This is a genomic window from Campylobacter concisus (genome assembly GCF_002913765.1).
Classification (GTDB): domain Bacteria; phylum Campylobacterota; class Campylobacteria; order Campylobacterales; family Campylobacteraceae; genus Campylobacter_A; species Campylobacter_A concisus_BB.
The window spans coordinates 56,683-108,295 of record NZ_PPCH01000008.1; the positions used below are offsets into that span (position 1 = coordinate 56,683).

At 39.3% G+C, this 51,613-nt stretch carries 61 protein-coding genes and 5 tRNA genes; 24 read left to right on the top strand and 42 right to left on the bottom strand.

Annotated elements, in window-relative coordinates:
• Positions 1 to 109: 109 nt before the first annotated feature.
• The 16 genes from rpsH to rpsJ are packed head-to-tail and all read right to left on the bottom strand — an operon-like array spanning position 110 to position 6,684.
• Complete coding sequence (gene rpsH, locus CYO89_RS02570; RefSeq protein ID WP_009295261.1) at positions 110 to 505, bottom strand: 30S ribosomal protein S8; 396 nt, start codon at positions 503 to 505, stop codon at positions 110 to 112.
• A gap of 9 nt (positions 506 to 514) precedes the next feature.
• Positions 515 to 700: a type Z 30S ribosomal protein S14 gene (locus CYO89_RS02575; protein WP_002941532.1), complete on the bottom strand. Its 186-nt coding sequence runs from the start codon at positions 698 to 700 to the stop codon at positions 515 to 517.
• 1 nt (position 701) lies between these two features.
• The gene (gene rplE, locus CYO89_RS02580; protein WP_002941643.1) at positions 702 to 1,247 is read right to left on the bottom strand and encodes a 50S ribosomal protein L5; all 546 of its coding nucleotides are present in this window, start codon (positions 1,245 to 1,247) and stop codon (positions 702 to 704) included.
• A 5-nt stretch (positions 1,248 to 1,252) separates the two neighbouring features.
• Complete coding sequence (gene rplX / locus CYO89_RS02585) at positions 1,253 to 1,489, bottom strand: 50S ribosomal protein L24 (RefSeq protein WP_009295260.1); 237 nt, start codon at positions 1,487 to 1,489, stop codon at positions 1,253 to 1,255.
• Positions 1,489 to 1,857 (bottom strand): 50S ribosomal protein L14, encoded by a 369-nt coding sequence (rplN, locus tag CYO89_RS02590; protein WP_002941516.1) that lies wholly within the window; start codon positions 1,855 to 1,857, stop codon positions 1,489 to 1,491. Before rplN ends, rplX begins: the two co-directional genes overlap by 1 nt.
• Positions 1,857 to 2,108 carry a 30S ribosomal protein S17 gene (gene rpsQ, locus CYO89_RS02595; protein WP_002941511.1) on the bottom strand — a complete coding sequence of 84 codons (252 nt, stop codon included), beginning with the start codon at positions 2,106 to 2,108 and terminating at the stop codon, positions 1,857 to 1,859. Before rpsQ ends, rplN begins: the two co-directional genes overlap by 1 nt.
• A gap of 1 nt (position 2,109) precedes the next feature.
• On the bottom strand, positions 2,110 to 2,304 hold the full coding sequence (gene rpmC, locus CYO89_RS02600; RefSeq protein WP_002941625.1) for a 50S ribosomal protein L29: 195 nt from the start codon (positions 2,302 to 2,304) through the stop codon (positions 2,110 to 2,112).
• The gene (rplP, locus tag CYO89_RS02605; RefSeq protein WP_002941572.1) at positions 2,291 to 2,716 is read right to left on the bottom strand and encodes a 50S ribosomal protein L16; all 426 of its coding nucleotides are present in this window, start codon (positions 2,714 to 2,716) and stop codon (positions 2,291 to 2,293) included. Before rplP ends, rpmC begins: the two co-directional genes overlap by 14 nt.
• A 2-nt stretch (positions 2,717 to 2,718) precedes the next feature.
• Positions 2,719 to 3,417 carry a 30S ribosomal protein S3 gene (rpsC, locus tag CYO89_RS02610; protein ID WP_002941650.1) on the bottom strand — a complete coding sequence of 233 codons (699 nt, stop codon included), beginning with the start codon at positions 3,415 to 3,417 and terminating at the stop codon, positions 2,719 to 2,721.
• 1 nt (position 3,418) lies between these two features.
• On the bottom strand, positions 3,419 to 3,751 hold the full coding sequence (rplV, locus tag CYO89_RS02615; protein WP_002941544.1) for a 50S ribosomal protein L22: 333 nt from the start codon (positions 3,749 to 3,751) through the stop codon (positions 3,419 to 3,421).
• A gap of 11 nt (positions 3,752 to 3,762) precedes the next feature.
• Positions 3,763 to 4,044 (bottom strand): 30S ribosomal protein S19, encoded by a 282-nt coding sequence (gene rpsS, locus CYO89_RS02620; RefSeq protein ID WP_002941639.1) that lies wholly within the window; start codon positions 4,042 to 4,044, stop codon positions 3,763 to 3,765.
• Positions 4,045 to 4,046: 2 nt separating this feature from the next.
• Complete coding sequence (gene rplB, locus CYO89_RS02625) at positions 4,047 to 4,880, bottom strand: 50S ribosomal protein L2 (protein WP_103597036.1); 834 nt, start codon at positions 4,878 to 4,880, stop codon at positions 4,047 to 4,049.
• Position 4,881: 1 nt separating this feature from the next.
• Entirely contained in the window at positions 4,882 to 5,163 is a 282-nt protein-coding gene (locus CYO89_RS02630) for a 50S ribosomal protein L23 (protein WP_002941535.1), read from the bottom strand.
• Between the two features lie 2 nt (positions 5,164 to 5,165).
• Positions 5,166 to 5,780, bottom strand: coding sequence for a 50S ribosomal protein L4 (gene rplD, locus CYO89_RS02635; protein ID WP_012140561.1), 615 nt, complete (start codon positions 5,778 to 5,780; stop codon positions 5,166 to 5,168).
• Positions 5,777 to 6,355 carry a 50S ribosomal protein L3 gene (rplC, locus tag CYO89_RS02640; protein WP_002941563.1) on the bottom strand — a complete coding sequence of 193 codons (579 nt, stop codon included), beginning with the start codon at positions 6,353 to 6,355 and terminating at the stop codon, positions 5,777 to 5,779. Before rplC ends, rplD begins: the two co-directional genes overlap by 4 nt.
• 20 nt (positions 6,356 to 6,375) lie before the next feature.
• The gene (gene rpsJ / locus CYO89_RS02645; RefSeq protein ID WP_009295257.1) at positions 6,376 to 6,684 is read right to left on the bottom strand and encodes a 30S ribosomal protein S10; all 309 of its coding nucleotides are present in this window, start codon (positions 6,682 to 6,684) and stop codon (positions 6,376 to 6,378) included.
• A gap of 363 nt (positions 6,685 to 7,047) precedes the next feature.
• Here rpsJ and CYO89_RS02650 point away from each other — a divergent pair, with 363 nt between their 5' ends.
• From CYO89_RS02650 to CYO89_RS02660, 3 genes are all read left to right on the top strand, one after another.
• A complete protein-coding gene (locus CYO89_RS02650) occupies positions 7,048 to 8,142 on the top strand; it encodes an ATP-binding protein (RefSeq protein ID WP_103597037.1) in 1,095 nt (364 codons plus the stop codon).
• 80 nt (positions 8,143 to 8,222) lie between these two features.
• Entirely contained in the window at positions 8,223 to 9,077 is an 855-nt protein-coding gene (locus CYO89_RS02655) for an S-adenosylmethionine tRNA ribosyltransferase (protein ID WP_103597038.1), read from the top strand.
• Complete coding sequence (locus CYO89_RS02660) at positions 9,077 to 9,631, top strand: ribonuclease HII (RefSeq protein ID WP_103597039.1); 555 nt, start codon at positions 9,077 to 9,079, stop codon at positions 9,629 to 9,631. The genes CYO89_RS02655 and CYO89_RS02660 overlap by 1 nt, the downstream gene beginning before the upstream one ends.
• On the opposite strand, the gene CYO89_RS02665 is transcribed toward CYO89_RS02660, so the two are convergent.
• The 6 genes from CYO89_RS02665 to CYO89_RS02690 form a co-directional block, all read right to left on the bottom strand.
• Positions 9,623 to 11,200 (bottom strand): DUF4153 domain-containing protein, encoded by a 1,578-nt coding sequence (locus CYO89_RS02665; RefSeq protein WP_103597040.1) that lies wholly within the window; start codon positions 11,198 to 11,200, stop codon positions 9,623 to 9,625. The genes CYO89_RS02660 and CYO89_RS02665 overlap by 9 nt on opposite strands.
• Before the next feature lie 92 nt (positions 11,201 to 11,292).
• Positions 11,293 to 11,850, bottom strand: a complete 558-nt coding sequence (gene frr, locus CYO89_RS02670; protein ID WP_002941557.1) for a ribosome recycling factor — start codon at positions 11,848 to 11,850, stop codon at positions 11,293 to 11,295.
• Complete coding sequence (locus tag CYO89_RS02675) at positions 11,840 to 12,799, bottom strand: polysaccharide deacetylase family protein (protein ID WP_103597041.1); 960 nt, start codon at positions 12,797 to 12,799, stop codon at positions 11,840 to 11,842. Before CYO89_RS02675 ends, frr begins: the two co-directional genes overlap by 11 nt.
• Before the next feature lie 2 nt (positions 12,800 to 12,801).
• Positions 12,802 to 13,131 (bottom strand): preprotein translocase subunit SecG, encoded by a 330-nt coding sequence (secG, locus tag CYO89_RS02680; RefSeq protein WP_021087232.1) that lies wholly within the window; start codon positions 13,129 to 13,131, stop codon positions 12,802 to 12,804.
• Between the two features lie 62 nt (positions 13,132 to 13,193).
• The gene (locus tag CYO89_RS02685; protein WP_103597042.1) at positions 13,194 to 13,577 is read right to left on the bottom strand and encodes a thiamine-phosphate pyrophosphorylase; all 384 of its coding nucleotides are present in this window, start codon (positions 13,575 to 13,577) and stop codon (positions 13,194 to 13,196) included.
• Positions 13,570 to 14,268, bottom strand: a complete 699-nt coding sequence (locus CYO89_RS02690) for a Bax inhibitor-1/YccA family protein (RefSeq protein ID WP_002941542.1) — start codon at positions 14,266 to 14,268, stop codon at positions 13,570 to 13,572. Before CYO89_RS02690 ends, CYO89_RS02685 begins: the two co-directional genes overlap by 8 nt.
• A 172-nt stretch (positions 14,269 to 14,440) precedes the next feature.
• Here CYO89_RS02690 and CYO89_RS02695 point away from each other — a divergent pair, with 172 nt between their 5' ends.
• From CYO89_RS02695 to CYO89_RS02710, 5 genes are read left to right on the top strand one after another with little or no spacing between them, the layout of a single operon-like run.
• Positions 14,441 to 15,085 (top strand): carbonic anhydrase, encoded by a 645-nt coding sequence (locus CYO89_RS02695; protein ID WP_103570701.1) that lies wholly within the window; start codon positions 14,441 to 14,443, stop codon positions 15,083 to 15,085.
• Positions 15,078 to 16,922: a mechanosensitive ion channel domain-containing protein gene (locus CYO89_RS02700; RefSeq protein WP_103570702.1), complete on the top strand. Its 1,845-nt coding sequence runs from the start codon at positions 15,078 to 15,080 to the stop codon at positions 16,920 to 16,922. The genes CYO89_RS02695 and CYO89_RS02700 overlap by 8 nt, the downstream gene beginning before the upstream one ends.
• Positions 16,923 to 16,932: 10 nt before the next feature.
• Positions 16,933 to 17,091, top strand: coding sequence for a hypothetical protein (locus CYO89_RS10300; protein WP_021086372.1), 159 nt, complete (start codon positions 16,933 to 16,935; stop codon positions 17,089 to 17,091).
• Positions 17,092 to 17,137: 46 nt separating this feature from the next.
• Positions 17,138 to 18,232 (top strand): GGDEF domain-containing protein, encoded by a 1,095-nt coding sequence (locus tag CYO89_RS02705; RefSeq protein WP_103597043.1) that lies wholly within the window; start codon positions 17,138 to 17,140, stop codon positions 18,230 to 18,232.
• The gene (locus tag CYO89_RS02710; protein ID WP_103597044.1) at positions 18,225 to 19,274 is read left to right on the top strand and encodes a GGDEF domain-containing protein; all 1,050 of its coding nucleotides are present in this window, start codon (positions 18,225 to 18,227) and stop codon (positions 19,272 to 19,274) included. The genes CYO89_RS02705 and CYO89_RS02710 overlap by 8 nt, the downstream gene beginning before the upstream one ends.
• A gap of 25 nt (positions 19,275 to 19,299) precedes the next feature.
• Here the strand turns inward: CYO89_RS02710 and CYO89_RS02715 are convergent, their stop codons facing one another.
• Genes CYO89_RS02715 through CYO89_RS02725 form a run of 3 tightly spaced genes read right to left on the bottom strand, consistent with a single transcriptional unit; the run spans position 19,300 to position 22,129 of the window.
• A complete protein-coding gene (locus tag CYO89_RS02715) occupies positions 19,300 to 20,583 on the bottom strand; it encodes a TRAP transporter large permease (RefSeq protein ID WP_103597045.1) in 1,284 nt (427 codons plus the stop codon).
• An 11-nt stretch (positions 20,584 to 20,594) separates the two neighbouring features.
• Positions 20,595 to 21,137 carry a TRAP transporter small permease gene (locus tag CYO89_RS02720; protein ID WP_103597046.1) on the bottom strand — a complete coding sequence of 181 codons (543 nt, stop codon included), beginning with the start codon at positions 21,135 to 21,137 and terminating at the stop codon, positions 20,595 to 20,597.
• The gene (locus CYO89_RS02725; protein ID WP_002941552.1) at positions 21,137 to 22,129 is read right to left on the bottom strand and encodes a DctP family TRAP transporter solute-binding subunit; all 993 of its coding nucleotides are present in this window, start codon (positions 22,127 to 22,129) and stop codon (positions 21,137 to 21,139) included. Before CYO89_RS02725 ends, CYO89_RS02720 begins: the two co-directional genes overlap by 1 nt.
• A gap of 470 nt (positions 22,130 to 22,599) precedes the next feature.
• On the opposite strand from CYO89_RS02725, the gene sodB reads away from it, so the two are divergent.
• Positions 22,600 to 23,217, top strand: a complete 618-nt coding sequence (gene sodB / locus CYO89_RS02730; RefSeq protein ID WP_103597047.1) for a superoxide dismutase [Fe] — start codon at positions 22,600 to 22,602, stop codon at positions 23,215 to 23,217.
• 915 nt (positions 23,218 to 24,132) lie between these two features.
• Here the strand turns inward: sodB and CYO89_RS02735 are convergent.
• Entirely contained in the window at positions 24,133 to 25,299 is a 1,167-nt protein-coding gene (locus CYO89_RS02735; RefSeq protein WP_103597048.1) for a MalY/PatB family protein, read from the bottom strand.
• Positions 25,300 to 25,387: 88 nt separating this feature from the next.
• Between CYO89_RS02735 and CYO89_RS02740 the strand changes: the two genes are divergently transcribed.
• The 3 genes from CYO89_RS02740 to tpx all read left to right on the top strand — a co-directional run bounded on the left by CYO89_RS02740 (position 25,388) and on the right by tpx (position 27,744).
• Positions 25,388 to 25,843, top strand: a complete 456-nt coding sequence (locus CYO89_RS02740) for a DIP1984 family protein (protein ID WP_103597049.1) — start codon at positions 25,388 to 25,390, stop codon at positions 25,841 to 25,843.
• Positions 25,844 to 26,061: 218 nt separating this feature from the next.
• Complete coding sequence (locus CYO89_RS02745) at positions 26,062 to 27,204, top strand: trans-sulfuration enzyme family protein (protein WP_103597050.1); 1,143 nt, start codon at positions 26,062 to 26,064, stop codon at positions 27,202 to 27,204.
• 9 nt (positions 27,205 to 27,213) lie between these two features.
• Positions 27,214 to 27,744 carry a thiol peroxidase gene (gene tpx, locus CYO89_RS02750; protein ID WP_103597051.1) on the top strand — a complete coding sequence of 177 codons (531 nt, stop codon included), beginning with the start codon at positions 27,214 to 27,216 and terminating at the stop codon, positions 27,742 to 27,744.
• Positions 27,745 to 27,750: 6 nt separating this feature from the next.
• On the opposite strand, the gene CYO89_RS02755 is transcribed toward tpx, so the two are convergent.
• The 6 genes from CYO89_RS02755 to CYO89_RS02775 form a co-directional block, all read right to left on the bottom strand.
• Positions 27,751 to 28,134, bottom strand: a complete 384-nt coding sequence (locus CYO89_RS02755; RefSeq protein ID WP_181001870.1) for a hypothetical protein — start codon at positions 28,132 to 28,134, stop codon at positions 27,751 to 27,753.
• 352 nt (positions 28,135 to 28,486) lie between these two features.
• A tRNA-Ser gene (locus tag CYO89_RS02760) sits at positions 28,487 to 28,576 on the bottom strand.
• Positions 28,577 to 28,634: 58 nt separating this feature from the next.
• A complete protein-coding gene (locus CYO89_RS10305) occupies positions 28,635 to 28,790 on the bottom strand; it encodes a hypothetical protein (protein WP_009295236.1) in 156 nt (51 codons plus the stop codon).
• A 31-nt stretch (positions 28,791 to 28,821) separates the two neighbouring features.
• A tRNA-Cys gene (locus CYO89_RS02765) sits at positions 28,822 to 28,895 on the bottom strand.
• Between the two features lie 7 nt (positions 28,896 to 28,902).
• A tRNA-Leu gene (locus CYO89_RS02770) sits at positions 28,903 to 28,989 on the bottom strand.
• A gap of 9 nt (positions 28,990 to 28,998) precedes the next feature.
• A tRNA-Gly gene (locus CYO89_RS02775) sits at positions 28,999 to 29,073 on the bottom strand.
• 103 nt (positions 29,074 to 29,176) lie between these two features.
• On the opposite strand from CYO89_RS02775, the gene CYO89_RS02780 reads away from it, so the two are divergent.
• From CYO89_RS02780 to CYO89_RS02810, 7 genes are all read left to right on the top strand, one after another.
• A tRNA-Ala gene (locus tag CYO89_RS02780) sits at positions 29,177 to 29,252 on the top strand.
• A 102-nt stretch (positions 29,253 to 29,354) separates the two neighbouring features.
• Positions 29,355 to 30,095, top strand: coding sequence for a phosphotransferase (locus CYO89_RS02785; RefSeq protein ID WP_103597053.1), 741 nt, complete (start codon positions 29,355 to 29,357; stop codon positions 30,093 to 30,095).
• A gap of 80 nt (positions 30,096 to 30,175) precedes the next feature.
• Positions 30,176 to 31,300, top strand: coding sequence for a PepSY-associated TM helix domain-containing protein (locus CYO89_RS02790; protein ID WP_103597054.1), 1,125 nt, complete (start codon positions 30,176 to 30,178; stop codon positions 31,298 to 31,300).
• 71 nt (positions 31,301 to 31,371) lie between these two features.
• Positions 31,372 to 32,394, top strand: coding sequence for a ribonucleotide-diphosphate reductase subunit beta (locus tag CYO89_RS02795; RefSeq protein WP_009494790.1), 1,023 nt, complete (start codon positions 31,372 to 31,374; stop codon positions 32,392 to 32,394).
• On the top strand, positions 32,381 to 32,875 hold the full coding sequence (locus CYO89_RS02800; protein ID WP_181001871.1) for a hypothetical protein: 495 nt from the start codon (positions 32,381 to 32,383) through the stop codon (positions 32,873 to 32,875). Before CYO89_RS02795 ends, CYO89_RS02800 begins: the two co-directional genes overlap by 14 nt.
• Entirely contained in the window at positions 32,876 to 33,643 is a 768-nt protein-coding gene (locus CYO89_RS02805) for a carbon-nitrogen hydrolase family protein (RefSeq protein WP_103597056.1), read from the top strand.
• Positions 33,644 to 33,703: 60 nt separating this feature from the next.
• Entirely contained in the window at positions 33,704 to 34,336 is a 633-nt protein-coding gene (locus tag CYO89_RS02810; RefSeq protein WP_103597057.1) for a protein-L-isoaspartate(D-aspartate) O-methyltransferase, read from the top strand.
• A gap of 17 nt (positions 34,337 to 34,353) precedes the next feature.
• Here the strand turns inward: CYO89_RS02810 and CYO89_RS02815 are convergent, their stop codons facing one another.
• Both CYO89_RS02815 and CYO89_RS02820 read right to left on the bottom strand, forming a co-directional pair.
• Positions 34,354 to 34,836: a hypothetical protein gene (locus CYO89_RS02815; protein ID WP_103597058.1), complete on the bottom strand. Its 483-nt coding sequence runs from the start codon at positions 34,834 to 34,836 to the stop codon at positions 34,354 to 34,356.
• Between the two features lie 128 nt (positions 34,837 to 34,964).
• Complete coding sequence (locus CYO89_RS02820; RefSeq protein ID WP_103597059.1) at positions 34,965 to 35,549, bottom strand: hypothetical protein; 585 nt, start codon at positions 35,547 to 35,549, stop codon at positions 34,965 to 34,967.
• Between the two features lie 169 nt (positions 35,550 to 35,718).
• Here CYO89_RS02820 and CYO89_RS02825 point away from each other — a divergent pair, with 169 nt between their 5' ends.
• Positions 35,719 to 35,937, top strand: a complete 219-nt coding sequence (locus CYO89_RS02825; protein ID WP_012140605.1) for a hypothetical protein — start codon at positions 35,719 to 35,721, stop codon at positions 35,935 to 35,937.
• Between the two features lie 26 nt (positions 35,938 to 35,963).
• On the opposite strand, the gene CYO89_RS02830 is transcribed toward CYO89_RS02825, so the two are convergent.
• The 6 genes from CYO89_RS02830 to CYO89_RS02855 all read right to left on the bottom strand — a co-directional run bounded on the left by CYO89_RS02830 (position 35,964) and on the right by CYO89_RS02855 (position 42,124).
• Positions 35,964 to 36,347, bottom strand: a complete 384-nt coding sequence (locus CYO89_RS02830) for a hypothetical protein (protein WP_103597060.1) — start codon at positions 36,345 to 36,347, stop codon at positions 35,964 to 35,966.
• Between the two features lie 105 nt (positions 36,348 to 36,452).
• Positions 36,453 to 37,040: an outer membrane beta-barrel protein gene (locus CYO89_RS02835; RefSeq protein ID WP_159071344.1), complete on the bottom strand. Its 588-nt coding sequence runs from the start codon at positions 37,038 to 37,040 to the stop codon at positions 36,453 to 36,455.
• A 430-nt stretch (positions 37,041 to 37,470) separates the two neighbouring features.
• Positions 37,471 to 37,782 carry a hypothetical protein gene (locus tag CYO89_RS02840; RefSeq protein WP_103597061.1) on the bottom strand — a complete coding sequence of 104 codons (312 nt, stop codon included), beginning with the start codon at positions 37,780 to 37,782 and terminating at the stop codon, positions 37,471 to 37,473.
• A gap of 50 nt (positions 37,783 to 37,832) precedes the next feature.
• Entirely contained in the window at positions 37,833 to 39,407 is a 1,575-nt protein-coding gene (recJ, locus tag CYO89_RS02845) for a single-stranded-DNA-specific exonuclease RecJ (RefSeq protein WP_103597062.1), read from the bottom strand.
• Between the two features lie 312 nt (positions 39,408 to 39,719).
• Entirely contained in the window at positions 39,720 to 40,328 is a 609-nt protein-coding gene (locus CYO89_RS02850) for an outer membrane beta-barrel protein (protein WP_103597063.1), read from the bottom strand.
• 161 nt (positions 40,329 to 40,489) lie between these two features.
• Entirely contained in the window at positions 40,490 to 42,124 is a 1,635-nt protein-coding gene (locus tag CYO89_RS02855) for a CTP synthase (RefSeq protein WP_103597064.1), read from the bottom strand.
• 126 nt (positions 42,125 to 42,250) lie between these two features.
• Between CYO89_RS02855 and CYO89_RS02860 the strand changes: the two genes are divergently transcribed.
• From CYO89_RS02860 to CYO89_RS02875, 4 genes are all read left to right on the top strand, one after another.
• Positions 42,251 to 42,466 (top strand): DUF4492 domain-containing protein, encoded by a 216-nt coding sequence (locus CYO89_RS02860; RefSeq protein WP_009295224.1) that lies wholly within the window; start codon positions 42,251 to 42,253, stop codon positions 42,464 to 42,466.
• Between the two features lies 1 nt (position 42,467).
• On the top strand, positions 42,468 to 44,003 hold the full coding sequence (locus CYO89_RS02865; RefSeq protein ID WP_103597065.1) for a cytochrome ubiquinol oxidase subunit I: 1,536 nt from the start codon (positions 42,468 to 42,470) through the stop codon (positions 44,001 to 44,003).
• Complete coding sequence (locus tag CYO89_RS02870; RefSeq protein ID WP_258031722.1) at positions 43,993 to 45,120, top strand: cytochrome d ubiquinol oxidase subunit II; 1,128 nt, start codon at positions 43,993 to 43,995, stop codon at positions 45,118 to 45,120. The genes CYO89_RS02865 and CYO89_RS02870 overlap by 11 nt, the downstream gene beginning before the upstream one ends.
• A gap of 264 nt (positions 45,121 to 45,384) precedes the next feature.
• Positions 45,385 to 47,151, top strand: coding sequence for an aryl-sulfate sulfotransferase (locus CYO89_RS02875; protein ID WP_103597066.1), 1,767 nt, complete (start codon positions 45,385 to 45,387; stop codon positions 47,149 to 47,151).
• A gap of 35 nt (positions 47,152 to 47,186) precedes the next feature.
• Here the strand turns inward: CYO89_RS02875 and CYO89_RS02880 are convergent, their stop codons facing one another.
• Positions 47,187 to 47,537 carry a hypothetical protein gene (locus CYO89_RS02880; RefSeq protein ID WP_103557760.1) on the bottom strand — a complete coding sequence of 117 codons (351 nt, stop codon included), beginning with the start codon at positions 47,535 to 47,537 and terminating at the stop codon, positions 47,187 to 47,189.
• A gap of 66 nt (positions 47,538 to 47,603) precedes the next feature.
• Positions 47,604 to 51,613: Ig-like domain-containing protein (locus tag CYO89_RS02885; RefSeq protein WP_181001872.1), on the bottom strand; the 4,010-nt coding region annotated here is incomplete at its 5' end.

Genomic DNA, 51,613 nt, shown 5'->3' on the forward strand with positions numbered 1-51,613 from the left:
TCATTTGAATTTCTAAATTTAGCTTTGGCGAAATATAAAATTTCACCTAGCTAAAAAGAAATTTTAACCTTAAGCTATAAGGTTAGAATAGCGCTTTTAACGCAGTTTATTACCAAACTGTGCAAAGAACCTCGCCGCCAACGCCAGCTTTACTTGCCTCAATACCGCTCATAACGCCTTTGCTTGTGCTAACGATAACTGTTCCGTAACCATTTTTAAAACGCTTAATGTCGTCTTTACCTTGATAAACGCGGCGACCAGGTTTTGAAACCCTTTTAAGCTCGTTTATAACGCTTCTGCCGTACTCATCATACTTTAAAACTACGTTTATAAATTTCTTGTTACCTTCTTCGATAACGTTGTAGCTCTCTACATAGCCTTTTGCTGCAAGGATAGAAAGAGTAGCCTCAACAACCTTAGAATGAAGCAATTTCGCAGTCTCAAGTCTTCTCATACTTGCATTTCTAATGCGTGTTAATCCATCTGATATTAAATCGTTCAACATTTCTCTTCCTTACCAACTTGCTTTTTTAAGACCAGGTATTAGGCCTTCGTTAGCCATTTTTCTTAGGCAAACACGGCAAATTCCAAAATCTTTATAAACAGAGTGCGGACGACCGCAAATTTGGCATCTAGTATAGCCGCGAACCGCAAATTTTGGCTTGCGTGCAGCTTTTGCTATCATTGATTTCTTTGCCATTTTACTTTCCTTTTGCAAACGGCACACCAAATAGCTCTAGCAATTTGAATGCCTCTTTATCATTTTTAGCCGTAGTAGCAATCGTAATATTCATACCATGAGTTCGTAAAATTTTATCATACTCAACCTCTGGAAACATTAGCTGCTCGCTAAGACCGAAGTTATAGTTTCCACGTCCATCAAAGCCATTTTTTGGAAGACCACGGAAGTCTTTAACTCTTGGAAGAGCAACGCTGATTAGCTTATCTAAGAAAGCATACATTTGCTCTTTTCTCAAAGTTACTTTAATACCAACAGGGAAACCTTCGCGAACTTTAAAGCCAGCAACTGATTTTTTAGCATCAGTGATAACTGCTTTTTGTCCAGCGATAAGTGAAATGGTATCAGCCATATTTTGAAGCACTTTCTGATCTTTCGCAGAGTCTCCAGCACCTACACTGATCACAATTTTCTCGAGCGCAGGGATAAGCATTGGATTTTTGATGTCAAATTCTTTTACGAGAGCTGGCTTGATAGTTTCGTTAAATTTATCTTTTAATCTACTCATATCTCTTATCCTTCAACTTTCGCGACATTTGATATGTCAATTGGCATCTCTTTATTTACGTGACCACCATTTGGAGTTTTTTCGCTTGGTTTGATAGCTTTTTTAGCTACTTTGCATCCCTCAACTATAACCTGACCTTTTTTTGCAAGGACTGCTAAAATTTTACCAGTTTTGCCTTTATCGTCACCAGCGATAATCTTTACAGTATCGCCTTTTTTGACTTTAAATTTTACATTAGCCATTATAAAACCTCCGGAGCTAGCGAAACAATCTTCATAAAGTTAGCATATCTAACTTCACGTCCAACTGGTCCAAAAATACGAGTGCCGACTGGCTCTTTTTTGCTATCAAGTATAACAGCTGCGTTCTCGTCGAAGCGGATTAGCGAACCATTATCTCTTTGAACCTCTCTTTTAGTTCTTACAACAACAGCTTTTACAACCTGTCCTTTTTTGATCTTACCATTTGGAAGAGCTTTTTTAACAGAGCAAACTATGATATCGCCAAGTGTAGCGTATCTTCTTTTGCTGCCGCCAAGAACTTTTATACACATTAACTCTTTTGCGCCGCTGTTATCAGCAACTGCAAGTCTTGTAAAACTTTGAATCATTACTCAACTCCCTTTGCCAATACAGCTTTTAAGCGAAAATTCTTGCGAGCTGAAAGTGGTCTGCACTCAACTGCAACAACTGTATCGCCTGCTCTTGTCTCATTTTTCTCATCATGAACTAAATACTTTTTAAAGCGTTTTACAAATTTATGGTATCTTGGGTGCATAACGCGTCTTTCTACCAAAATAGTAGCTGTCTTATCTCCAGCTTTTTGTAAAACAACACCTTGAATTTCTCTTTTTAATGCCATTTTACGCCCCTTGTCTTGTTGCACTAATTGCAGTGTTGATCTGAGCTATCTCTTTGCGAACAGCACTAATCTCATTAGGGTTGCTTAACTGCATAGTTTTTAGCTTTTGTCTTAAAGTAAATAAAAGCACCTTTTTCTCTTTTAGCAACGCGTTTAATTCTGCAACGCTCTTATCTTTTAACTCAGTATATTTCATTTTCACTCTCTCGCGTTACAAATTTTGATTTGAATGGAAGTTTGTGTAGAGCCAAAGTTAAAGCTTCACGAGCCAACTCTTCGTCAACACCAGCCATTTCAAATATTATACGACCAGGTTTGATGTTCATAACCCACTCTTCAACTCCTGCCTTACCTTTACCCATACGAGTTTGTAGAGGTTTTTTAGTAAGTGGCTTGTCAGGGAAAACCCTAATCCAAATTTTAGCCTGTCTCTTTACGTGACGAGTTAGAGCTTGACGAGCAGCTTCTATTTGGCGTGAATTTACTCTACCAGCCTCAACAGCTTTAAGTGCAAATTCGCCAGTTGCTAAAGATGCTCCGCGAGTCGCATAACCACGGTTGCGACCTTTCATTTGCTTACGAAATTTCGTTCTTTTAGGCATCAACATAATTATTTACCTCTTCTTGCTCTACGTGTTTTCTTAGGCGCCTCTTCTTCAGTTTTCTCAGGTTGAACACCTTTTTGAAGAACCTCACCTTTAAAAATCCATACTTTAATACCTATGTTTCCATAAGTTGTATGAGCCTCAGCTACACCGTAATCTATCTTTGCTCTAAGAGTATGAAGCGGAACACGACCTTCTAGATACCACTCGGTTCTTGCCATCTCAGCGCCACCTAAACGACCAGCAACTGAAATTTTAATACCTTTAGCGCCTGATTTTTGAGCGCCTTGGATAACTTTTTTCATAGCACGTCTAAATGCGACACGCTTTTCAAGTTGCATAGCTACGTTTTCAGCAGCAAGTTGAGCTGAAGCTTGAGCTTTTCTTTCTTCTTTGATATTTACATTTACTTCTTTGCCGATAAGTTTGCTAACTTCGTTCTTTAGGTTTTCAACATCTTGGCCTTTTTTGCCGATGATGATACCAGGACGAGCTGCAACTACAGTTACACGAAGTTTTTTAGCCGTTCTTTCGATTAAAATTTGGCTAATTCCTGCATAGTAAAGTTTTTTCTTTAAAAATGCACGAATTTTGTAATCTTCACCGATATTTTCAGGAAGACTTTGTTTGGTTGGAAACCATCTAGATTCCCAGTTGCGGTTAATTCCTAGTCTAAGACCTATTGGATTTACTTTTTGTCCCATATTATGCTTCCTTCTTTTCAGGTTTAGATACTTCTACCATTACATGAGAAGTAGGTTTGCGAATTTTGCTCGCTGTTCCTCTTGCTCTTGGTCTAAATCTCTTTAATACAGGACCAGCATCAACGCGGCAACTAGTTACTACAACCTCTTCTGGCTCAAATCCGCCATTTGCTACTGCTGAGCTAATAGCGTTTGCTATAAATTTAGCACCACGATTTGGCATAAATTGCAAGCTTGCAAGTGCTAGCTCGGCATTCATACCTTGAACTTCTCTTGCTATAAGTCTTGCTTTTGTAGGAGAAAGTCTTACGAATTTTATAATTGCTCTACTCATATCATCTCCCCTTACTTGCCGATTTTCTTTTGCACTGAGCCTTTGTGACCCTTAAATGTGCGTGTTGGAGCAAATTCGCCAAGTTTATAGCCTATATGATTTTCTGTAACATATACAGGAATAAAGCTCTTGCCATTATGAACGTTAAATGTTAGTCCAATCATTTCAGGTACAATCGTGCTACGTCTTGACCAAGTCTTGATTGGTTTGTTATCGTTTGCATTTTTTGCGGCAATAACTTTTTTCATTACATGATCATCTACGAAAGGACCTTTTTTGAGTGATCTTGCCATCTCTATTTTCCTTTCCTTCTTGAAATTATAAGCTTATCGCTAGATTTTTTACGGCGAGTCTTAGCACCTTTAGTTGGTTTACCCCATGGAGTAACTGGGTGACGGCCTGAATTTTTCTTACCTTCACCACCGCCGTGTGGGTGATCAACTGGGTTCATAGCAGAACCACGTGTTTGTGGGCGGATACCACGGTAGCGATTACGTCCAGCTTTACCTATAGTGATGTTAGCCCAGTCTTCGTTGCCAACTACACCGATACTTGCCATACACTCAGCTAGTACTTGTCTCATCTCGCCACTTGGCATTCTTAAGATAACATACTTCTCTTCTTTACCCATTAGCTGAGCATAACCGCCAGCTGAACGAGCTATCTGAGCGCCTTTGCCAGGTTTTAGCTCTACGTTATGAACGATAGTACCAACTGGGATAAATCTTAATTTCATAGCGTTGCCTGGTTTAATATCTAGTGAGCCCTCATCGATAGATGCGATAACGTCACCAACATTTAGGCCATTTGGTCTAATGATATAGCGTTTTTCGCCATCTTTGTAAGCTATAAGAGCGATACGGCAGTTTCTGTTTGGATCGTACTCGATCGCTTCAACTTTACCTTCTATACCAAATTTGCGACGTTTAAAGTCGATGATACGATAAAGTTTTTTTGCACCTGCTTCTTTATGTCTTGAAGTTATACGACCATTATTGTTTCTACCGCCAGTTGCAGGTAGTTTAACAAGCAAGCTTCTAACGCTTGGTTTAGCTGTTATATCTTCAGAGCTTAGTCCAGTCATATATCTACGACTAGGTGTATATGGTTTATATGATTTTATAGCCATCTTACGCCTCCGTATTTTCTAGGCTTACGCCTTCAGGTAACTTAACGTAGAATTTCTTTATCTCGTCACGTTGGCCTGCTCTTCCTCTAAAACGCTTAACCTTGCCGCTAATTCTAAGTGAATTTACGCGAACAGGCGTTACTCCAAAATACTCTTGTAAAACCGCTTTTAAGCTGTTTTTTGTAACTCTTGGTGAAGTTTGGATAACAACAACGCCTTGTTCTTGAAGGCCTAGAGTTTTTTCTGTATAAATAATTGTTTTGATATCAGTTATATCCGCCATTTTTAGCCCTCTTTTGTTATAGTTTTTAGTGCAGCTTTTTCAATGATAACCGAACTAAATGTAGAGACAAGATAAGCATTTACCTCATTTGCATCTACTACATAGCAGTTTGCTAAATTTCTAAAAGCAAGTAGTGTTTTATCGTCTAGTAAATCTTTAACGATAAGCGCGTCTTTTACTTTTAAATTTTTGATGATATTAGCTGCATCTTTTGTCTTTCCAGACTCGATTGAGATGCTATCTACTGCGAAAATTTTACCATCTTGTGCTTTTACTGCCAAAGCGTACTCAAGAGCTAGTCTTTTTTGTTTTTTATTGACTTTTTGAAAATAGTTTTTCTCGTTTGTTGGACCAAATGCAACTGCACCGCCTACCCAAACGTTAGTTCTAGTTGAACCCGCTCTTGCACCACCACGTCCTTTTTGTCTCCATGGTTTTTTACCACCACCGCTTACAAAAGCACGGCTTTTAGTATGAGCCGAATTTGCTCTTATACCAGCAAGGTAAGATTTTACATAAAGATATAGGTTGTGCGGATTTACTTCAGCGTAGCTTGCAGGAAGCTCTAACTCGCCTGAATTTTCAAATTTATCGTTTAGTACGTGAATTTTACTCATTTTACAATCCTTATTTTACCCATTGCACCATTGTGACCAGGAACGCAACCTTTTACAACTACGATGCCATTTTGAGCGTCAAAGCTTATTAGCTCGTTTTTAACAGTAACTTTCTCATTGCCCATGTGTCCTGCCATTTTCATACCTGGTTGAACACGACCTGGCCATTCGCAGTTACCAATTGATCCGTGGCGTCTATGGAAACGTGAGCCGTGGCTTTTTGGACCACCACCGAAACCATGTCTTTTTACCACACCTTGGTAGCCTCTACCTTTTGAGTTAAAGCTAACTTTTAAAATTTTAGCCTCATTTAATGGTGTAAAGTCTAGGTTTCCAACTTCGCTATTAGCTACTTCAAGCGTAGCAAATTTGTTAAATTCTGCTGTCAGATTGTATTTCTTTTGCTGACCAGCGATAGCTTTGTTGTTTGCTTTAGTGTGGGCATACGCTACGATAGCACGTTTGTTTTCGTCGATCTCACATACTTTAGCCTCAACTAGCTTAAGTAGTGTAACTGGCGTACTCTTCGTGGCAATCGTTCTACTCATGCCTATTTTTTCTACAATATATTCCATACTCTTATCCTTTTGTCCGCTTATTTCATCGCACGAACTTCGACATTAACTTCTGGAGCTAGGTCGAGTTTTGTTAGGCTATCTACAGTTTCTGGAGTAGCAGCTACGATGTCAAGCATACGAGCGTGTATTCTCATCTCAAACTGCTCACGTGAGTCTTTGTTGATGTGTGGAGATTTTAAGACTGTATAGCGTTTGATCTTTGTAGGCATTGGTACCGGGCCACGAACGTCGGCACCTGTTCGTTTGACAGCTTCTACGATTGCTGCAACAGTGCGGTCTAGAACTCTATGGTCGTAAGCTTTTAGCTTTAACCTGATTCTTTCCATGTGTTTTCCTTTAAAAAGAACTTGTCGCAAACTCGCGACCTCTTTACATCAAAATAACTCGCATAGGATCAAGCGATCGTACGAGCAAGACATAGGTCTTTCGTAAAGAGATAGGGATTTTACAAAAAAGCTATTATAGTTGTCAAGAAAAACGCTATTTTTTGTTGAATTTTGATTAATTATTTCCTTTTGATAAGGAAGGTATCTTGCAAATGGAGAATTTATTTTTCAAAAATTTTATAAATTTATAGTCTAAAATTTTATTTTATATTTCTAAATTTTGTTTATTTTTTAAAATTTAACACAATATTTTCCTTTTTAAAAGGAAGTGGCTATAATTTCAAAAAGCCAAAAAGGTCAAATTTGAAAAGTTTAGAAACGCTCTATCAAGCGCCCATTAAAAATGCAAAATTTATCCCCAGAAAATATGAGATCATCTCGCCAAAGACACTTATCATTGGTGCCGTATCAAGTGGCAAAACAGCCCTTGTTTATGAGTTTTTGAGCCATTATAAAAGTGAGGAGAGGCTTTATATAAATTTAGACGATATAAGGATAGATAGAGCCTCGCTCTTAGCAAATTTAAAAGAGTTTTTAGAAAAAAATACCCAGATAAAGGTGCTCACAGTTGAAAATTTACAAGCCGCTGATCTTATAAATTTAGACTTTTTAAAGGGCGCTGCACTTGAAAATATCTTCCTTACAAGCAAGGAATTTTCACTCTCGCTTGAGGGCTTTGCACGTATAAATTTAAACTATCTTGACTACGAAGAATTTATACTATTTTTTAAGAAAAATTTAGACCAAGACCTGCTTTTTAGCTACTTTTTAGCTCATGGCAACGAGATAGCGAGCGCATTTTTGGACTCCAGCGAGGTCACATCTCACTTGCAGCAGCTCTTAAGAGCAAATTTAAACGAGCAAAGTATCGCCATCTTAAAAGAGTGCGCGACAAAGTGCCACGACACCATAAGCGCCTTTGGGATTTATAAAAACCTAAAAGAGCAGATGAAAATTTCAAAAGATAGCGTTTATAGCGCGATAAATTTGCTAAATGAGAGTGGATACGTGGAGTTTGTGCCAAATTTAGATGAGAGTAGCACGAGTAAGAAAATTTACTTTACAAATTTCGCACTTCGTAATGCTTTGTGCCTAAAAAAGGACTTTTTAGCTGTCTTTGCAAATGTCGTTTTTTGCGAGCTACTTAAATTTAAAGATGAAATTTACTACACAAAAGAGATCGATTTTTTCCTTGCCAAAAAGAAGCTTGCGATCATCTGCGTGCCATTTTCTGCGCCTGAGATCGTCTTTTTGAAATTTAAAAAACTCCACGCTAGCCTAAAAGAGCTAGGCGTTAGCAAACTTCAAATCATCAGCGTCGCAAACCAAGCCGAGCAAAGCATCGAGGGGATAAAGTGCGAGATCTTGCCATTTTCTAGGTGGAGCCTAGGTTTATAAATTTAAACTCTTTGTTTGATTATCATTTTAAAAGTCTAGGGATAAAATAGTTATAATCAAAAAAACTATAAAGGACGGACATGAGAGCATTTTTTGGGATCTTATTCATCGCTGCAAGCCTTTTTGGCTATGAGATAAACCACGAAAACTGGGCTAAATTTTATAAATTTAGTGGCGATGCAAATGGTGTGAAATTTGAAGTTTATATGAACTATTTTAAAGATGAATTTGAAAATTTCAAACAAAGCAAGAGCTTTAAAGTCCCAGCCAAGATAAGCGGCCACATCTTTTTTGACGGCGCAAAATACGACTATGAAAAGGGCTCTTTTGAGCAAAATGGCAGTGAAATTTCATCGCTAAATGCAGTCTCAGACAAGATAAATTTAGACGTTAAAAACGAAAATGGCGAGCTAAAAGGCAAGATAATTGTCAAAAACAAAGCCTACAACGCCACCGTAAAAGAAGAAAAAGAGTATGAGATCCTAAATATCGGCATCCAAATGACCGAGGCAAACGGCACGAGATATGAGGCGATCACTAACGATATCTTCGCTAAAGACTCAGCCAAAAAGTATAAAAACAAGCTTCTTGCAGAGTTTTACGACCTAAAAAGCGAGCGAAAAAAATGGCCAAATAGCCAATATGAGAGCCTAAAAGAGATCTACTACATCAACGACAAGATAAAGAGCGTTTGCACCTATAAAAATGAAAAAACAAACTGCGAGGTGATCTCACTTGCGACAAATAAAAAACTAAAGCTAAAGCAAATTTTTAAAGATATGAATAACGAACATCTAAAAGCAGTCCTTGCGACCGCTGGTGTGAGCGATAACTTCGTGCTTTCGCCACTTGGGCTTACATTTTTAAACGAGGAGCAGATCAGCGTGCCACTTGAGGAGCTAAAACCTTACTTTAGCGATGAAGTCGGGCTGTAATGGCTAAAATTTGCGGTATCGACGAGGCTGGACGTGGGGCGCTGGCTGGACCACTAAGCGTGGCTGCTTGCGTGCTAAATAGCGAAATTTCAGGCCTAAACGACTCCAAAAAACTAACCGCAAAAAGGCGCGAAGAGCTCTTTAAAGAGATCACAAAAAGCTCAAATTTCCTCATCGCTTACTTCTCGAATGCCCAGATAGACGAGCTTGGGCTAAGTGAGTGCCTAAGGCGCGCGCTCAAACTTTTCAAGGCGCATTTTGAGGACTTTGAGATCATCTATGACGGAAATTTAGACTACGGCGTTGGCATCATGACGATGATAAAGGCTGACGGCAAGGTCGCTGGGGTAAGCGCTGCTAGCATATTAGCAAAGGTAAGCCGCGACCGCTTGATGAACGGCTGGGATAAATTTTATCCAGCATACGGCTTTGCAGGGCACAAGGGATATGGCACAAAGTCGCACCTAGATGCCATAGCTAAATTTGGCTACTCAGACTTTCATAGAAAAAGCTTTGTCATAAAGCCAAAACTAGCTCAAAGCTCGCTATTTTAGCTGCGCATCCTCAATATAAAAAAGCACGCTTGCGCCATAAAATTTATAAACTCCGTTTTCTTGCACGATTTCCATAGAGCGCAGAACAAAGGCGCGCTTGCCAACTTCAAAGATCAAAAGCTTCTCTTTTAGCCGCTCAAAGACCTCAGCGCCAAAGTCGCCATCTGGCTTTAAATTTAGACTTGCGAGCGCCTTTTCTAAGTGCTTTTGCATATCTATGCTAACGCTTTCATTATCTAGCTGCATGACGAGCTCATCGCCATTTGTGCTGCTTGTAACTACGCTTTTTATGGTCGCTTCTTTGACGTTTATGCCGATATTGCCTAAGTTAATGCTAAATATCTGCCAATTTTTCTGCTCAGCCACCTCAAGACCCACTATAAATTTTTTATTTTCTAGTGCAAATTTATCTCCATTTTCTACTAAAAAGTCAAATTTATCTTGCAAAAAGTAGAGCTTCTCTTTGTCTATCTTGCTCACGTCGCCGCTTAGCGAGCCGCTACTATCAAGTAAATTTAGTGCCCTTAGCTCTCTTAGCAAAAGCTCTTTTTGAGAATTTAGCACAAGCTGCTTCGTATCAAGGACAAAATGGGTGAAAAATATGCCAAATATCATGAAAAACGCTAGAAATTTATAAGAGAAGTTTCTAAGAAATATCATCACAAAATAGCTCAAATTTGCAAATATCACGCAGGCGATGAGATAGATCCTAGCCTCGCTCAGGCCATACTCGCCGACCCTATGCATGACGCCCCACCAAAGCATTATGCTAGGCAAGATGACAAAAAGTGGCAAGAGCTTAAAAATTTGATCATAAATTTGGCTTTTAATTAGTAAATTTAGCCCTCTTAAAACAAAGCCAGCGATCAAGCAGGCAAGCACGATATAAGCCACCCCGCCTCGTGGCAGCTCGAGCAAAACAAGCCTATAAATGCAGTATAAATTTAAAAGCGCCACATAGATGATGAGCACCGGATTTAGGATGAAATTTATGACGATCTTGATGAAATTTAAGAGCCTATACTCGCTAAATTTGCTCTCAAAAAAGATAAATAGACAAGGCAGAGCAAAAGAGGCCAGTGTCAAGTAGAGCCTTTGCGTCCTATGGCTGGTTAAAAGTTCTAAATCAAAAAGGTAGTTAAGCCCTGCATAAACAGCCACAATGCCAAGAAAAAATAGGTGAAAAAGGGCAAATGAGATGAGTAAATTTAAAAGTCTTGCTAGGCTCCCTCTTATAAATTTCTCATTATCTTTGGCAAAATTTAAAGAGAATAAAAGCACAAAAGCTATGAGATAAAGTGCTACAAGATCGCTAGTATGACCGCTTAGTTTTAGGCCAAAAAAGTAAAGACTAGCTCCAAATATCAAAAAGTATAAAGGGAGTAAAATTTCTCTTTTATTTAGGTAGATAGCGACCAAAAGTAGCGGCTCAAGCAGCCAAAAACCTCTATACTCATCCACTATCTGGCTGGGGCTAAGAAAAATGGTAGCTAGAGAAAAAGCCAAAATGGTAAAAAGTAAAATTTTCTTATCGGCAAATGCGATTTTTAACTCAGTGGCGATCTGCAATGTCGTCCTTTAAAGGATGAAATTTAGCCACATTACGTGGCTAAAAAGTGAGGGTTTAGAAATTTGCAAGGGGTGCAAATTTCTAAGTAAATTTAAATTTTTAAAAGCTCGGCTTCTTTCTCTTTTACGAGAGTGTCGATCTTTGCGGTGTATGTGTCGGTTATCTTTTGAACCTCATCTTGACCCTTTTTGCTCTCGTCTTCTGTTATAGCTTTGTCTTTTTCAAGCTTTTTGACCTCGTCGTTTGCGTCTTTTCTTACGTTTCTGATGCTAACTTTGGCCTTTTCGCCCATAGCTTTTGCGTGTTTTGCATTTTCTTGGCGTTGCTCGACGGTCATCGGTGGGAAAAATAGCTTAACGCTCTCGCCGTCGCTGTTTGGATTGACGCCGATATTTGCAGCTTGGATGGCTGATGAGATCGCTTTTATCATGCTCTTTTCCCAAGGCGTGATAGCGATAGTTGAAGCGTCACTTGTAAGCACGGTGGCTACTTGATTAAGCGGAGTTGGCGAGCCATAATAATCAACCATAACGTTATCTAGGATGTTGATATTTACTTTGCCAGTTCTTAGCGTTGTAAAATCGCGTTTTAAAGAAGCGATCGCCTTTTCGCAACCCTCTTTTTGGGTATCGTAAATTTTATTTAGCATTGGTGTCCTTTATTAGAAGTTTTGTGCTTCTGTGATGATCTACTTTTAGCGACATTAACACTTTGCGTTTATCAAGTGGTGGGTTAAATTTACACTCAAAAACGCCATTTGTCATAGGTACTTTTCTAAAGCCGTCAAAGCCAGTCATGAAAAAACTGCCCTCACTTGCGTTTGTGTCAGTCTTGATGATGAGCTTGTCGATCGCATTGTTTTGCGGATAGCCCTCTGGAAATATCCACTGAGCATTTAAAAATTTACTATTAAAAGTTAGCGCTATCTTTGTGCCATTCATCACTGGCGTTCTATAAAGATCGAAAACATCGCTTTTATCTGAAACTGCGCCTGAGTTTTGATTTAAAAGTGCTAAAAAGCCAAATTCTTTTGCCAAAGAAACGACTCTACTATCGATCTCGCCGTAAGGGACTGCGAAGTATTTTGGCTTATAACCCATATGCTTTTCAAAGGTCTCAACGCCCTTTTGAAAGTCCTCTCTTAAGGCCTCATCGCTAAGTTTAGTCATCCTTGGATGAGCGTATGAGTGATAGCCGATCTCTCCGTAAGCTTCTAGCTCTTTGATCTGATCAAAGTCTAGATAATCACCATATTTGTTCGCGCTTGCCTCTACATAGACCATCAAAGCAAATGGGTAGTTATACTCTTTAAAAAGCTCAAGAGCGTTATTGTAAAAGCTTTTGTATCCATCATCAACGGTGATAACGATCCAGTTATCAGGGATCGGTTCGCCAGCATTTACCGCATCGACAAGCCTTGATAGCTTGACAACTTCGAAGCCATTGTTTTTAAAGTATTCAAACTGCTCTCTTAAATTTTGGATAGAAATATCTGTGCTAACGTGTCTTGGATCGTCAAAGCGGTGATAAACTAGGATGTGAGCGTCTGCCAAAGCAAACGTTAGCGTCAAAAGTGACGCTAAAAACGTTTTTATCATTGTTATTTTACTGGGTTTTGTGGTGCGCTAGGAGCTGCTGGCACGTCGTTTGATTTTGGTATGACTAGAGATTTGCTATCGACACTATCAACGATAGAGCGTTTTAGATCTTTGTTGTAAAAATATCCGAGTGCAAGTGTGTTTAGGATAAACAAAACGCCTACCACAAAGGTAAATTTAGCTAAAAACCCAGCTGGTCCTTTTGCTCCAAAAAGGCTCTCGTTGCTTCCACTGTATGCTCCAAGACCGATAGATGAGCTCTTTTGGAGTAAAACTGCGATCGTGATAACGACAGCTAGAACAAATTGCAAGATTAAAAATATTAAACTCACGAAATTTCCTTTAAATTTTTTAAATAGTTTGCGATTATACAAGAAAAGATTTAAATTTTTAGTTAAAGTTCTTTTTCAAGCTCATAAAGCTCGTATCTTATGCTTTTAAAAAGCTCGGCTTGCTCTAAACTTATAAGCTTAAAGCACTCTTCAAGCACGCGGGCGCTCTCTTGGGCACGCTTGAAATTTGCAGTGATGATCTCATCTAAATTTGATCTTTCTTGCTCGCTTTTTGTGCTGGTTTTTAAAACGTCGTTTTGTGAATTTCTAAATTTTAAAAATTCTTTTTGTGGGATCTTTGCCTTGTGGCGGAGGGACTTTATCTTATAGGCGAGCTTAGCGTCATCAAAAACATATCTTTTTATATCTTCAACGACGCGAAGCCCTTCTTTTAGCCTATTTAGATTCGCATCTATCACTCGGTAGATGCGCTCGTCATTAGTCATTTCTATTAAAAATGCCTAAAATTTGTAGTAATGATGTAAATAAATTTACAAAATCAAGATACAAAGCAACAGCACCCTCAACCGGCGTCTCGTAGTTGCCACGGATGATATTTTGTGTATCAAAAAGTATGTAAGCACTAAATAAGATCGATGAAATACTTGCGATTACAAGTTGAAACATCGTGCTTTTAACGAAAATGTTGATGATCGCTGCCACAACGATAACTATCAAAGTTATAAATAGCATCTTACCCATCGTTGTAAAGTCGCGTTTTGTATTCATCGCAAAGACGCTTAATGCACCAAATGCAACTGTCGTCAAACCAAATGCTTGAGCTACGATACTAGCGCCACTTGGCATAGCAAGGATCGCTGAAAGTAGCGGAGTTAGCGTAAGACCGCTTACAAATGTAAATGCGAAAAGAAGTATTAAATTTAATCCCTCTTTGCGTTTAGCTGCCATTAGCCCAAAAAGCAACACAAACTCAAGTATCACAAGTCCCCAAAACAAAAATCTATTTGCCGCAAAGACGCCAGCAATGCTAATGCCTACATAAGCGCCAGCAGTAGCTGAAAGTAGTGATGCCGCAAAAAGTTGATAAGTTTGTTTTATAAAGGTGCTTAGTGAGCTTTGAGAATACGCAAGCTCTTCTTGATTTTGCTTAGCGTAGTTTCTATCATACAAACTCATTTTTTTCTCCTTATGAATTTTTGTGGTGAGTTTAGCCTAAAATAATTAAACAATATATAAAAAGAAGTTTAATAAAAAATATTAGTTTAAAGTCCGTTTTAGAGGGCATTTTTTTGATTAAATAAAAGTTGCTATAATCGCGATAAAAATATAAAAAATGGAGATAAATTTTATGGATGATTCAATACTTGAAGGTGCAGTAAAATTTATGGAAGATGACTTTTTAGAGCACGAAGAGCTCTTTAAAAGTCTGCAACACAAGCAAGATCCACACACGCTTTTCATATCATGCGTGGATTCAAGGGTCGTGCCAAATTTGATAACAAACTGCCTACCAGGCGAGCTTTTTATGGTGCGTAATATCGCAAACATCGTGCCACCATATAGAGTGAGCGAAGAGTTTTTGGCGACTACTTCGGCGATCGAGTATGCGCTTGAGGTTTTAAATATCAAAAATATCATCATCTGCGGCCACTCTGACTGCGGCGGATGTGCAGCACTTTATGTGGACGAAAAGAAGCTAAAAAACACTCCAAATGTTAAAAACTGGATAAAACTAATCGAGCCAATCAAGCGCGAAGTGCTCAAATTTACCAGCGATGACCCAGCTAAAATGGCGTGGCTGACCGAGAGGCTAAACGTTATAAACTCGATCGAAAATATAATGACCTATCCAAACGTGAAAAAAGAGCACGAAAGTGGCAACCTGCAAATTTACGGCTGGCACTATATCATCGAGACTGGTGAAATTTTCAGTTACGATTTAAAAGAGGGTACGTTTAAGCTTTTAGCGGACAGAAGGGGCGAAAATGCGTAAATTTCTAGCCATCATCCTGCTTTCTTTCATAACTCTTTTTGGCGCTGATAACAACGTAACACAAGAAGACGATATCATCAGCATAACAAATCAAATTCAAACCATAAACAGCCAGATAAATATCATAAAATCTCAGCAAAAAGACTTAAACGCTTCAAAGGTTGATAACTCAAATTTGATCACTCTTCAAAAGAAAAAGAGCGCTCTTTTAGAGAAAATTCCGACCTATGTTATGCAGATCGAAGTTACACAAAGCGATATCAATAAGTACAACCTGCAAAAAGAGGCGCTAGAGAAAAAGGTAGCCAGACTTGAAAAGCAGTCAAACAAGGACGCTTATATACAAAGCGCCATCGAGCTTGAGAAGATGAAGGTAGACTACGCCTACTACTCAGCGCTCATTAGCCTTGAGGAGATATTTAAAAAGGGTGCTAAGGCAAATTCTATCAAAGAGGTAATAGACGGCGGACTCTTAAATTTACAAACAAATTCCTACGTCAGCATAAAGGAGCTAAAAGACTCGCTAAATGAGACTTCAGGCTCGTACGACGCGGCATTTATGGACCTTGAGCTAAAAAAAGAGACGCAGGAGGAAATTTTAACCTACCTTAAAAATAACGCCGATCTTCTAAGCTCAAGCATGCTCTTATCTGAGCTAAATTTAGTCGATACGGTGGACTATATAAACAAATCAACAGCTGTAAATCCAAACAAATTTAACCTTGGCAAGATAGTTGTTATCGTTGCGATATTTTTATTTTTCGTCTCGCTAACTAGAATTCTAGCCAAGCTCACCTACTGGGTGATGTCGCTCATCGCTTCAGGCGAAGGGGTCAAAGAGGCTAAAGATCAGATCGTAGATATCGTGAAAAAGCCGATCTCTGCGCTTCTTATCATCTACGCGCTAAATATCTGTATCGGCGTTGGATTTTACCCAGTGCCAGTGCCGCTTGTCGTAGCAAATATCTTTTCTATCATCTATATAGTCGCATTTTCATGGCTTGTCCTCACCATACTAAATGGCTACGGCATCGCTATACTCGACAAGATCGCGCAAAAAAGCAAGCGTAAAGAGGTGATAAACCTAGCACTAAAAGTGATCTACGTGATCGTGCTAATCATCACACTTTTACTGATCCTTCAAAAGCTTGGCTTTGATATCTCAGCACTCATCGCCTCACTTGGTATCGGTGGTCTTGCTGTTGCCTTCGCTGCTAAAGACATCATCGCAAACTTCTTTGCATCTGTTATGATGCTCTTTGACAACTCATTTTCACAAGGCGACTGGATAGTTTGTGGTGATATCGAGGGCACAGTCGTTGAGATAGGATTTAGAAAAACAACTGTTAGAAGCTTTGATAACGCCCTTATCTTCGTGCCAAACTCAAAGCTAGCAAGCGATCCTGTTAGAAACTGGAGCAGAAGAAAGGTCGGCAGACGTATAAGAATGGTTATTGGCATCGAGTATGGACCAACTACAGAAGAGATCAAAAAATGTGTAAATGACATCAAAAATATGCTGATAAATCACCCTGATATCGCTAAAAGCGAAGATATCGCAGCTAATAAAAGAGGACTAAAATATAGACAAAACATAGTCTCAGTTGATGACTACGCTGGATATAAGTCAAATTTATTTGTCGTGGTTGATGACTTTGCTGATAGCTCGATAAATATCCTAGTTTATTGCTTTGCAAAAACTATCGTTTGGGGCGATTTTTTAGACGTAAAACAAGATGTAATGCTAAAAATTATGGATATTTTAAAGCAAAATGGTCTAAATTTTGCATTCCCAAGCCAAAGCTTGTATATCGAAAATATCAAAGATAAAATTTAAGGAGAGAAAAATGAGTGATGATTTTGACTACGAAGAGGTAGAAGAAGACTACTCTGAATTTAACGACGAGGATGAGGATAGTGGCGATAGCTATGACTATAACTACGACGAAAATGACTACAACTATGAAGATAGCGATGAGGATGAGGATAGTTACGACTCGTATTAAAATGATCTAAATTAAATTTAATGGATGAAATTAACGGAGAGAATGCTTGGTACAGGAATTTATAGAGCAAGATAGCTATAAGGCTATCGATGACATTTACAAAACGATATTAAACGTAGCGATAGCAAGTAACGCCTTTGTCTTGATCGTGCTGTGTGGTTTTTACTTTGACCTAACGATCATTTTTATCTGTTTTTTATTTCTTTCTATTAGCGCTGCTTTAAGGATTAGATTTAATATCAAATACAGATTTTTAATCTCTGCCATCTTTCAGCTAAATGTCATCACCGCAGTTATCGCTGGCGTTGTTGGCATGGGCTGGAGCTCTAATATATGGATAACACTCCTTGGCGTTATCTTTATAAACTACTTTTTGGCTTTTAACCAAAGACTTCTAACATACTCTGTCTGCCTTCTTGAGCTATTTGTCCTTTTGTGGCTATATCTTACATATAAAGATAAAGTAGTTGAGATAGACACCATGATACAAATAGGCTCAACCTGTATAAGCGTTTTCTTTACTTTTTACTTGGTCTTTAGGCTTTCGTTTTTCTCTGATGCGATCACATCTAGTGGCTACAAACAGATCAGCGAAGAGAAAGAGGAGATAGAGAGAATTTCTAAGTATGACTTTTTAACCGGTCTTTTAAATAGACGCTCTATTGAAAGAACTCTTAGATATGAGCTAAAAGAGCTTAGAGAAAAAAGCAGTGACGCAAATTTAGTCGTTATGCTAGGAGATATAGATAACTTCAAAAAGATAAATGACACCTACGGACATGACTGGGGCGATAAGGTCTTAAAAGAGATCGCAAGGGCCTTGCAAGATACTTTTAGAGAAAATGACCACATTTGTAGGTGGGGTGGAGAGGAATTTCTAGTTATCTTGCCTGAAGTTAAAACCGAAGACGTAAAAAAGGTAGAAACCAGACTTGGCACAAGGATAGCGCAGGTAAAGTTGCCTGATAAGAGCTCAGTAACCATGACCTTTGGTCTAGTCCTTTGCGCAAATGGCGTTATAACTGATATCGACACAGTCATAAACAAAGCTGATAAAAAGCTATATGAGGGTAAGAAAAATGGCAAAGACCGCATCGAGTATGAGATCATGAAGGCAAATAAGGACAAAGACAATGCCTAAAATTTCACTTTATATCTCACAAAAGATCATCGTCTTTTCACTTCTAGCTGTACATACTTTTTACCTAGTTATGTTCTGCATCATGGGCGAAGAAATTTTGGCTGTGGCAAACATCCTATCTGTTAGCATATATCTTTTTGCACTAAAGATACTCTTTGATAGCGAAGAGAACAACAAGATCGTGATGCTCATATTGCAAGTAGAAATTTTACTCCACGCCTCACTTTGCGTCTTTATCCTTGGTCTAGGCTGGGGCTTTGAAATTTTATTTTTAACATCAACTATTAGCCTCTTTTTCTTATCAGTTAGCTTTAAAATGTTAAGCAGAATTATCTCTTTGCTAGATATCGCGGCATTTTTATTTTTTTATCTAGTGATAGATCTACCAGCAAAGGACGATCCTTTATACAAAGAGATATTTTTTGTATTTAACCTAACTGCATCTTGTGTGTTTGCTGTCTTAACATCATTTTTGCTAGAGAGCTCAAATTTATTTATATTCTTAGGCATCTTAGAAGAGAAAGAGTCCGCTAAAGCTGTCTTTAACCACGACCCACTAACTGGACTTTTAAACCGCGCCTCAATGCAACAAATTTTTAGACAAAAAAATTTATTCGACGGCAATGACTTTGCTATCGTGATGTGCGACATCGATAACTTTAAAAAGATAAACGACACCTACGGACACGGCGCAGGCGATGAAGTGCTAAAGAGCCTTTCTAAAATTTTCAAAAATGCTTTTAGAAATGAAGATAGGGTTGCGAGATTTGGCGGCGAGGAGTTTTTGGCTGTTATATTTGACGTTAAAAAAGCAAAAGCAGTTAGCATCTTAGAGCGTATCAGAGAGACGCTTAATCAAAATGTCGTTGAATTTGAAAACCACAGAATAATAGCTACTATGACCTTTGGCGTCGTGGCTCACAGTGGCAACACTGAGGTAAATATCGAGCGTATGATCAAGCAATCTGACGAGCTACTCTATGTCGGTAAGCGAAATGGTAAAAATATCGTTATGAGTGCGGATTACGATCCAAAAGGATAAATTTAGAGGCCTAAGCCTCTAAATTTTAATGCCCATACATTATGTTTGGTAGCCAAAGTGAAATTTGCGGTATATAAGTAACCAAGATAAGGCCAAAGAACAAGGTCAGCGTCCATGGCAAGCACGCCACGATGACCTCTTTTAAATTCATATTTGTAAGACCGCTTGCGACAAATAAATTTAGTCCAACAGGCGGAGTGACCATACCTATCTCCATATTTACAACCAAGATGATACCAAAGTGTATAGGATCAACGCCAAGTTGCGTAGCTATCGGAAGCAAGAGCGGCACCATGATCATGATAACGCTTGAAGGCTCCATAAACTGACCCATGATAAAGAGCAAGATATTTACAAATATCAAGAACCCTATCATGCCGATATTTGCGTCAAGTATCATCGATGCGATCGCTTGTGGGATCTGCTCGCTAGTTAGCAAATATGCAAAAACAACGGCATTTGCGATGATGAAAAATATCATAGCTGTTGTAAGCGCTGAGTCTAGGCAGATATCCCAGAGATCTCTTATCTTTATATCTCTGTAGATAAAAAGCGAGATAAATAGCGCATAGACCGCACTTGCTGCAGCAGCTTCAGTCGGAGTGAATATGCCTCCATAAATTCCGCCAATGACCACAACAACGATAAGTAAAGCCCAAAATGCTTTTGCAAATTTCTGCACTCTTACTTTAAGTGGCTCAGCCTTAGTCGCTTTAAATCCAAGCTTTTTTGCGCCTACATAAGTTTGCACGAGCATAAAAGCTCCAAGCATAAGACCAGGCACGACGCCCGCCATAAAGAGCTTGCCGATACTTACCTCAGCAGTTACGCCATAAACTATCATAACAACTGAAGGAGGGATCAAAATTCCAAGCGAGCCAGCCGTAGTTATGCCGCCCACTGCGTACTCTTTTGGATAGCCAGCCTCTTTTATCGCTGCAAACATAATTGAGCCAATGGCTACAACCGTCGCAGGCGAGCTTCCAGAGACCGCTGCAAAGATGATGCAGGCAAATATCGCACTCATAGGCAAGCCACCTGGTAAGTGTCCGACCATAGACTTTGCAAAGTCGATGATACGCCTTGCTGAGCCGCCTTTACTTAGTAAATTTCCGGCCAAGATAAACATCGGTATCGCCATTAGCGAAAATTTATTGATACCATCAAAAATTAACTGTGGGATCGTAGCGATGTCGATATCTGTAAAAAATATCATCGTTAAAACGGTACTTGTGCCTAGCGAAACCGCGACTGGCACGCCTATTAGCATCAGTGCAAAAAGCAGGATAAATAAAAATGCTATTGTCATCTTTTTTCTCCTTAGTCTTTGACTACGCTACCATGAGCTAGCTCGTGCGCTTCGTTGCTTACGACCTTTGCTGCAGGAGTTAAAGCTACTTTGATAGCCTTTTCAGCCGAGCGGTAGCTAGCTGTGATAAAGGCTATTGGAAGCACCAGCATAGGGACCCATTGAGGTATGCCAAGGTCTATTATCATCTGCTCGATCTCGTGTAAAATTTTAAGATAATCAACCGAATAAACCGCGATAAATATCAAAAAGACAGTCGTTAATATGTGCGAAAAGAGCAGGCATGCCTTCGCGAGCGCTGGTGGAAATTTCTCCACCAAGATAGTTACGCTCACGTGGATGCCCTTGTTAAAGCCATACGCTGCTGCAAAAAACGCCGACCAAATAAATAAGTAGTTTGATAGCTCGCTCGCCCATGACCAGCTTTTGTCAAAAAAGTATCTAGCCACGACGTTGGCAAAGGCTAGTAGCGTTCCACTAGCTAGCCCTAAAACGGCGATAGTCTTATTGAGCGAGACTATCAATATATCAAGAGCGTTAATGAAATTTTTCATTATTTTGTCTCGATTGTTTTTTCTATAAGCTCTTTGCCGATGACGTCGTAAAATTTAGGATAGATAGCCTGCATAGTCTTCTCCCACTCAGCTTTTTGTGCGTCGTCTATCTTGAAAATTTCTAGCTTTTTAGTCTCTGCTATATATTTTTCAAGCTCAGCTATGACGTGAGCGTCCTCTTTAGCTGTCTCTTCTCTCTCGTAAGCTGTAGCTTCGCTTAGAGCCTGTTTTACATTTGCTTTTAGATCATCTGGTAGTTTGTTCCAAAATTTATCACTCATAACGACTAGATAGCCTAGATATCCGTGGTGTGAAAGCGTAAGAGAGCTTTGAACCTCGTGAAATTTAGAGTTATAGAAATTTGAAAGTGGGTTTTCAGTCGCATCAACTACGCCTTGTTGAAGCGCAGAATAAACCTCTGAAAATGGCAGAACTTGTGGGTTGCCACCGATCGCTTTGATCTGCTCTTCAAGCACTTTTGAGCTTTGGATTCTAAATTTTTGTCCTTTTGCATCTTCTGGCACAAGGATAGGTTTTTTGCTTGAGCTAAAGTGCTTAAATCCAGCATCCCAGTAATCAAGCGCCACAAAGCCTTTCTTAGTCACAAGACCTTTTAGCTCCTCGCCAACTGCGCCATCTTGAACCTTGTGAAGGTGGTCTGCATCTTTAAAGATGAAAGGCAGGTCAAATAGCTGAAATTGCGGCACGATAGGTGTAAATTTAGAAAAACTTGGAGCTGCCATTTGAACGTTGCCAAGTTTTAGCGCGCCAAAAACTCTATCGTCATCAAGTAGCTGTGCTGATGGGAAGACTTGAACTTTTATCTTGCCGCCACTTAGCTCTTCAGCACGCTTTGCAAAAAAGTCAGCTGCCTTGCCCTTTGGCGTAGAAGCTGCGACAACGTGAGCAAATTTGATCGTATAGACCTTATCCGCACCAAATGCTAAGCCACTGATGGCACATGTAAAAAGTAAAGCTTGTAAGAATTTCATCTTTCATCCTTTGTAATAGTTTTGATAGGTGCATTATAAATTTCAAAAATAAAAATTTAGAAATTTTGTTTCATAAATTCACATATCTTTATTTTTATATGTGTATTTTTGTAACATTTTTGATCTAAAAAGGGTAGTTTTTGCTTTGTAAATTTAACGTAAAAATTTATTTATCATTTTTATAGTCTATTTTTGTTACGTTTCTACACATATTTTTATATTATTTTTTACATTTAGAGAAATTTAAATTTACTTTTCTCTCTTTTGCAAAGCTAAATTTGCTCTTTCAGGATATAAATTTTCACTCTTATAACCACAAATTTATCAAGCAAATTCGCTCATCTTTTATAAATGAAAAATTTAGCTTTTATAAAAACGCCCTATTTTTAGGATAAATTTTGAAAGATTTTGTTTGTTAATCTTTTGTGGCTATAATGCGAAATAACAAATTTTATTATTAAGGAATTATTATGTTTGAACTAAGAAAACTTCCGTTTGACGCAAACCACAACGCAGTAGTAAGTGCTAAAACCTGTGAATACCACTATGGCAAGCACCACGCGACCTATGTTGCAAATCTAAACAATCTCATAAAAGATACAAAATTTGCTGACGCATCATTTTATGAAATTCTAAAAAATAGCGAAGGCGGCCTTTACAACAACGTCGCTCAAGTTTATAACCACGACTTTTACTGGGACTGCATCGCTAAAAAAAGCGAGATGTCAAGCGAGCTAAAAGCTGCGATCGAGGCAAATTTTGCAAACTTTAAAGAAGAGTTTTTAAAGGCAGCTACAACGCTTTTTGGCTCAGGCTGGGCGTGGCTTGTATTTGACCCAAGCAGCAAAAAGCTAGAGATCGTGCAAACTAGTAACGCAAAAACTCCAGTGAGCGACGGCAAAGTGCCACTTCTAGTCGTTGACGTTTGGGAGCACGCTTATTACATCGACAACTTCAACGCTCGTCCAAAATACCTAGATACATTTTATGAGAACATAAACTGGGAATTTGTAAGCCAAGCTTACGAGTGGGCGCTAAAAGAGGGCCTTGGCTCAGTTGAGTTTTACACAAAAGAACTACACAAATAATACATGGCGGGACTTTCCCGCCTTTAAATTTCTGCTTTTTACTCAAATTTAACTATCAAATTTATCATTTTAAAAGAGCGCAAACACTTTTTTGACAAATGACCTTTTTATAAATTTAAAATCAGCATGAGCTAACTCATCTTTAAATTTCTGCTTTTTCTAAAATTCAAAATCATCAAATTTCTAAGCAAAATCACTTTTTGAAAGATAATGCGATTTTAAACAGCTCAAATTCTCGTTTTTACAAGTGAGTTTTCTTAAATTTAAAACTAGCGCAAGATATCTTACTTTCAAATTTCTATTTTTCAAATTCAAGTTGCTAAATTTAACGAGCAATAGGCGCGATAGTTATAGCTTTGAAATGACATAAAATACTCGTTTTAGCGACCGCCCTATTTTGATGCGGTGGGGCTTTTACTTTAAATTTAAAAACGTCCTGATACTCAAAATGATCGCGGTCTTTGTTGCTTTGAAAGTAACCCTGAGCATTCGCATTTAATGGCTTTTTGCTTTAAATTTAACGCAAATCAAGACCAACGGCAATATCTTGCTCTTAAATTTCTCTATTTCAAATTTAAACTTCTAAATTTATGAGCGAAAGCCACATTAATGCTCAAAATGATCGCGATTTACAGCTTAAAACCCCAAGTGCGACCACGACGCTATTTTGGCACTGTAACACATGCTAGCGAAGTAGCAAAATGGCAAAACTAGCCTTGTGATCTGACTTGTTGCGACCAAGCAACTCACGCTTAAATTTAATGCAACAAAAAACAGCATAGGCACGCTACACTTTAAATTTATGAGTAAAACTTACTTTGATATTTAAGAAATTGGGGGGCAGTATTTGTTGCTTCAAAAGCTATTTTGTATCAAGCAAGGGTGGCTTAAATTTCAAAGCCACCCAGCCAAAATTTATCTTTTTGAAGTGTATAAATTTATACCATTTTGCAAGCGTTTTAGCCCTTCAAGCACCCTTTCGCGCTGCGTTGCGATATTCATACGAAGGAAAAATCTATCTCCTCTGTAAGCGTTGCCGTCATTTAGCCAAAGTCCAGCTTTATCGCGCAAGAAATTCATAAATTCGCTCGAATCCTCGCAAAACGCACTGCAGTCAAGCCACAAAAGATAGGTCGCACTTGATGGCAAGAGCTTCACTGGCAGATTTTGCTCTTTTATGAAGTTTGCAACGACCTTTTTGTTTTCAAAAAGATACCCTCTAAGCTCATCAAGCCACGCCTCGCCCTCGTTAAACGCGGCGATTGCGGCGATGATCGCAAAGGCATTTGCCTCGCCGACCTCATCGTAGTTGATGGCGGCATTTAGCCTTGATCTGATCTTTTCATTTGGCGTGACGACGGCTGAGCTTTGAAGACCAGCTATGTTAAAGGCCTTTGTAGGCGAGATGCACGTGATCGAGTTATTCTTACACTCCTCACTAACGCTGATAAATGGCACGTAGTTTAGCCCAGGATCAGTTATGTCGCAGTGAATTTCGTCGCTGATAACCAAGACATCGTGCTTATAGCAAAGCTCGCCTATCTTTTTAAGCGTCTCTTTGTCCCAAATTTTGCCTATTGGGTTGTGAGGGTTGCAAAGAAGCATCATGGTAGTTAGCGGCTGAGCTAGCTTTGCCTCGAGGTCCTCAAAGTCGATCTCGTAAGAGCCATTTTTATAGACGAGGTCGTTTGATAAAATTTCACGTCCGTTGTTTTTGATGCAGTTAAAAAAGACGTGATAGACAGGTGCTTGCACTAAAATTTGATCTCCTGGACTGCTAAATCTCCTAATGGCAGTCGAGATAGCAGGTATGACGCCAGTGCAAAAGCACATCCACTCGTTTTCAAAGCTCACGTTGTGACGTCTTTGCCACCAGCTCTTTATCGCTTCGTTCCACTCTTTTGGGATGAAAGAGTAGCCAAAGACGCCGTTATCAAGGCGCTTTTGCAAGACGCTTAAGATCTCAGGTGCGGCCTTAAAGTCCATATCTGCAACCCACATCGGCAAAACATCGCTCTTCATACGCCATTTTGATGAGTTTGTGCCTTCTCTGCTTACTAATGTGTCAAAATCGTACTTCATAGCTTTTCCTTAAATAAAATTTTAAATCAATTATAACCCAAAAGATACTAAGATGATTTAAAAATTTAATACCAAAAAAGGAAAAATGATGAAACTAGCTCAGGCTCTCATCCTAAGATCTGACACGCAAAAGCGCATCGAACAGCTAAAAGTTAGACTACTTAGCAACGCAAAAACGCAGGAGAATGAAAGTCCAAGCGAGGATCCAAAGCTTCTTTTAAAAGAGCTTGACAAGCTAACAAGCGAGCTTTTTACGCTCATTTGCTCTATAAATTTAACAAACTCAAGTGCAAAATTTGATGGCATGAGCCTCACTGAGATGATCGCCAAAAAGGACGCTTTGGTGCTAAAAGCAAACGTGCTTAGGGAGTTTGCCACGAGCGCTAGTCAAAAGGTCGATCTTTACTCAAACAGCGAGATTAAAATTTTAAGCACAGTCGATGTGGCTACACTTCAAAAGCAAGTAGATGCGCTTTCAAAAGAGATCAGAGAGCTTGAGATGAAGCTTCAGGAGGCAAACTGGTCGGTTGATCTAGTAGAGTAAAATTTATGGTAAAAATTTAGCCAAAAGCGAGTAAAAAACCATACATTGGCGGCTTGCGAAGACCAGGCAAAAGCTTAAATTTAGTCTTAGCAATCTTACAAATGCAAATTTAAAAAGCACTTTTACTACCACCTACTGGTTTGGCTATATTTTGGGTGGGTTTGGGGAAAATTAATCTTTATCATGTAAAATTTCGTAAATTTTTAAAAAGGAAATTTATGAAACTAGACACTCTCATCGTAAAAGGCATCGAAGCTAAAAACAACCCAAACAAAGCGGTCGTTCCGCCTGTATTTTTAGCTAGCACCTTCGTGCAAGATGACCTTGAAAATTTTCAAGAATTTGCCTACTCACGCGGCAACAACCCTACAAAAAAGGCATTTGATGTTATCTTTGCTAAAGTTGAAGGCAGCAAATACGCATTTAGCTTTGGCTCAGGCATGGCAGCAACAGCAGCCGCACTTAGCCTTATAAAAACAGGGCAAAAAGTCCTGCTAAATAGCAACGTCTATGGCGGCACATATAGATATGTTACGACAGTTTTTGAAAGCCACGGCATAAAGAGCGAATTTATAGATGATCTAAATTTTTTAAGCGAAGATGACATAAGCGACGACGTGGCAGCCATCTTCATAGAAACTCCCTCAAACCCTCTCTTAAGAGTGACTGATATCGCTAGAATTTCAAAGATCGCTCACAAAAAGGGCGCTCTAGTCATCGTGGATAACACATTTTTGACACCTTACTATCAAAAAGTGCTTGAGCACGGAGCTGACATCGTGGTATATAGCGCTACAAAGTATATCGGCGGACACGCTGACGTGATCGCTGGTATCGTCACGCTAAACGATGATGCTTTGGCTGAAAAGATAAAATTTGCTAAAAACACACTTGGTGGCATCATCAGTCCGATGGACGCATACTACCTAATACGTGGGCTTAAAACGCTTAGCGTTAGGTTTGACAGACAAACGCAAAACACCCATAAAATCATCAAAATTTTGCAGAATAATGACGCCGTTAGCGTGGTGCATTTCCCTGGCTCATACAGCGAGCAAGAGGCCAAGATGCAAGCAGCTCAAGCAAGCGATATCGGTGCTCTTATCTCATTTGAGCTTGATGAAAAATATGATGTAAATAAATTTGTAAAAGCGCTAGAAATTTTTGATCTAGCAGTGAGCCTTGGTGGCGTAGAGAGCCTTATCTGCAGGCCTGCTACGATGACGCACGAGGCATATCCAAAAGAGGTGCTAGATAAGATCGGCATAAAGCAAAATTTGCTTCGTTTAGCCATCGGCATCGAAAATGTCGATGATCTAATAGCCGACCTTGATCAAGCGTTTAAAAAAGCTAAAAGATAAGGAGAAATCATGGCAACTACAAAATTTAAAGGTAGTGATGTAAATTTAAGCGGAAATGAGCTATTTGTCGGCTCTTATGCGCCTGAGGCAAGAGTCGTAGCGCAAGATCTTAGCGAATTTAGCGTGGGCGGAAATAACGGCATAGAGGTGCTTGTCTGCTTGCCATCACTAGATACTGGCGTTTGCGCGGCTGAGGCTCGTAAATTTAACGAAAAAGTAGCTGGAAAACACGGCGTAAAACTTAGCATCATCTCAAATGATTTGCCATTTGCGATGGGGAGATTTTGCACGACTGAGGGCATAGCAAACCTGCGTGTGGGAAGCGACTTTAGATACGGCGAATTTGCCCAAAACTACGGCATACTGATGAGTGATGGAGCGCTAAAAGGCCTACTTGCAAGAGCGGTATTTGTCATCAAAGATGGCGTCATCATCCACAAGCAAATCGTCCCTGAAGTGACCGAGGAGCCAAACTACGACGCAGTTTTTGACGCGATAAAACAAAGCGGCGGATGTGGTTGTGGCTGCGGCTGCCATTAAAATTTACTATGCAAAAAGCCCAGCTATGATGGCAAAGAGCTGACTGCCTGCCACCACTAGCTCGGCTCCATCTTTTACGTCCCTTAAAACTGGCTTTATTGAGGCTAGTTTTAGGCTTGATTTTTCTTTTATTTGTTCGTTTTTCGGAGGCAGGTCTTGTGTGATAGTGGCGTATTTTTTGATGATCTCTACCACCTTTTTTATCTCATCTGGCAAATTTTCATCCAAATTTTTAGGCAGTGAGATATATAAATTTTCACGGCTTCTAGTTAGTAAGACGTAAATTTTTCTATAAAAAAGCGCCATTTCATTTTTATATATGGTCTGTAAAAACGGCAAAAAGTTGTGGATGATGACATTTTGCGCTTCAAGACCTTTAATGGACTGCATCGTCAAAACCTCTACGTTTTTACCCTCTGGCAAGACGCTCTCTTTTATGGCATTTACAGCGACCTTGCTATTACTTAAAACGACACTTGTTTCTCCATCTGGTAAGGCACATTTATTGCCTTTTGCTCTTTAGTGTCAAGGTAACTTTTGTATATTTTCATCCAAGCGTTAAATTTACTTTGTTCTCACACTTTTTTGAGATTAAAATTCTGCTATTTTTAGCTTTTCCAAGAACACAGTTTTTGCCACAATTTAACATAGATCATGTTTATATTAAGTTATATTGAGCCCAAATTCTAAAAAATTGAAAATAGAAATGACTGAAAAATAAAAAGTGATTTGAAATTTGAAGTGGCCGGGAGATAGGGATTCGAACCCCAGGAGGCTTTCACACCTCAACGGTTTTCAAGACCGCCGCTTTCGACCGCTCAGCCATCTCCCGAATTAAAGATTTGTGATTATAGCCAACTTTGCTTAAAATTTGCTATAACCACTAAGAATTATTCTGTTTTTTCTTTAACGTAACTAGCGCCGCTATTAACCTTTTCTTTGGTCCATTCTTTAGCATTATGCGTATCTTCTTTTACGCCGTGCCAAGTGTTTGAACAACCTACTGCAAAAAATGCCATGCATACTATTAAAAGCAATTTTTTCATCGTTAACCCTTTATGTAGTTATTTTTGAAGTTGGAGGCGACACCCGGATTCGAACCGGGGATCAAAGCTTTGCAGGCTCATGCCTTACCACTTGGCCATGTCGCCGTTTTGGTGGTGCCCGAGACCGGACTTGAACCGGTACGGTAAAAACTACCGAGGGATTTTAAGTCCCTTGCGTCTACCATTCCGCCACTCGGGCAAAATTTAATGGAGCGGGAAACGAGATTCGAACTCGCGACCCCAACCTTGGCAAGGTTGTGCTCTACCCCTGAGCTATTCCCGCATTAAAGGTTGCAATGTTACCCAAAAGTTGCTTAAAAATTTATTTTATAAAAACGACTTTCAAAAAAATGTAAGCCATAAAAAGATAAAATACCAAATCTTTTGGGGTTATAGCTCAGCTGGGAGAGCGCTTGAATGGCATTCAAGAGGTCGGCGGTTCGATCCCGCTTAACTCCACCATGATTTTACTCTCTTTCTTGCTTACAAATATTTTCACGTTTTTCATGAAATTTTACGTCAAATATATGTAAAAATTTAGAATTCTTTCGCTACATTTACAAAATGCATAATTTAAAACAATATATAAATGAAATTTTAAAAAATCACCATGATGAGCGTGTATTTAGCTTTGAATTTGATGGGCAAAAATTTTGGTTAAAACGCATTGAAAAGAGCATTGAGGGCAGCTTTTTAACTAAAATTTTTAAGCCAAACCCTTATAAGTCATTTGCCGCTGAGATAAAAAAGCTTGAAATTTTAAACGAGGCAAATGCTCCTGCTCCAAAACTCGTGTTAAAAAGTGATGAATTTTTCGTTATAGAAGATGTTGGTGAGCCAGTTGCTAGACTATTTAAATATAGCACCGATGAAAATTTTAAGCATGAAATTTTACTAAAAGCAGCCCGCGCATTAGCTGGACTTCACGCACTAAATTTCGCACACGGACGCCCAGCGCTTAGGGATATCGCCATAAAAAATGACGAGATAAAATTTCTTGATTTTGAGTCAAAATTTTTTAGCGATGATATAGAGCTTAGAAAGTGCCGTGATCTGCTAGTTTTCATCCACGAGCTCTACCGACAAAAAATTTCAAACGAGCTTGTAAAGGAGGCGATTGATGAGTACATTAAGACTAATGGCAGCGAAATTTACGAGCACTCTTTGCGCTTAATAGTCAAATTTAAGCCACTTTACTACCTGCTAAGGCCGTTTAAATTTTTAGACAAAAAAGATCTAAGTGCAGCTATTTCAACATTTGAGCTACTTTTGCCAGACACAAAATCCAAAATCACATCCAGATAACTAAAAAATAATCTTCTAAATTTTATCTCTACTTAACAAAAAATAAATTAATATTCGTTATTAAAATTAAAAGGAGATATATGCTTTTCAAGCGTAACAAAATCATTTTCAACATCCACCTAATAATCGGTCTAATCGCGACTATACCGCTACTTATCATGACACTTGCAGCGCCATTTGCCTCTTATAGAGAGGAGATTAAGTCTGCGATAAATGAAAAATATATAAATTTAACGCCTAGCGAAAAGCCAAATTTAAGCTTAAGCGAGATCCTCGCCAAAGCAAAAAGTGAGATCAAATTTGACACGCTTGAAAACGTACAAATCGGCGGTGAAAACAAAGCTTATAGCATCAGTGTCACTAAAGATAAAAAGCTCTTAAATTTCTTCATTGATCCAAGAAATGGCGAGGTGATCAGCGAAGATTTGGGCGAGAAAACTCGCATGATAATATTAAGCCTGCATAGAAATTTAGGCCTTGCCCTGCTTGATAGCAAAGTCCCAGCAAACATCGGCAAGCAAATAGTCGCCATTAGCTCGATCATCATGGCACTTCTTGCCATAAGCGGCCTCATCCTCTACGCCCCAGCGATCAAGCGAAATTTGCTAAATTCGCTCAAAATCAAGCCAAGTGCAAAGGGCTATGCCTGCTTTTACAACCTCCACACGAGCCTTGGCACATACGTGGCGATCCTGCTTGTCGTGATGTCGCTAACTGGCCTTTACTGGTCTTATGGCTGGGTCAGAAGCGGCGTAAATAGCGTATTTTTCGAACTAAAGCCAAGCCAAGCACAAAGGGCAATGCCACAAAGAAATTTGACCCCAATAAGCGATGAGAAATTGAAAGAGATCGAGGTTGCGGAGCAAATTTTTAAAGAAAATGTCACGCTAGAGCTAAAATCCCTCACGATAAACATGCCTGAAAACAACCAAAGCACCTACACAATAAACTACGAAACTGCCGAGAGTCAGGTAGGCAAGCTAAAGCTTGACGCAAGCGCTGGCAAGATAAAAGAAAATAAGCTTGTTAGCAAGAGTGATAGCATCCCAGAGGCTAAAAAGGCAGGTCGAAAAGTGCTTAGCCTGCATACTGGAGAGATGTTTGGCGAGGTCGGTCAGATCGTCTTTGCCATCTCTTGCGTGATCGCCGTTTTACTAATAATAACTGGCTTTTTAATGACCATAAAAAGGAGCAAAGCACTCTAAATAAAAGTAAATTTTTACCTTGCTTTGGGTAAGATTTTAAGAAATTTTTACCACAAACAAGAGAGAAATTTATGAACAGAAAACGCATTTACAACCCAAGTTCAAATGAAAATTTGACCGACAGAAGAGTCTTTAACGGCAATCCACACGGCATTTTAAATTTCACCAAGGCGAAATACGAGTGGGCGTTAAAGCTTTGGGACCTCATGGAGGCAAACACCTGGTTTCCAAAAGAGGTCGATACCACCGACGACGTGCGCGACTACGCCTACAACCTCACAGAGGCTGAAAAACGCATGTACGATCTCGTCTGGAGCCAGCTCATATCGATGGATAGCTTTCAGACAAACAACCTAGCTGACAACATCAACCCCTACATCACCGCACCAGAGATCAACGCCGTGCTAAGCCGCCAAGCCTACGAAGAGGCAAACCACAGCAAGTCTTACGCTGTCATGGTCGAGGCGATCTGTGACAACACCGACCTCATCTACGAGATGGAGAAGCACGACGACGTCTTGCGCGAGAAAAATGACTACATCTCAAGCGTTTATGAGGAGCTTGCAGGCGAAGTGACTGACGAGAAGCTACTTCTTGCGATGGTTGCGAACCAAATTTTAGAGGGGATCTACTTTTACAGTGGCTTTACGGCGATTTATGCGCTGGCGCGCGCTGGCAAGATGCTAGGCTCAGCGCAGATGATACGCTTCATCCAACGCGACGAGATCACGCACCTGCTTTTGTTTCAAAACATGATAAATTCAGTCCGCAAAGAGAGGCCTGATCTTTTCACGCCTGAGACTGAGGCAAAAATTTATGATATGTTTGAAAAAGCTGGAAATTTAGAGATCAAATGGGGCAAATACATCACTCAAAACCAGATAATGGGCTTTACTGATGATATCATCGAGCAGTACATCCACTATCTCATCGACCAGCGCCTAGTTGCGATCGGCCTAAAACGCAAATACAACGTCGCTCACCCGATCAAATGGGTCGATGATTTTGCGAAATTTAACGACCAAAAGTCAAATTTCTTTGAAGCAAAGGTGACAAACTACAGCAAGGGAAGTATCAGCTTTGATGACTTTTAAAAATGGCATCTTAGCCCTTTCCTGCGTGCTTTTTGTGGGGTGTGCGAGTAGTAGCAATGAAAGAGCCATTAGCATAGCAAATAAGGATTTACTAAATAGCTTTAACCCTTACATACTTGCAAAAACGAATGAAACCAAAGATGCCATCACTTACCAAAGCATGCCAGCTGGCGATGTTTGGCCAAGTCTAGCGCCTATTGGCTCTGCGCTTGTTGTTGATGTTTTTAAAGAGATAAACAAAACATGCAACTTCAAATATAGCGACCTAAAAGAGACTAGGATGGTATATTTTGACGATAAAACCTCGTTTTCTTATGAAGTTTGGGTCTTTAACGACCCGCTTTCAGGGCGTGATGATAAGATCACAGCTATAACTGTTTTGCTAAAGCCAACACCTGAAATTGGTGGGACGGATATGGATTTTAGAATTCCAGAAAATTGCCATGCGCCAAAGCAAACTATATTTGTATTTGGAAAATAAATGAGCGAAAATTTAAACCTAATAAGCCTAACTTTAAAGGCAAAAAATGCAACAGATCGGCTAGAAGAGCTTGCAAATTTAGTTGAGGCTGCACCTGAAAACTCTCTCCTACTTGCAAGCGAGCTTTGCATCAGTGGCTACGACTTTGATGGCTTTTTTGCTGGGGCAAACAAAGCGATGCTTGGTGGCATGATAGGCAGCTTTGATGCGATGCTGCTTGAGCGCTTGCAAGAGGCGCTTAGCCCAGATAAATTTCTTGGTTTTACGCACCTTAGCAGCCTAAACAAAAGCGCAGGGCTCGCTCAAATTTCAAATCTAAATCCGCACCAACCAAAAATTTATAACGAATTTTTACTTCTTAACTCAAACAACGTCTTTCATTCGCAGTTTAAGGCTGAGCTTTTTAGGCCAAATTTAGAGCATGAGATCTTTGCCGCTGGCGAGGTGAGCGATATAAATGCATTTACATTTAGAGGGCTAAGGCTTGGCGTACTGATATGCTTTGAGCTGCGTGATAGCAGGCTTTGGGCAAAGCTAAAAGGGTGCGACATCATCATGGTGCCAGCCATGTGGGGCAAGGCTAGAGAAGAAGCCTACCTTAGCCTTTGCAAGGCGCTTGCGATCGCAAACAACTGCTACGTCATGATCTCAAGCTCGCTTGATCTTGAGCTCGCTGGGGTCTTTTTGCCAGATGGCACGCTAGAGCAAAGCGCGGTTTTTGACGCAAATTTGATAGCGCAGATAAAGAAAAATTTAGGGCTTTTATAAATTTTAAGATAAGCTTTAAATCGTATAATAACGATTTAAAATTTGTTTAGGATAGAAATTTTGACCCAATTAGAAGCGATAAAATGCCAAAATTTAGCTAGCGACATAGCCGATGAGATCACGCTAAGTCCGCTTTTGTTTGACGCGATATCAACAACCGAGCGCGAAATTTTCGTGCCTATCCCTGCACATGCTTACAAGCTTGACGCGCAGCCGATACTGGGTAATCAATGGATCAGCTCGCCGCTAACGGTGGCAAAGATGACGATGGCGCTAGAGTGCGAAAACGTGGATAACATCCTAGAAATAGGCTGTGGCAGCGGCTATCAAGCAGCGATATTAAGCAAGCTCGCACATAGAATTTTTAGCGTTGAGCGCATAGAAAAGCTAGCCATGGAGGCAAAAAAACGCTTCGAGGCGCTAAAGATCAAAAACGTACACGTAAGATATGATGATGGCAACAACGGCTGGCGAAGCTACGCGCCGTTTGATAGGATTTTACTCTCGGCTGCTGCTGATGAGATCTCGCCAAATTTATTCGCTCAACTAAAAAATGGCGGCATCTTGGTCGCTCCGATGAAAAGAGATGGCAAGCAGTTTATCGCTAAATTTAGAAAAGACGAGAGTGGGAATTTAGAAAAAGAGTTTTTAGACGAGTGCCTTTTTGTGCCACTTCTTGAGGGCAGAGAGTAGAGGCTTTACCTCTACAACTACCACCTAACCAGCCACTCGCCGCTAGGGTGCTGCGTAAATACAATATCATCAAATTTTGTAGTTTCTTCGCCATCCGCCGTGATAAATGTAACGCTAAAACTAGATGCGTTTTTGGCGATAAATTTCACATTTTCTATACTCAAGATATCGACGTTATCGCTACAAGTGCCACTAGCCCTTTTTGAATGGCTATCATCTCTTCTTAGCGCAGGTGCCATTGTGCCACCTTCCATAAATTTATCATTTTTATTAGCCTTATAGCATGCCATATTTGCTAAAAATTCCTGCATCCTAGGTTTTGCGCTATCAAATTTCGCTTGATACTCCTTTGGCACCTTAACGCCCAAAATAGCGCCTGGCACCGTCTGACCAACTAAATTTCTACTTTTTGTTAGCGTTGGCTCGCTTTTTGGCTCACAAAAGGCAAAGCTACTAAAAACAGCACAGAGCACAATGACAAGAAGCGATTTTGTTTTCATTTTTCTCCTTTTTAGATAAGAGCCATTCTATCTCGTGCCGCTTAAAAGTTACTTGAGTTATAAATTTAAAGAATAAATGTGAGTTTTTAGGAGAGGCAAAGCCTAAGCCTTGCCATAAATTTAGATTTTTAGAATTTATAAGTGTAGCCTGTGTAAATTCCAACACTTGTATCTCTTAGCTGAGCGCCGCTATTTTTCTTATAAAATGTCTTATCAGCTTTTAGTCCAAACTCAAGCGCGTTGTGAGCGTCAAATGAGTAGATACCACCTGCTTTTGCACCAATCAACAAACCTTTGAAATTTTTCTTGCTAGTTTCGTTTTCAAAGCTTTGTCTAACACTTAGATAACCAAGACCAGCGTAACCGCCAAGCACAGCTTTAAAGTTTTCTGTGATGTTTGGTGTGTAGTCTGCGCCTGCTAAAAGCTTATGTTTGCTCCATTTTGCGTCTGCTTCGCCAGCATTTTTTCTAGCTTTAAAGTCGTAGTAGTAGCCACCATACGCTCTATAGCTGTCAAAATCATAACCGCCATAAAAGCCAAGTCCGTAGTGACCTTTGTTGAAGTTATTTTTTTCGCTTTTTGCGATATTTTTAGTTTTGATCTTTGAATTGAACGAATAATCGCCCTCGCCGCCGACAAATGCGCCCTTCGCAAGTGCAGCTGAACTAACTAAAGCTAAAACCAAGCTTGATTTTACAAGTAAATTTTTCATACTTCTCCTTTAAAAATTTTCGTGATTTTACTATTACGCGTTTAATCTATGTGAAATTTAAATTTAACAAAGCCCTATTTTTTGGCTCTTTTCAGCCTTTAAAATTTAAATTTTTTATATTTACTATTAAATTTTAAAATTAGAAAAAATTTTCATCAAAGGAGAGAAAATGGCACTAGATAAAGAGCTAGTAAATTTCGGTGAAGAGCATGAGCTAAATGCGATCCTTTCAAAATTTGGCAAATCACAAAGCCAAAAAAACAGAGCAACACTTGGCGAGCTTGGCAAAAAATGTAAGGAAAAACTTGCTAAAAGAGTGCTAACTCAAGACGAATTTGGCGAGTTTGTAAAAGCTCATCTAAAAGAGCTTGAAGACAAAAAAGCTTAAATCTCTGGGGGCAACCCCAGAAAATCTTACTTACAATCATCTTTTGTCAAATTTATCACAGTAAAATTTTTGCCATTTGCGTAGTTGTATATCCACGAGGCTTTATCGATAAGAGGATTTTTACTACTACAAAAGTCCTCTTTTAGCATTTCAGTCTGCATCTTTTTAAACTCATCTATCTGCTCTTTAGTAAATTTACTAAATTTAATATCCTCGCTATCATTTATAACAAACGTGGTTTTTAGGGTCTCATTTTGGCATGTAGCACCCATTATTACGCTATTTTCATCGACTCTTGTGGGAGCTGGCTCATCGATCATACTTACAACAGCTTTAATAAATGCATTATTACAATCAACCGCAAACGCAGCCGTTAAAAGGATAAAAAGAGCCAATATTATTTTCTTCATTTTGTAGCCTTTTTGCAAAGTATATTAAATTTAATGATAAAAATACTAGAGATAAATTTGCGCCCAAACTAGGACGCAAATTTCTTAAGGAGGGAATGTTTAATATTAAAATTTATAAGTGTAGCCTACGTAAAGACCGATGTTGCTCTCTCTAACTCTGCTAACATCATCTGCTTTATAGAAAGTGTAGTCAGTCTTCATGCCAGCTTCTAGGATGTTGTTTTGATCAAGTAGGTACTCAGCACCAAATTTAGCGCCTAAAACAAATCCTGTGTCATAGAATTTTTTATTCTCGTCATCTCTGCTTATCAAAAGTCTAGATACGCCAGTGTAGCCACCTACAACAAGTTTAATGTCTTCAGTGATGTTTGGAGTGTAATCAACTCCAGCTAGCAAACTATGCTTTTTCCATTTAACAGTAAATCTGTCATCATCGTCTTCTATTTGTTTTTTTGTTTGAAAGCTATAAAAATAAGCACCGTAAGCTCTGAAGCTGTCAAAATCATAACCAGCTTTTACACCGCTGTTAAATTGACCTTTTCTAACGCTTCCGCTCTCGCCGTCTGTTGTTTTCTCTTTCCAATTTGACGCAAAAGAGTATCCGCCCTCGTAACCAATAAATGCTCCCTCTGCCATAGCAAATGAGCAAACCGCACACGCAATAATGCTAGCTTTCAAAAATGAACTTTTCATTTTCAATCCTTTAAAAATATAATGTAAATGTAATTTTACGGATTTTTATTTAAAATATTATTAATTTATAATATTAAATAAGCATTGATAAATTTACTTTGTTTATAAAATTCGTATTTTAGGGATTTATAAAGATAAATTTATAAAATTTTGAATTATTAAAAAGTAACACCTAGTCGTTAAATTTCAAAAATGTTATAAAATTTCTCGCACGAGAAGCTGGGATACAAGAAGTCAGCTAAATGATTTTTAGAGATAAACTATTTCCAAAAAAGCTTAAATTTCTAGCTTTTCTGTATTTTTATCAAATAACCCATTAAATTTAATAGATAAAATTTATAACTTTCAAAAAATATCTAAAAATTTGGCATCCTAAGAAGCATTTGCAAGTGTAATGCAAGAGGACAAAGAGCTAGTCGAAGTATTAAATTTACCATCCTCTTCTATGATGTATATAGTGATGCTCATAGCTGCTTTCAGCACCACAGCCAGCCTTTAAAAGGCCACGCACTATACCGCCGCCACCAAGCGCTTCTGGTCCTAATGATCTATCCCAGCGATCCTCGCATTCATGTTTTTTAGCCTCTTTATAAGCTATCTCGCAAAGGGCCAAGAAGATACCAAGCGCAATCGATATTATAAATTTATGAGTAGTGCTTAGTTTGGCATTATTGGCATTAGAAGGATCTGCCTCTTTTTTATTTTTAACTTTACTTGTTCTTTTTCTTCTTAGTTTGTCCATCTTTTTACTTTAATAAAAGAGAAAAATTTAAAGCCATTTTCATCTCAAATTTATAAAATTTCTCTTATGAGAAGCTGTGGCGTAACAAGCCCACGGAACGAATTTTTAGATACGCAAAAGATGATATCTATCATTTCGCCTACTCTAACGTGCCTTGTGAAGTTGAAAAATAGCGCCTCAAGCGTCTTGTTGTCTTTTTGCAAGATAAGTTTTAAGTGATTTTGATCCCTACCTATAAGTCTTTCGTTCTTCACGACAGCGTTTTCTATCTTAAAGACTGGGCGTGGATTTTTCTGTCCGTACGGCTCATAAAATTCCAAAATTTCAAGTAGTTCAAAATCGATCTCGCTTGGCATTATGTCGCCAAGTAGCTCATCTGAGCTTTTGCGCTCTTGCATATTTAGGCATGAGCAGCTTTTATTTATCGCCTCTTTAAATTTTTCCAAATTTTCAGGCGCAAGAGTTAGCCCTGCTGCACCTTTGTGACCGCCGTAGCTTGTTAGCAGATCTTCGTGGCTTGCGATGAGTGACAAGATATCAAGCTTGCCAACGCTTCTGGCACTGCCTTTTGCACGGCCCTTGTCGATGCTAAAGACGATAGCTGGCTTTGCAAAGTGCTTTGCAAGGCGGCTAGCTACTATGCCGATCACGCCCTCATGCCACTGCTCTCCCCAAGTGATGATGACCTCATCGTCCTCTTTTACGTCCTTTAGCGAGCACTCAAAGAGTTGGCGCTCCTCCTCTTTTCTGGAGTTGTTAAATTCAATGATCGTATCAAGGTAGTTGTAAGCCTCTTCGATGCTCTTTGCACGCAAGAAGTTAAATGAGTTCATCGCATCGTCCATGCGTCCGGCTGAATTTATAAGAGGCGCTATAAGAAAGCTGATATCATCACACTCAAATTTATCCTTGCCGTAAAACTCTTTTATGACGCAAAATGCCGAGCGCTTAGAGGCATTTAGCTTGCAAATACCCATGCGAACAAGCATCCTGTTCATATCTCTTAGCTCCATCATATCAGCTATTATCGCGATGGCTAAAAGCTCTAAAAACTTACTCATATCGTAGTTTAGCTTGCAAACATCCTTTAGCGCTCCAACCAAATACCAAGCCACTTCAGCACCGCAAATTTCGATATTTGGGAAGTTACAGTCCTCTTGTTTTGGATTGATGATAGCGTAGGCTTCTGGCAAAACGGCTGGTGGCATGTGGTGATCTGTGATGATAAGATCGATGCCTTTTTCTTTGCAGATGCTAGCTGCCTCATTAGCCGAAATGCCGTTATCAACGGTGATTATTAGACTTACATCGCTTGCAAGCTCGTCGATGATCTCAGGGTTTAAGCCGTATCCGTCCTTAAAGCGGTTTGGGATCTTTACTAGGTAATTTTTTACGCCAAGATCATCAAAAAACTCGGCTAAAATCACACTTGAAACCACGCCATCAACGTCATAATCGCCAACAATAGCAATATGCTCGTTTCTCTCGATCGCTTCTTTGATGCGATTAGCGCCTTTGTAGATATCCTTTAGAGCGCTTGGCGTTGGAATTTCACTAAGTTTTTTGTGTATGTCGTTACAAAATCTACGTGCTAGTAAATTCCTTATATCCTCTTTAGTTAACATAGCTTTGGCAAGGACTTTTTGACGCCCTGCCAACTTTGACTAATGCTATTTGCTCACTTAAATTTACGCCCAAACTGCCAAAAATTTGACAACAAAAATGCTTTTTTTTCATCGTAATCTTTCGTCTTTATTTTGAATGCTTTGATTATATCTTTTTGAAATTTAATTTCTTATAATTTTCATTGAAAGTAAGATTTTTAGGGCAAAAAACTTTTGTTAAATTGATACTCTTTATAAATTAGCCATTGTAAATTTGAAGTAAAAAATGAGAGAAATTTTAAGTAAAAATAAGGGGTCATAAGACCCCAAAAATTAAAATTTATATGTGTAGCCTAGATAAGCGCCGATATCTGTTGATTTAAGGTTATCAAGATCTTCATCAGTGCTATACCAAGATCTATCTGCTTTTATACCAAATTCAAGTGCATTATTTTTATCAAAGCTATACTCTGCACCAAGTCTTGTGCCAACTAGCCAACCAGCCTTTGTTGTATCATAAGTCGCTTTAAGTGTATTTGTATAAAGTCTTGCTTTAAAATTTACAACTGAAATACCAGTGTATAAGCCTGCTATTAACTTAAAGTTATCTGTTATAGCTGGAGTATAGTCACCACCTACTACAAATTTATGTGTTGTCCATTTTATACTAACATCGTGTTTTACGCCATCATCAGTATAGTTAAAGTTATCTTTTGCCTCTGTATGATAGAAGTATCCACCATAAACTCTAGCTACGTCAAAGTCATAACCGCCTTTGATGCCAATGTTTGGTCTATTATCCTTAAAACTAAGACCATCATTGTCTTTTAGCTTTGAGCTAAAATCATAGCCGCCCTCAACTCCGACAAATCCACCTTGTGCTAAAGCAAATGAGCCAGCAAGTGAAAGTGCCAAAACACTTTTTAAAACGCAATTTTTCATTTTTTCTCCTTTATAAATGATTGCGTAAGCATTGTATGTTTAGCAAGATTAAAAAATACTTAAATGATTTAAATTTTATCAATAATACGTTTACTTTTATTTTTAATATAAATTTTGAGAGTAATTTAAAGAAAATTTGGCAAGAAAGCTTGCCAAATTTATCATTTTACGTGATTAGCCAAGCTCGCTTTTATAAAGCCCAGTATTACAGGGTTTGGTCTAGTTAAGCGGCTAGTAAATTCAGGGTGACACTGCACGCCTACAAACCACGGATGGTCTTTTAGCTCGATCGCCTCTACCAGTCCGTCGCTTTCACCACTTACTATTAGACCAGCCTTTTCAAAAACCTCTTTATATTTTGGATTTGCCTCGTAGCGGTGGCGGTGGCGCTCTTTTACGCTCTTTGCGTTGCCATAAATTTCAGCCAAAAGCGTCTTTGGCTTGATGTCGCAGTTGTAAGCACCTAGCCTCATAGTGCCGCCAAGTGGGCTTGTGTGCGTTCTTATCTGCTTTTTGCCGTGAGCATCGATGAAGCTATCTATTAGATAGATGATAGGATTTTTACACTCTTTGTTAAACTCCATAGAATTTGCATCTTCTAAGCCCAAAACATCCCTTGCAAACTCGATTAGTGCCAGCTGCATACCAAGGCAAATTCCAAGATATGGGATCTTATTCTCACGAGCAAATTTTATGGCTTGCATCTTGCCTAAAACGCCTCTTTCTCCAAAGCCACCAGCTACTAAGATACCATCCACGTCTTTTAAAAGCTCATTTACATTGCTCTCTTCTATCTTTTCGCTATCTATCCAGCGTAAATTTACCCTAGCGTCCAAATTTGCTCCAGCGTGGATGATGCCCTCAGTTAGGCTCTTGTAGCTCTCTTTTAGATCGATATATTTACCTACAAAGGCGATTGTAGTTTCGTTTGTTGGAGCGATGATCCTTTTTACTAGGCTATCCCAGTTTGCCATGTCTGGTTTTAGCTCGCCAAAGCCTAAATTTTCAGCGATCGGCGTTAAGATATCTTGCTTTAAAAATGAGAGTGGAATTTGATAGATACTTGCGCTATCTAAGCTCTCTATGACGCAGTTTTTCTCCACACCACAGCTTGCTGCGATCTTATCTTTTAGCTCACGGTTTAGTGGCATTTCAGATCTGCAGATGATGATATCTGGGCTTATGCCGATGCGTCTTAGCTCTCCTACGCTGTGCTGGGTTGGCTTTGTCTTTAACTCGCCAGCTACTTTGATAAATGGCACAAGCGTTAGGTGGATATTTAGCGCTCTTTTTTTACCAACTTCTACTCTTAGCGCTCTTATCGCCTCTAAAAATGGTAGTCCCTCGATGTCGCCAACGGTTCCGCCTATCTCAACGATGAGTACATCTTTGCCCTCGCCTGCTTTTTTGATACGATCAACTATCTCGCCAACGATGTGGGGGATCACTTGGATAGTCTTTCCAAGGTAGTCGCCACGGCGCTCTTTTTCGATCACCGAGCTATAAACTCTGCCTGTTGTGAAGTTATTATCCTGACTTAGGCTCTCATCTAAAAATCTCTCGTAGTGACCAAGGTCTAGGTCTGTCTCCGCGCCATCGTCTGTGACGAAGACTTCGCCGTGTTCTAGCGGGCTCATCGTGCCTGGGTCTACGTTGATATATGGGTCAGCTTTTAAAACGCTCACCTTTAAGCCAGAATTTTTAAGTAATGTCGCGATAGACGCAGCTGCGATGCCTTTTCCAAGTGAGCTTAAAACGCCACCTGTGATAAAAATATACTTCGTCTCTTTTGCCATCAAAATTTCCTTAACTTTAGTTATTTTTTAATCTGCCGATTATACCCCTTAAATATTTAGTAAGGCATTAATCTTGCAATTTTTAAAAATTATTCTTTAAGTTTTTTTGTTATAGACTTCGACATCATGATTAAAAACTGCTTAAAAAACATCGCCTCTTTATATATAGACGGCTTTAAAAATATGAAAATAGGCAAGAAACTATGGCTTCTCATAGCGATAAAGCTTATCATTATGTTTGGAATTTTAAAGGTCTTCATCTTTGATGAAACTCTTAATACCAAATTTCAAACCGACGAAGAAAAAAGCGAATTTGTAATTCGTAATTTAATAAAGGAATAAAATGTCTGAGATGGATTTTGTTGATTGGTCTAGGGCTCAGTTTGCGCTGACTGCCATTTACCACTTTTTGTTTGTCCCGCTTACGTTGGGGCTAAGTTTTATCATCGCCATTATGGAGACGATATATGTCAAAACTGGCGATAAGGCCTGGCTTGAGATAACGAAATTTTGGCTAAAGCTCTTTGGTATAAATTTCGCTATCGGTGTGGCAACTGGCATCATCATGGAGTTTGAGTTTGGTACAAACTGGGCAAACTATAGCTGGTTTGTAGGCGATATCTTCGGTGCTCCGCTTGCGATTGAAGGCTTGCTCGCATTTTTCATGGAGAGTACATTTTTTGCCATTATGTTTTTTGGCTGGGATAAAGTTAGTAAGAAATTTCACCTGCTTTCAACTTGGCTTGTTGCGATAGGTTCAAATTTAAGCGCACTTTGGATCTTGATCGCAAATGGCTGGATGCAGTATCCAATAGGCATGAAATTTAACCCAGATACAGCTAGAATGGAGATGCAAAATTTCTTCGAAGTCGCGCTAAATCCACTTGGCATAACTAAATTTTTACACACAGTAACTAGTGGCTACACTATCTCAGCTCTTTTTGTGATAGGAATTTCTGCTTGGTTTTTGATCCAAAAACGCCATATCTTGCTTGCTAAAAAAAGCATCGTCGTTGCTAGCGCATTTGGTCTTATCACTTCGGCATTTTTGCTACTTAGCGGCGATGAGAGCGCATATCTTGCAGCTCAAAAGCAGCCTATGAAACTTGCAGCCATGGAGGGACTTTACAAGGGCGAGAAAAATGCTGGCCTAGTTGCTGCTGGTATTTTAAACCCAGCTAAAAAGCTTGGCGATGAGAGCGATGCCTTTTTGCTTGAGATAAAGGTACCTTACGCACTTGGCATCATGGCAAACAGAGAGCTTGACTCATTTACACCGGGCATAAACGACCTACTTTATGGCAACAGCGAGCACAATCTAATAAGCGTAGAAGAGAAGATGGCAAAAGGCAAAGTAGCTATCGAAGCTCTTAAAAACTACAAAGAGGCTAAAAAAGCAAATGACGAGAGCTTGATGAAAAGCTCGCTTTCAAATTTAGAGAGCAACCTAAATTTCTTAGGATATGGCTATCTTAAGGACGCAAAAGATGCTGTGCCACCAGTTGCACTTACATTTTATAGCTTCCACATCATGGTTGCACTTGGCACATATTTCATAGCTCTTTTTGCTATCACTCTTTATCTAAATCTCTCAAGAAAATATAAATTCGAAAACATAAGAGCATTTTTGTGGATCTGCCTCTTTACCATACCGCTTGGCTACATCGCAGCTGAGGCTGGCTGGATAGTAGCAGAGGTCGGCCGTCAGCCATGGGCGATACAAGATCTCATGACCGTTGGCGTAGGAGCTACAAATTTATCTGACTCAAATGTCAAAATTTCATTTATATTATTTGCTGTTTTATTTACGGTCTTGCTGATAGCCGAGATCAAGATCATGCTTAAGCAAATAAAGATAGGATTTAACGATCATGCATAGTTTAAGCTTAGAAAATTTACAAATTTATTGGTGGTTTATAGTTAGCCTTCTTGGCGGACTTTTGGTATTTATGATGTTTGTTCAAGGCGGTCAGTCGCTCATCTTTAGCCTTGGCAAGGACGAGCTTAAAAAAGATATGCTCATAAATTCTATCGGTAGAAAATGGGAGCTTACATTTACGACGCTTGTTATGTTTGGTGGCGCGTGCTTTGCGGCGTTCCCGCTATTTTACGCTACTAGCTTTGGTGGCGCTTACTGGGTTTGGCTGGCTATTTTATTTTGCTTTATCATCCAAGCTGTAAGCTACGAGTACCGCAAAAAGCCTGATAACTTCTTGGGTGCTAGAACTTATGAAATTTTCCTTTTCATAAATGGCTCACTTGGCGTTATCCTTATCGGCATGGCGGTTAGTACATTTTTTAGTGGCAGCGACTTTGTGCTAAATGAGCACAATTTTGTCGAGTGGAAAACTCCATTTCGCGGTCTTGAAGCATTGGCAAATCCTTACTTGTATTTGCTTGGCATAGCGATGTTTTTCTTATCTCGCGTAGGCGGTTGCTTATATCTTATAAACAACATCGCTGATGGCGAATTTATACAAAACGCTAGAAAACAGCTACTTATTAACACCGTGCTATTCTTGCCATTTTTCCTAGGCTTTCTTGCTTGGATACTTACAAAAGATGGCTTTGCATACGACGCAAACGGCGTAGTTAGCCTTGTTGCTTACAAATACGCTATAAATTTGATCGAGATGCCTGTCGCTGGCGTGCTACTACTTGTTGGCGTTCTTTTGGTGCTTGTTGGAATTTTCCAAGGAGCATTTACAAAAAGTATCCGTGGAATTTTTGCTTACGGCGTTGGCGTAACGCTTGCTGTGACCGCGCTATTTTTGATAACAGGACTAAATGGCACTGCATTTTATCCGTCATTTAGCGACCTCTCTAGCTCGCTAACTATCAAAAATGCAAGCTCAAGCCACTATACACTTGGCGTTATGGCCTATGTTAGCTTGCTAGTGCCAGTAGTACTTGCCTATATCTTCATCGTCTGGAGAGCGATAGATAGCAAGAAGATCACGCAAGATGAGATCAAAAACGATCATCACGCATACTAAGGATAAAAGATGTTAGAAGCAGGAATTTTTTTGATACTTTGGCCAGTGACATTGTTCGCTAGCTATAAATTTGTACTCTTTGCTTTAAAGAAATTTGACGCAAATAACTAAAATTTAGGGGCGTTTGCTCCTAAATTCTTCTTTTTATTTTTACCTCTTAAAACGACTTCTTTATAAATTTACTTAAGCCTATTTTCATATAAGCGTTAGTTTTGTGTGAAATTTTGGGAGTAAGATATCATTAAATTTCACAAAGGAGCGAAAATGAGCAAGAATTTCTTAGGTTCTGTTGCCCTTGCGGCTGTTTTGATTAGTGGTTTTGGCTTTAGTGCTCCACTAAACGCTGGGGTCTTGGCTCATCAAGTAAAGGTTCAAGGAGAGCTTGGCTCAGTCTTTATAAACCCATACGATGTATCGCCGCTAACTGCTATCATCGATAGAGCTGGCAAGGACATCAAAGATATCCACGTCAAAGTAAAGGGCAAGCCAGATGGCGGCATAGATATCGACTACAACGTCTCAGAACATGCCTTGCTCACGCATGATGGCGTGCCTATTTGGGGACTTTATCCTGACTATCTAAACGAGGTCGTGCTTAGTTATACATTTAACGGAGCTAAAAAGGTTGAGACATATAAAATTTACGCCCAACCGATCGTCACATATAGCCGTGATTTTAGGTTCTCACACATGCAAAAAACTCGCGTCAAAAAGGTCGATCCTGCCTTTAAAAACAGGCTCTATCTCATAAACAACACAATAACAAGCGTCTATAAACCGCTTGATTGGAAAAACGGCGGAGCTGCTAGCTGGAACGACTTTACCGAAAACTACATCGTAGATACCAAGGGCGAGATCAGATGGTATCTTGACTATCAGAAATTTTACGACCGCAGCGAGAGAAGAGTGATGGATGGGGGTATGATGATGGGCTTTCATCAGCTAAAAAACGGCGATATCAGCTTTGGCATGGCTCAAAGATATCTTAGGTATGACCTCATGGGAAAAGAAATTTACAACCGCCCGCTACCTAGAGGCTACATCGATCTAAGCCACGAAGTTATGCCACTAAAAGATGATCACGCACTTCTTAGGGTAGCAAAATACAACTACCACCACAAAAATGGCAAAATTTCTCACACCATAAGAGACCACATCATCGAGGTCGATAACACCGGCAAGGTGGTAGAAGAGTGGGATCTAAACGAAATTTTTGGCAACAACGTATATCGTAGCAACCTCATAAAGGCGCTTGATGCTAGGGCTGTTTGCCTAAATATCGATATGGACGCAAAAGAGATCAAGATAAGCGACGATCAGCCATTTGGCGATGTCACCTCCACTGGCACAGGCAGAAACTGGGCGCATGTAAATTCGATCTCGTATGATGATAGCGATGATAGCATCATCCTTTCGCTTCGTCACCAAGGCATCGTAAAGATAGGACGCGACAAGAAAGTAAAATGGATACTAGCCTCTCCAGAGGGCTGGAGCGAGGACTTTAAAGCAAAAGTGCTAACTCCGGTTGATAGCAAAGGCAATAAGATAAAATGTGAAAACTCAAAATGCGAGGGTGAATTTGACTGGTCATGGACCCAGCACACCGCATGGCTAACGCCAAGATACGAAAACAAGGGCGACATAAAACACCTAAGCGTCTTTGACAATGGTGATGCTAGAGGCATGGAGCAGCCAGCCTTTAAAGAGGACAAATACTCCCGTGCGGTTGAGTACAAGATAGATGAGAAAAAGGGCACAGTCGAGCAGACTTGGCAGTTTGGTAAGGAGCGTGGATTTGACTTTTATAGTGCAGTCACTAGTAACGTCGAGTGGCAAAAGGATAAAAGCACCTACTTTATCTCAAGCTCAAATGTAAATTTGCTACGTCCTGACAAGACTATCAAGATGGTCTTAGTCGAGATCGACCCAAAGACAAATGATATAAAATTTGAAATGGATGTGGATTCTGCTTCAAGAGATGATGTCGCTTATAGAGCGATGGTTATCGATCCAGAAGTGTTTAGTTATTAAATTTTGGTGTGAGACCCCCTCTCACACCAAGTGTATTAGTTATTATGTTGAAATTTATAAATTTCTTCTTTGACGCTAGTTAGGTCAAAATTTATCGCTCGCTCTAGCTCTAGCAAGCTTACATCTTCGTCTATCTCAAGAGCCATCGCTATCTCGTTTAGCTCTTTTGCTTCCTCATTTGCAAGGATCGCACTCTTAAAACTAGCCTCATCTATCTGGCCAAATTTTGAAAAGATCGATTTAAATTTATCTTTTAAAATTTCTCTACTTAGCTTTTTATCTTCTAAAGCCTTCTTCGTGCCACCATTTCTGTTACAGGTTCTAAATATAAAATCTATTGTTTCATTTACTTCATCGAGTAAATTTTTTGTCTTCTCGCTTTGCATACAAACTCCCTTCACCGCAAACAAATTCAAAGCAAGGCAGACTTTGTCCGCCCTGCTTATAAGAAATTAGAAGTGGCTTTCTACTTTCTCTTCGATTTGGATAGGATGAGTTGTAGCTATATTTTCTTCGCCAGCATGTGAGCTTGCAGTAGCATAAGAAGGTTTAGCCTCTGACTTACCTTCACTCATGATATGATCTTTTGGTGTTTCTAAAAGATCATTTGCGCTAACGCCTATTTTATTGTTATTTAGAACATTTAGCTCAGCTTTTGGCTCATTTATACGAGCAGCATTGCTTAGATCAACACTATCATTATCTAAGATATCATCTGGCAAGCTTCTAGTACTTCTTACTTTACCACCATAAGTGTTCTTTAGATCAAACCTTACCATTGTATCATTAGAAAGTGCATTACCGGCTAGGTCTTTAAAGTATCCATTCATAGATACTATCATACCGTTATGGCTCATATTAAAGTCTTTACCATCATCGCAAAGAGTTACCACGCGACTTATACTACCGCTCTTGATATCTGCTTCAGTTATAGTAATATCTTCAGTATAACCGTTTATATTGCCCCATTTTGGATTATTAGTATTGATCATATAGTGGAAAACATCCCCAGCTTTTATAGTTACACGATCTTGTGGTATATCTACAACAAATGTTATATCGCCGTTGCCATTTGCTGGATTTTCATAATCTGCTTTATCATAGATTTTATCTTGATTTGCATCTTCTTTAATCCAAATGTTCGGTTGAGCAATAGTTGTATCTATCTCAAGATTTGATACTGTATAAGGATTTGAAACCGCACCAGCTTTATTTGTAGCTACTGCTGTTACAGAGTAATTACCGTCGGCAATATCGTCAGTTGTTACCTTCCAGCTACCATCACTTTCAGCTGTTATAGTTTTCTCCCAAACACTATGTGACTTATTATCAACTACAGATACTTTTACGCTTGCATTAGCCTCAGCTGTTCCACTTATAGTTGGTGTCTTATCATTTGTTAAGCCTGCAACTTGCGCAGCCTCATTTGTGATAAGGTTGCCTACGTGACCGCCTCTAACATCATCATAGATGCTTGTGATCTTAACGTTAGTTGTCGCAATATGTTTATTATCTGTATTATCACTAAAGTCAAATACTACTTTATCGCTACCCTTAGCACCTTTATTGCCAGCTGCATCGCTAAAGTATGCTTCAGCTTCATATACACGTCCATTAGCATTTGCGCCAAACGCTAGAGGTTTGCCTGCATTTGGTTGGCCTTGCTCGTATTGATTTTGTACTTTCTCTCCGATATAGCCTCTATCGATATCTGCTTGAGTTATAGTACGATTATGCCAACTATCGCTTGCGCCCCATCTATAGTTGAATGTATCACCAGCTTTTATGCTTCCATCATCTGGTATAAGAGCTTTCCAAGCCATGCGTCCGATATTAGGATTTTCTATATTTTCTTTCCAGCTAAATTTACCGTCATTGTTTGTATCTTCGATAAACTCAACTTTCGCATCTGCTATCTTAGTATCAACTGTTACATTAGCTACGATTTCAGATCCGATATTTCCAGCTTTGTCATGTGCTTGAGCTGAGAAGATATGTAGTCCATCACTAAGTGGAGTTGTTACCTTATATTCCCAAGAACCATTTTTACCAGCATGAACTTCAGCGTATACTTCGTTGCCAGATTTTATAACTATCAATGACTCAGGCTCTGCTGTACCTTTTAGAGTTGGTGTAGCATCGTTTGTAACTTTACCTTTAACGTTGCCTATAAAATCAATATCGCTAGTTTTTACATCATCATTGATCTCTTCAATAGTCAAATAAGGCTCTGTAGTATCAACTGTTACAGTGATTGGTTTTGAAGGCTCGCTCACTTTACCAAACGCATTTTTAGCAATTGCTTTTATCTCATAGTCGCCATCAGCCCATGGAGAATTCTCCTCTGGTTCATAAAACCATTTGCCATTAGATCCTACTGGGATATTTTCAGCGATTACAGTATTGCCTTTTTTAAGAGTGATGGTTGTGCCAGCTTCAGCTTCGCCCATAAATGCAGGAGTACTATCATTTGTTAAGGCTTTATCAGCAACCAAAACATTGCCTGTAGTTCCGTAAATTGGGTCGATTAGATCTGAACCATACTCATTATCTAAAACTGCTATGATAGTTGGAGCTTTTGGAGCAAAACCTACTATTTTTACTGCATCCATATTGCCTTCACTAACATTACCTGCATCATCGACTAGTCTATAAGATGGAGTTTGGAAGCCTCTTGATTTTGGCATATCAATGCTAAATTCATCTCTTTCTATAAAGCCTTTAGCTATATCTTGCGCAGTTACTTTAAAGATATCTGTCCAAGTTTTAGCGTCGCTTCCAAGAATTTGAACCCTATCGCCTGCTTTTACAGTATTTTCTGGGATGTCGATAACCCATTTAAGCTTGCCATCTTTTAGAGCTGAAGCATCAGCTATGTCTATCTTCTTGTCGCTATTTATATCAGTTGTTATCTTAACTGTTGGAGCGCCAATAGTTGTATCAACATCTACACTTGACCACTCTGATACAGCACTTCTATTGCCTGCTCTATCGGTTGTTTGAACTTTAAGAGTATGTACTCCATCTTCTAGTGCAGCATGTACTTCACCACCCCAGTTCAAATTTGCCTCAAATGTATATTCCCAGTTGCCGTCTTTATCAGCTGTAACTGTTACTTCTTTGCCATCTTTAAATACTAGTTTATCATCTACCATTATCTTAACAGTTGAGAATGCCTCAGCTGTACCTTTTAGAGTTGGCAAGTTGTCATTTGTAAGAGCATTTTTAACATTACCTACAACACCACCAGCAACATCATCGATGATCTCAGTTATAACTGGCTGTGTAGTGCTTATATCAACATTTACAGTTGCAACATTTGATGGATTGCTAACATTGCCAGCTTTATCAGTTGCGATAGCTACTACATTATACTCGCCCTCAGCAAGTGGAGATTTTGGAGTAAATTCCCAGTTACCATTTGCATCAGCTTTTACAATGATGTCTTTGTTAATAATGTCATTGCCATTTTTAAGAACGATAGTTGAACCAGCCTCAGCTTTGCCTTTAAATGTCGGTGTAGTGTCATTTGTAAAGCCGTCATTTACACCAAGTATATTTCCGCCATTTTCAACACCACCCCACCAGTTATCTGTTACTGCAGTGATAACTGGAGCATCGATATGAGTATCAACGTCTATGCTTACTAGAGCAGACGGTTGGCTATTGTTACCAGCTACGTCAGTCGCTTGAGCTTCGAAGTTATGGTGTCCATCACTTAGTTTAGGTGTTGTAAATTCCCAGTTACCATCTTTATCAGCTACTGCAGTCCAGTTGCTGATAACTTCACCATTCTCAAATCTATAACTACCTCTACCATCGATCTTGATCTCAACAGTCGCAAATGGCTCAGCTGTGCCTTTTAGAGTTGGAGTATTGTCGTTAGTTAAGCCACCCTTAACATCACCATTTACTACGCCACCAGCCACATTATCAATGATCTCAGTGATGACTGGTTCATCAGAGTAAAGATCGATCTTGATAGTTGCAGCATCTGAAGGAGCGCTTACTTTACCAGCTGCATTTGTTGCAGTTGCTGTTATACTGTAATCACCCTGAGCAAGTGGAGTTTTTATAGTAAATTCCCAGCTACCATCAGTTTTTACAGGGATATTATCAGCGATAAGATCATTACCATTTTTAAGAGTGATAGTCGTACCTGGTTTTGCTGTGCCTTTAAATGTAGGCGTGCTATCATTTGTTAAGCCACCTTTAACATCTTCGTTAAATTTACCACCCCTTTGATCATCTATTACTTCTGTGATTACTGGAGCTTCTGGAGCTTTAGTATTCTCACTATCCTCACCTATAACCTTGCTATCCTTGCCTGGGTTGTTAGGGTTATTTGGATTGATGATCTCTGCTGTTACGTTGTTATCTTTACCTGGGTTTAGATCAACTGGGATATCAATCTTACCTTTATCGATATCATCTTGGTTGATTGGTTTTTCAGTCTTTTTAC

What these genes read in the sequence shown, in the direction of transcription:
- rplX (WP_009295260.1), bottom strand. Translation starts at nt 1,489, where the DNA reads ATGGCTAATGTAAAATTTAAAGTCAAAAAAGGCGATACTGTAAAGATT.
- CYO89_RS02815 (WP_103597058.1), bottom strand. Translation starts at nt 34,836, where the DNA reads ATGAAAACAAAATCGCTTCTTGTCATTGTGCTCTGTGCTGTTTTTAGT.
- rpmC (WP_002941625.1), bottom strand. Translation starts at nt 2,304, where the DNA reads ATGAAATATACTGAGTTAAAAGATAAGAGCGTTGCAGAATTAAACGCG.
- CYO89_RS02685 (WP_103597042.1), bottom strand. Translation starts at nt 13,577, where the DNA reads ATGACTAATGACGAGCGCATCTACCGAGTGATAGATGCGAATCTAAAT.
- CYO89_RS02695 (WP_103570701.1), top strand. Translation starts at nt 14,441, where the DNA reads ATGGATGATTCAATACTTGAAGGTGCAGTAAAATTTATGGAAGATGAC.
- rpsQ (WP_002941511.1), bottom strand. Translation starts at nt 2,108, where the DNA reads ATGGCATTAAAAAGAGAAATTCAAGGTGTTGTTTTACAAAAAGCTGGA.
- CYO89_RS02710 (WP_103597044.1), top strand. Translation starts at nt 18,225, where the DNA reads ATGCCTAAAATTTCACTTTATATCTCACAAAAGATCATCGTCTTTTCA.
- tpx (WP_103597051.1), top strand. Translation starts at nt 27,214, where the DNA reads ATGGCAACTACAAAATTTAAAGGTAGTGATGTAAATTTAAGCGGAAAT.
- rplD (WP_012140561.1), bottom strand. Translation starts at nt 5,780, where the DNA reads ATGAGTAAAATTCACGTACTAAACGATAAATTTGAAAATTCAGGCGAG.
- CYO89_RS02740 (WP_103597049.1), top strand. Translation starts at nt 25,388, where the DNA reads ATGAAACTAGCTCAGGCTCTCATCCTAAGATCTGACACGCAAAAGCGC.
- CYO89_RS10305 (WP_009295236.1), bottom strand. Translation starts at nt 28,790, where the DNA reads ATGAAAAAATTGCTTTTAATAGTATGCATGGCATTTTTTGCAGTAGGT.
- CYO89_RS02880 (WP_103557760.1), bottom strand. Translation starts at nt 47,537, where the DNA reads ATGCAAAGCGAGAAGACAAAAAATTTACTCGATGAAGTAAATGAAACA.
- CYO89_RS02855 (WP_103597064.1), bottom strand. Translation starts at nt 42,124, where the DNA reads ATGGCAAAAGAGACGAAGTATATTTTTATCACAGGTGGCGTTTTAAGC.
- CYO89_RS02875 (WP_103597066.1), top strand. Translation starts at nt 45,385, where the DNA reads ATGAGCAAGAATTTCTTAGGTTCTGTTGCCCTTGCGGCTGTTTTGATT.
- CYO89_RS02805 (WP_103597056.1), top strand. Translation starts at nt 32,876, where the DNA reads ATGAGCGAAAATTTAAACCTAATAAGCCTAACTTTAAAGGCAAAAAAT.
- rplN (WP_002941516.1), bottom strand. Translation starts at nt 1,857, where the DNA reads ATGATTCAAAGTTTTACAAGACTTGCAGTTGCTGATAACAGCGGCGCA.
- rpsJ (WP_009295257.1), bottom strand. Translation starts at nt 6,684, where the DNA reads ATGGAAAGAATCAGGTTAAAGCTAAAAGCTTACGACCATAGAGTTCTA.
- rpsC (WP_002941650.1), bottom strand. Translation starts at nt 3,417, where the DNA reads ATGGGACAAAAAGTAAATCCAATAGGTCTTAGACTAGGAATTAACCGC.
- CYO89_RS02825 (WP_012140605.1), top strand. Translation starts at nt 35,719, where the DNA reads ATGGCACTAGATAAAGAGCTAGTAAATTTCGGTGAAGAGCATGAGCTA.
- frr (WP_002941557.1), bottom strand. Translation starts at nt 11,850, where the DNA reads ATGCTAAATAAAATTTACGATACCCAAAAAGAGGGTTGCGAAAAGGCG.
- CYO89_RS02840 (WP_103597061.1), bottom strand. Translation starts at nt 37,782, where the DNA reads ATGGACAAACTAAGAAGAAAAAGAACAAGTAAAGTTAAAAATAAAAAA.
- CYO89_RS02745 (WP_103597050.1), top strand. Translation starts at nt 26,062, where the DNA reads ATGAAACTAGACACTCTCATCGTAAAAGGCATCGAAGCTAAAAACAAC.
- CYO89_RS02860 (WP_009295224.1), top strand. Translation starts at nt 42,251, where the DNA reads ATGATTAAAAACTGCTTAAAAAACATCGCCTCTTTATATATAGACGGC.
- CYO89_RS02790 (WP_103597054.1), top strand. Translation starts at nt 30,176, where the DNA reads ATGCTTTTCAAGCGTAACAAAATCATTTTCAACATCCACCTAATAATC.
- CYO89_RS02690 (WP_002941542.1), bottom strand. Translation starts at nt 14,268, where the DNA reads ATGAGTTTGTATGATAGAAACTACGCTAAGCAAAATCAAGAAGAGCTT.
- CYO89_RS02795 (WP_009494790.1), top strand. Translation starts at nt 31,372, where the DNA reads ATGAACAGAAAACGCATTTACAACCCAAGTTCAAATGAAAATTTGACC.
- rplC (WP_002941563.1), bottom strand. Translation starts at nt 6,355, where the DNA reads ATGGAATATATTGTAGAAAAAATAGGCATGAGTAGAACGATTGCCACG.
- CYO89_RS02675 (WP_103597041.1), bottom strand. Translation starts at nt 12,799, where the DNA reads ATGATAAAAACGTTTTTAGCGTCACTTTTGACGCTAACGTTTGCTTTG.
- CYO89_RS02720 (WP_103597046.1), bottom strand. Translation starts at nt 21,137, where the DNA reads ATGAAAAATTTCATTAACGCTCTTGATATATTGATAGTCTCGCTCAAT.
- rplE (WP_002941643.1), bottom strand. Translation starts at nt 1,247, where the DNA reads ATGAGTAGATTAAAAGATAAATTTAACGAAACTATCAAGCCAGCTCTC.
- CYO89_RS02835 (WP_159071344.1), bottom strand. Translation starts at nt 37,040, where the DNA reads ATGAAAAGTTCATTTTTGAAAGCTAGCATTATTGCGTGTGCGGTTTGC.
- rplB (WP_103597036.1), bottom strand. Translation starts at nt 4,880, where the DNA reads ATGGCTATAAAATCATATAAACCATATACACCTAGTCGTAGATATATG.
- CYO89_RS02865 (WP_103597065.1), top strand. Translation starts at nt 42,468, where the DNA reads ATGTCTGAGATGGATTTTGTTGATTGGTCTAGGGCTCAGTTTGCGCTG.
- CYO89_RS10300 (WP_021086372.1), top strand. Translation starts at nt 16,933, where the DNA reads ATGAGTGATGATTTTGACTACGAAGAGGTAGAAGAAGACTACTCTGAA.
- rpsS (WP_002941639.1), bottom strand. Translation starts at nt 4,044, where the DNA reads ATGGCAAGATCACTCAAAAAAGGTCCTTTCGTAGATGATCATGTAATG.
- CYO89_RS02830 (WP_103597060.1), bottom strand. Translation starts at nt 36,347, where the DNA reads ATGAAGAAAATAATATTGGCTCTTTTTATCCTTTTAACGGCTGCGTTT.
- recJ (WP_103597062.1), bottom strand. Translation starts at nt 39,407, where the DNA reads ATGTTAACTAAAGAGGATATAAGGAATTTACTAGCACGTAGATTTTGT.
- CYO89_RS02630 (WP_002941535.1), bottom strand. Translation starts at nt 5,163, where the DNA reads ATGGCGGATATAACTGATATCAAAACAATTATTTATACAGAAAAAACT.
- CYO89_RS02755 (WP_181001870.1), bottom strand. Translation starts at nt 28,134, where the DNA reads ATGCAGTCCATTAAAGGTCTTGAAGCGCAAAATGTCATCATCCACAAC.
- CYO89_RS02715 (WP_103597045.1), bottom strand. Translation starts at nt 20,583, where the DNA reads ATGACAATAGCATTTTTATTTATCCTGCTTTTTGCACTGATGCTAATA.
- CYO89_RS02850 (WP_103597063.1), bottom strand. Translation starts at nt 40,328, where the DNA reads ATGAAAAATTGCGTTTTAAAAAGTGTTTTGGCACTTTCACTTGCTGGC.
- CYO89_RS02725 (WP_002941552.1), bottom strand. Translation starts at nt 22,129, where the DNA reads ATGAAATTCTTACAAGCTTTACTTTTTACATGTGCCATCAGTGGCTTA.
- rplP (WP_002941572.1), bottom strand. Translation starts at nt 2,716, where the DNA reads ATGTTGATGCCTAAAAGAACGAAATTTCGTAAGCAAATGAAAGGTCGC.
- rplV (WP_002941544.1), bottom strand. Translation starts at nt 3,751, where the DNA reads ATGAGTAGAGCAATTATAAAATTCGTAAGACTTTCTCCTACAAAAGCA.
- CYO89_RS02735 (WP_103597048.1), bottom strand. Translation starts at nt 25,299, where the DNA reads ATGAAGTACGATTTTGACACATTAGTAAGCAGAGAAGGCACAAACTCA.
- CYO89_RS02660 (WP_103597039.1), top strand. Translation starts at nt 9,077, where the DNA reads ATGGCTAAAATTTGCGGTATCGACGAGGCTGGACGTGGGGCGCTGGCT.
- CYO89_RS02575 (WP_002941532.1), bottom strand. Translation starts at nt 700, where the DNA reads ATGGCAAAGAAATCAATGATAGCAAAAGCTGCACGCAAGCCAAAATTT.
- CYO89_RS02655 (WP_103597038.1), top strand. Translation starts at nt 8,223, where the DNA reads ATGAGAGCATTTTTTGGGATCTTATTCATCGCTGCAAGCCTTTTTGGC.
- rpsH (WP_009295261.1), bottom strand. Translation starts at nt 505, where the DNA reads ATGTTGAACGATTTAATATCAGATGGATTAACACGCATTAGAAATGCA.
- CYO89_RS02700 (WP_103570702.1), top strand. Translation starts at nt 15,078, where the DNA reads ATGCGTAAATTTCTAGCCATCATCCTGCTTTCTTTCATAACTCTTTTT.
- CYO89_RS02785 (WP_103597053.1), top strand. Translation starts at nt 29,355, where the DNA reads ATGCATAATTTAAAACAATATATAAATGAAATTTTAAAAAATCACCAT.
- sodB (WP_103597047.1), top strand. Translation starts at nt 22,600, where the DNA reads ATGTTTGAACTAAGAAAACTTCCGTTTGACGCAAACCACAACGCAGTA.
- CYO89_RS02820 (WP_103597059.1), bottom strand. Translation starts at nt 35,549, where the DNA reads ATGAAAAATTTACTTGTAAAATCAAGCTTGGTTTTAGCTTTAGTTAGT.